Annotated in this window: 49 protein-coding genes (1 of these 49 only partly in view); 27 read left to right on the top strand and 22 right to left on the bottom strand. The window is 63.6% G+C overall.

Features of this window, described 5'->3' with window-relative positions:
• On the top strand, positions 1 to 625 hold the 3' portion of the coding sequence (gene nhaA, locus NKG99_RS15170; protein WP_352868999.1) for a Na+/H+ antiporter NhaA. Its footprint begins 572 nt before the window's first position; 625 of the gene's 1197 nt are visible here — the last part of the coding sequence; the start codon falls outside the window, past its left edge; it ends in the stop codon at positions 623 to 625.
• A gap of 8 nt (positions 626 to 633) precedes the next feature.
• Here the strand turns inward: nhaA and NKG99_RS15165 are convergent, their stop codons facing one another.
• Positions 634 to 1134, bottom strand: a complete 501-nt coding sequence (locus NKG99_RS15165; protein ID WP_352869159.1) for an MmcB family DNA repair protein — start codon at positions 1132 to 1134, stop codon at positions 634 to 636.
• Between the two features lie 1431 nt (positions 1135 to 2565).
• Here NKG99_RS15165 and NKG99_RS15160 point away from each other — a divergent pair.
• The gene (locus NKG99_RS15160; protein WP_352868996.1) at positions 2566 to 2784 is read left to right on the top strand and encodes a hypothetical protein; all 219 of its coding nucleotides are present in this window, start codon (positions 2566 to 2568) and stop codon (positions 2782 to 2784) included.
• Between the two features lie 161 nt (positions 2785 to 2945).
• Here NKG99_RS15160 and cueR read toward each other — a convergent pair whose 3' ends face one another.
• Positions 2946 to 3368 carry a Cu(I)-responsive transcriptional regulator gene (gene cueR / locus NKG99_RS15155; RefSeq protein WP_352868993.1) on the bottom strand — a complete coding sequence of 141 codons (423 nt, stop codon included), beginning with the start codon at positions 3366 to 3368 and terminating at the stop codon, positions 2946 to 2948.
• Positions 3369 to 3595: 227 nt separating this feature from the next.
• On the opposite strand from cueR, the gene NKG99_RS15150 reads away from it, so the two are divergent.
• Positions 3596 to 4213, top strand: coding sequence for a L,D-transpeptidase (locus tag NKG99_RS15150; protein ID WP_352868990.1), 618 nt, complete (start codon positions 3596 to 3598; stop codon positions 4211 to 4213).
• 184 nt (positions 4214 to 4397) lie between these two features.
• Here NKG99_RS15150 and NKG99_RS15145 read toward each other — a convergent pair whose 3' ends face one another.
• The 3 genes from NKG99_RS15145 to trpS all read right to left on the bottom strand — a co-directional run bounded on the left by NKG99_RS15145 (position 4398) and on the right by trpS (position 6814).
• Positions 4398 to 4967 carry a NifU family protein gene (locus NKG99_RS15145; RefSeq protein ID WP_352868987.1) on the bottom strand — a complete coding sequence of 190 codons (570 nt, stop codon included), beginning with the start codon at positions 4965 to 4967 and terminating at the stop codon, positions 4398 to 4400.
• Positions 4968 to 5155: 188 nt separating this feature from the next.
• Positions 5156 to 5647, bottom strand: a complete 492-nt coding sequence (locus NKG99_RS15140; RefSeq protein ID WP_352634367.1) for a universal stress protein — start codon at positions 5645 to 5647, stop codon at positions 5156 to 5158.
• A gap of 99 nt (positions 5648 to 5746) precedes the next feature.
• Positions 5747 to 6814 carry a tryptophan--tRNA ligase gene (trpS, locus tag NKG99_RS15135; RefSeq protein WP_352868984.1) on the bottom strand — a complete coding sequence of 356 codons (1068 nt, stop codon included), beginning with the start codon at positions 6812 to 6814 and terminating at the stop codon, positions 5747 to 5749.
• Between the two features lie 417 nt (positions 6815 to 7231).
• Between trpS and NKG99_RS15130 the strand changes: the two genes are divergently transcribed.
• Positions 7232 to 7450 carry a hypothetical protein gene (locus NKG99_RS15130; protein ID WP_352868982.1) on the top strand — a complete coding sequence of 73 codons (219 nt, stop codon included), beginning with the start codon at positions 7232 to 7234 and terminating at the stop codon, positions 7448 to 7450.
• Here NKG99_RS15130 and murJ read toward each other — a convergent pair.
• Positions 7425 to 9023: a murein biosynthesis integral membrane protein MurJ gene (murJ, locus tag NKG99_RS15125; RefSeq protein WP_352868979.1), complete on the bottom strand. Its 1599-nt coding sequence runs from the start codon at positions 9021 to 9023 to the stop codon at positions 7425 to 7427. The genes NKG99_RS15130 and murJ overlap by 26 nt on opposite strands.
• A gap of 46 nt (positions 9024 to 9069) precedes the next feature.
• Positions 9070 to 11871: a [protein-PII] uridylyltransferase gene (locus tag NKG99_RS15120; RefSeq protein WP_352868976.1), complete on the bottom strand. Its 2802-nt coding sequence runs from the start codon at positions 11869 to 11871 to the stop codon at positions 9070 to 9072.
• A gap of 193 nt (positions 11872 to 12064) precedes the next feature.
• Between NKG99_RS15120 and NKG99_RS15115 the strand changes: the two genes are divergently transcribed.
• From NKG99_RS15115 to NKG99_RS15105, 3 genes are all read left to right on the top strand, one after another.
• Complete coding sequence (locus tag NKG99_RS15115; RefSeq protein WP_352868973.1) at positions 12065 to 14569, top strand: heavy metal translocating P-type ATPase; 2505 nt, start codon at positions 12065 to 12067, stop codon at positions 14567 to 14569.
• 43 nt (positions 14570 to 14612) lie between these two features.
• A complete protein-coding gene (gene copM, locus NKG99_RS15110) occupies positions 14613 to 15005 on the top strand; it encodes a CopM family metallochaperone (RefSeq protein ID WP_352868970.1) in 393 nt (130 codons plus the stop codon).
• An 85-nt stretch (positions 15006 to 15090) separates the two neighbouring features.
• On the top strand, positions 15091 to 15936 hold the full coding sequence (locus NKG99_RS15105) for an aldo/keto reductase (protein WP_352868967.1): 846 nt from the start codon (positions 15091 to 15093) through the stop codon (positions 15934 to 15936).
• Positions 15937 to 15989: 53 nt separating this feature from the next.
• Here NKG99_RS15105 and mutS read toward each other — a convergent pair whose 3' ends face one another.
• Positions 15990 to 18716 carry a DNA mismatch repair protein MutS gene (mutS, locus tag NKG99_RS15100; RefSeq protein ID WP_352868964.1) on the bottom strand — a complete coding sequence of 909 codons (2727 nt, stop codon included), beginning with the start codon at positions 18714 to 18716 and terminating at the stop codon, positions 15990 to 15992.
• A gap of 213 nt (positions 18717 to 18929) precedes the next feature.
• Here mutS and NKG99_RS15095 point away from each other — a divergent pair, with 213 nt between their 5' ends.
• Together NKG99_RS15095 and NKG99_RS15090 are read left to right on the top strand one after the other, a co-directional pair.
• The gene (locus tag NKG99_RS15095; protein ID WP_352868961.1) at positions 18930 to 21209 is read left to right on the top strand and encodes an NADP-dependent malic enzyme; all 2280 of its coding nucleotides are present in this window, start codon (positions 18930 to 18932) and stop codon (positions 21207 to 21209) included.
• A 184-nt stretch (positions 21210 to 21393) separates the two neighbouring features.
• Positions 21394 to 22488: a diguanylate cyclase domain-containing protein gene (locus NKG99_RS15090; protein WP_352868958.1), complete on the top strand. Its 1095-nt coding sequence runs from the start codon at positions 21394 to 21396 to the stop codon at positions 22486 to 22488.
• 25 nt (positions 22489 to 22513) lie between these two features.
• Here the strand turns inward: NKG99_RS15090 and NKG99_RS15085 are convergent, their stop codons facing one another.
• Entirely contained in the window at positions 22514 to 23215 is a 702-nt protein-coding gene (locus NKG99_RS15085; RefSeq protein ID WP_352868955.1) for an antitoxin Xre/MbcA/ParS-like domain-containing protein, read from the bottom strand.
• A 462-nt stretch (positions 23216 to 23677) separates the two neighbouring features.
• The gene (locus NKG99_RS15080; RefSeq protein ID WP_352868952.1) at positions 23678 to 24670 is read right to left on the bottom strand and encodes an adenosine kinase; all 993 of its coding nucleotides are present in this window, start codon (positions 24668 to 24670) and stop codon (positions 23678 to 23680) included.
• 290 nt (positions 24671 to 24960) lie between these two features.
• Between NKG99_RS15080 and NKG99_RS15075 the strand changes: the two genes are divergently transcribed.
• On the top strand, positions 24961 to 25845 hold the full coding sequence (locus tag NKG99_RS15075; RefSeq protein WP_352868950.1) for an EamA family transporter: 885 nt from the start codon (positions 24961 to 24963) through the stop codon (positions 25843 to 25845).
• 88 nt (positions 25846 to 25933) lie between these two features.
• Positions 25934 to 26638 (top strand): sulfate transporter family protein, encoded by a 705-nt coding sequence (locus tag NKG99_RS15070; RefSeq protein WP_352868947.1) that lies wholly within the window; start codon positions 25934 to 25936, stop codon positions 26636 to 26638.
• A gap of 7 nt (positions 26639 to 26645) precedes the next feature.
• On the opposite strand, the gene NKG99_RS15065 is transcribed toward NKG99_RS15070, so the two are convergent.
• From NKG99_RS15065 to NKG99_RS15045, 5 genes are all read right to left on the bottom strand, one after another.
• Complete coding sequence (locus NKG99_RS15065) at positions 26646 to 27644, bottom strand: proline racemase family protein (protein WP_352868943.1); 999 nt, start codon at positions 27642 to 27644, stop codon at positions 26646 to 26648.
• Positions 27645 to 27658: 14 nt separating this feature from the next.
• The gene (locus NKG99_RS15060) at positions 27659 to 28462 is read right to left on the bottom strand and encodes an isocitrate lyase/PEP mutase family protein (RefSeq protein WP_352868940.1); all 804 of its coding nucleotides are present in this window, start codon (positions 28460 to 28462) and stop codon (positions 27659 to 27661) included.
• A gap of 260 nt (positions 28463 to 28722) precedes the next feature.
• Positions 28723 to 29385: an HAD family hydrolase gene (locus NKG99_RS15055; protein ID WP_352868937.1), complete on the bottom strand. Its 663-nt coding sequence runs from the start codon at positions 29383 to 29385 to the stop codon at positions 28723 to 28725.
• On the bottom strand, positions 29385 to 29870 hold the full coding sequence (gene dut / locus NKG99_RS15050; protein ID WP_352868935.1) for a dUTP diphosphatase: 486 nt from the start codon (positions 29868 to 29870) through the stop codon (positions 29385 to 29387). The genes NKG99_RS15055 and dut overlap by 1 nt, the downstream gene beginning before the upstream one ends.
• Positions 29871 to 29948: 78 nt before the next feature.
• Positions 29949 to 30419 (bottom strand): Lrp/AsnC family transcriptional regulator, encoded by a 471-nt coding sequence (locus NKG99_RS15045; protein WP_352868932.1) that lies wholly within the window; start codon positions 30417 to 30419, stop codon positions 29949 to 29951.
• 115 nt (positions 30420 to 30534) lie between these two features.
• On the opposite strand from NKG99_RS15045, the gene NKG99_RS15040 reads away from it, so the two are divergent.
• Positions 30535 to 30783: a DUF6356 family protein gene (locus NKG99_RS15040; protein WP_352868929.1), complete on the top strand. Its 249-nt coding sequence runs from the start codon at positions 30535 to 30537 to the stop codon at positions 30781 to 30783.
• A 15-nt stretch (positions 30784 to 30798) separates the two neighbouring features.
• Positions 30799 to 31599 (top strand): class II glutamine amidotransferase, encoded by an 801-nt coding sequence (locus NKG99_RS15035; RefSeq protein WP_352868927.1) that lies wholly within the window; start codon positions 30799 to 30801, stop codon positions 31597 to 31599.
• Between the two features lie 44 nt (positions 31600 to 31643).
• Here the strand turns inward: NKG99_RS15035 and NKG99_RS15030 are convergent, their stop codons facing one another.
• Positions 31644 to 32594 (bottom strand): hypothetical protein, encoded by a 951-nt coding sequence (locus tag NKG99_RS15030; RefSeq protein WP_352868924.1) that lies wholly within the window; start codon positions 32592 to 32594, stop codon positions 31644 to 31646.
• Between the two features lie 319 nt (positions 32595 to 32913).
• Here NKG99_RS15030 and NKG99_RS15025 point away from each other — a divergent pair, with 319 nt between their 5' ends.
• Both NKG99_RS15025 and NKG99_RS15020 read left to right on the top strand, forming a co-directional pair.
• Entirely contained in the window at positions 32914 to 33156 is a 243-nt protein-coding gene (locus NKG99_RS15025; RefSeq protein WP_352868922.1) for a hypothetical protein, read from the top strand.
• A 66-nt stretch (positions 33157 to 33222) separates the two neighbouring features.
• On the top strand, positions 33223 to 33498 hold the full coding sequence (locus NKG99_RS15020) for a hypothetical protein (protein ID WP_352868919.1): 276 nt from the start codon (positions 33223 to 33225) through the stop codon (positions 33496 to 33498).
• A 70-nt stretch (positions 33499 to 33568) separates the two neighbouring features.
• Here NKG99_RS15020 and NKG99_RS15015 read toward each other — a convergent pair whose 3' ends face one another.
• Positions 33569 to 34648, bottom strand: a complete 1080-nt coding sequence (locus NKG99_RS15015; protein WP_352868917.1) for an NAD(P)/FAD-dependent oxidoreductase — start codon at positions 34646 to 34648, stop codon at positions 33569 to 33571.
• Between the two features lie 225 nt (positions 34649 to 34873).
• On the opposite strand from NKG99_RS15015, the gene NKG99_RS15010 reads away from it, so the two are divergent.
• Positions 34874 to 36466, top strand: coding sequence for a peptide chain release factor 3 (locus NKG99_RS15010; protein ID WP_352868914.1), 1593 nt, complete (start codon positions 34874 to 34876; stop codon positions 36464 to 36466).
• Between the two features lie 174 nt (positions 36467 to 36640).
• Here the strand turns inward: NKG99_RS15010 and NKG99_RS15005 are convergent, their stop codons facing one another.
• The gene (locus tag NKG99_RS15005; RefSeq protein ID WP_352868912.1) at positions 36641 to 37111 is read right to left on the bottom strand and encodes a VOC family protein; all 471 of its coding nucleotides are present in this window, start codon (positions 37109 to 37111) and stop codon (positions 36641 to 36643) included.
• A gap of 268 nt (positions 37112 to 37379) precedes the next feature.
• Between NKG99_RS15005 and ilvD the strand changes: the two genes are divergently transcribed.
• Positions 37380 to 39224: a dihydroxy-acid dehydratase gene (ilvD, locus tag NKG99_RS15000; RefSeq protein ID WP_352868909.1), complete on the top strand. Its 1845-nt coding sequence runs from the start codon at positions 37380 to 37382 to the stop codon at positions 39222 to 39224.
• 135 nt (positions 39225 to 39359) lie between these two features.
• Here the strand turns inward: ilvD and NKG99_RS14995 are convergent, their stop codons facing one another.
• Entirely contained in the window at positions 39360 to 41114 is a 1755-nt protein-coding gene (locus NKG99_RS14995; RefSeq protein ID WP_352868907.1) for an ABC transporter ATP-binding protein, read from the bottom strand.
• A 169-nt stretch (positions 41115 to 41283) separates the two neighbouring features.
• Here NKG99_RS14995 and NKG99_RS14990 point away from each other — a divergent pair, with 169 nt between their 5' ends.
• The gene (locus tag NKG99_RS14990; RefSeq protein ID WP_352868905.1) at positions 41284 to 42564 is read left to right on the top strand and encodes an amidohydrolase family protein; all 1281 of its coding nucleotides are present in this window, start codon (positions 41284 to 41286) and stop codon (positions 42562 to 42564) included.
• 107 nt (positions 42565 to 42671) lie between these two features.
• On the top strand, positions 42672 to 43595 hold the full coding sequence (locus NKG99_RS14985; RefSeq protein WP_352868902.1) for a DMT family transporter: 924 nt from the start codon (positions 42672 to 42674) through the stop codon (positions 43593 to 43595).
• 12 nt (positions 43596 to 43607) lie between these two features.
• Here the strand turns inward: NKG99_RS14985 and NKG99_RS14980 are convergent, their stop codons facing one another.
• Positions 43608 to 44510: a phosphotransferase gene (locus NKG99_RS14980; protein ID WP_352868899.1), complete on the bottom strand. Its 903-nt coding sequence runs from the start codon at positions 44508 to 44510 to the stop codon at positions 43608 to 43610.
• Between the two features lie 102 nt (positions 44511 to 44612).
• On the opposite strand from NKG99_RS14980, the gene NKG99_RS14975 reads away from it, so the two are divergent.
• Entirely contained in the window at positions 44613 to 45245 is a 633-nt protein-coding gene (locus tag NKG99_RS14975; RefSeq protein WP_352868896.1) for a class I SAM-dependent DNA methyltransferase, read from the top strand.
• Here NKG99_RS14975 and NKG99_RS14970 read toward each other — a convergent pair.
• Both NKG99_RS14970 and NKG99_RS14965 read right to left on the bottom strand, forming a co-directional pair.
• Positions 45242 to 47695 (bottom strand): GcvT family protein, encoded by a 2454-nt coding sequence (locus tag NKG99_RS14970; RefSeq protein ID WP_352868894.1) that lies wholly within the window; start codon positions 47693 to 47695, stop codon positions 45242 to 45244. The two genes, NKG99_RS14975 and NKG99_RS14970, sit on opposite strands and share 4 nt — an antisense overlap.
• Positions 47692 to 48579, bottom strand: a complete 888-nt coding sequence (locus tag NKG99_RS14965; RefSeq protein ID WP_352868892.1) for a phosphotransferase — start codon at positions 48577 to 48579, stop codon at positions 47692 to 47694. Before NKG99_RS14965 ends, NKG99_RS14970 begins: the two co-directional genes overlap by 4 nt.
• Positions 48580 to 48982: 403 nt before the next feature.
• On the opposite strand from NKG99_RS14965, the gene NKG99_RS14960 reads away from it, so the two are divergent.
• From NKG99_RS14960 to NKG99_RS14930, 7 genes are all read left to right on the top strand, one after another.
• On the top strand, positions 48983 to 49759 hold the full coding sequence (locus NKG99_RS14960; protein WP_352868889.1) for a DeoR/GlpR family DNA-binding transcription regulator: 777 nt from the start codon (positions 48983 to 48985) through the stop codon (positions 49757 to 49759).
• Positions 49760 to 49828: 69 nt separating this feature from the next.
• Positions 49829 to 50740, top strand: coding sequence for a LysR family transcriptional regulator (locus NKG99_RS14955; protein WP_352868887.1), 912 nt, complete (start codon positions 49829 to 49831; stop codon positions 50738 to 50740).
• A 218-nt stretch (positions 50741 to 50958) separates the two neighbouring features.
• Complete coding sequence (locus NKG99_RS14950; protein ID WP_352868884.1) at positions 50959 to 52113, top strand: ABC transporter substrate-binding protein; 1155 nt, start codon at positions 50959 to 50961, stop codon at positions 52111 to 52113.
• Positions 52114 to 52324: 211 nt separating this feature from the next.
• Positions 52325 to 53335: an ABC transporter ATP-binding protein gene (locus tag NKG99_RS14945; protein WP_352868881.1), complete on the top strand. Its 1011-nt coding sequence runs from the start codon at positions 52325 to 52327 to the stop codon at positions 53333 to 53335.
• 14 nt (positions 53336 to 53349) lie between these two features.
• Positions 53350 to 54300, top strand: a complete 951-nt coding sequence (locus NKG99_RS14940) for an ABC transporter permease (RefSeq protein ID WP_352869156.1) — start codon at positions 53350 to 53352, stop codon at positions 54298 to 54300.
• Positions 54290 to 55105 carry an ABC transporter permease gene (locus NKG99_RS14935; protein ID WP_352868875.1) on the top strand — a complete coding sequence of 272 codons (816 nt, stop codon included), beginning with the start codon at positions 54290 to 54292 and terminating at the stop codon, positions 55103 to 55105. Before NKG99_RS14940 ends, NKG99_RS14935 begins: the two co-directional genes overlap by 11 nt.
• 105 nt (positions 55106 to 55210) lie before the next feature.
• Positions 55211 to 56638, top strand: coding sequence for a gamma-aminobutyraldehyde dehydrogenase (locus NKG99_RS14930; RefSeq protein ID WP_352868873.1), 1428 nt, complete (start codon positions 55211 to 55213; stop codon positions 56636 to 56638).
• Positions 56639 to 56736: the final 98 nt, after the last annotated feature.

Genomic DNA, 56736 nt, shown 5'->3' with positions numbered 1-56736 from the left:
CGCGCTCGTCGTGCTCAACCGCATGCGAGTGATGACGTTGGTGCCCTACCTTGTGCTCGGCGCCATCCTGTGGGTGCTGGTGCTGAAATCGGGCGTCCATGCGACGCTTGCCGGCGTCGCGCTGGCGCTGACCATTCCGCTCGAACGCTCCGCCGGGATCGGCCACGATCTCGACCATTCGCCGCTGCACCGGCTCGAGCACGGCCTGCACAAGATAGTGCCCTTTGTCGTCATCCCGATCTTCGGCTTCGCCAATGCCGGCGTTTCGCTCGCCGGCCTCAGCTTTGGCGCGCTGATCGAGCCGTTGACGCTGGGTGTCGCCGCCGGCCTCGTGGTCGGCAAGCTGGTCGGCGTGTTCGGCTCCTCGGCGCTTGCCATCCGGTTCGGTCTTGCCGATCTGCCCGCCAACGCCGGCTGGGTGCACATGATCGGCATCTCGCTGCTGTGCGGCATCGGCTTCACCATGAGCCTGTTCATCGGCCTGCTCGCCTTCGCCAGTGACGTGGCATTGCAGGACGCGGTCAAGGTCGGCATCCTCGCCGGCTCCTTCATCGCCGCTATTCTGGGTGCCGCCGTGCTTTTGATGGCCCCGGCCGAGCGTGGGCTGGAAGAGGGTGAAGGGTAAGGCGATACCTACTCGCTCTCACCCTCGAGCGCCGGCACCGACACGCCGGCAAGTTCAGCCGCCAGCAGCCGTGAAGCGCCGGCCCGCGCGATCCGCAGCATCAGCGCCTTGCGCGTGGCCGCCGCCATGCGGTGCTCCGGCGCATCGCGCATGATTTCGGCGCCGTAGCCGTCGGAGAGGATAAAGCCGCACTCTTCGGGAAATATCTCCGAGGGCACGCCGGGATGGGTGGCGAAGAAGAAGCGGTCGGAGTGCAGCCGGTAGTCGGGCCATTTGCGGTCGACCCTGAAATCCTCGATCGAGGATTTGATCTCGATGATCCAGATGTCGCCCTGCCGGGTCAGCGCGACGAGGTCGGCACGGCGGCCGGTGGCCAGCGACAGTTCGGGCAGCACATGCGCGCCCATCTCCATGAGCAGCCGCTGCACGCCGCGCCGCACCAGCATGGCGCGTTCGGACTGGCGACCGTCGATGAGAGGGTTGATTTGGATGGGAGAGATGATCGGCATGACGGCAGCATGCCAGATTTTGTTCACGGTTTGAACCCCGCCCGCGGGGCGATTGACAAACTCGGCGGAATAGGAATATAATCCTCGAACAATCAACTGCCGACAGAGGGACGCGACGTCATGCCCCAAACGCCATGGGAAGTGCTGCTGATGAGCCTGCGTTGGGTCGCATTTCTGATTGCTGCCTTCCCATCTGCGAGGAACGGTCCAAAGAATCCCGATGCCCTGGATCGCTCCAAAGAAACCGCACCATCCCCATGCGCGATTCATATCAGCGCACCCGGATTCGCCAACTCGGCGACGAGCCAAGAAGTGGCCGGCGCATGCCGGTGGGACGGCATTGCCGAAGCCGCGTCGGCCACTGCGGCGATTTTTGGGGGTATGCCGCCCCACCAGACTAGCATCGGGAGACAAAAGGCGAGGGCTTTGGTAAAAACCGTACCGTCGAAGTCCGGAAGGCGGCTCTGGCTCACCGCCCCGTTTCATTCCATCCGAGGAATGGCGTCCTTGCTTGCCTGCGCCTCGGCATTCAGCAGCGCTTCATGCAGGTGCCCGGAGCGGTCACAGCAAGGCGATTTTATATTTGACAGACTCCGGCCCACTGCAGCGCCACGTTCGTTCCCCCTGATGACTCCCGCCCAGCGGCAGGCGCATAGCCTCTCTTTAAATTAGCTAGCGCGCATATAACGGAAAGGTGGTATTTTAGGAGGCAGCCGGAGCTCCCCCCTTACACCCCGCTCCGGTCAGGCCCGGTAGCGGTCCACCCAAAGGAAAGGCCACCGGGCCGCCGTCTTCCATCAACAGCTGGAAAATGGGGCCAAAGTCCGAGGTTCATACGCAAAAATCCGACAGTTCCGGAAATGTCCATTGGACGTACCGCCACTTTAGTCAGTCGACAGGTAAGTCGCGTCGACCCGCCCCATCAAAGGTAATGCCGGTCATCAGGATGACAACTCGCCCCCGCGCCTCAAATGTATATTCGTCGCCAAAATGGCCGACGCGGATGCCGGTGAGACAACATTGCCTAATCGCGTCGGCCATCTGCGGCGGATTTGGGATTGCCGCCTTTCAAGTTTAGCGCGGCTCAAAAGGTGGGCAATGCGCCTGGCTGCTTGGTTATGATCGTACAATCGAATGCCCATGTGCCTTTTTGCAACCAACCCATGGCCCGCTGGTTGACCCAATGCCGGGTTGATCCCCTGGCACTCCAGAGACTGCCCGCCGCCCCACAGCGGCGGGCCTTTTTTGCCCTGATCGGAAGTCTAGCCGACAGCGACGGCGCAGGCCCGACGAATGCGACTTCTTGTTTGCCGGCCTCGGTCAGAAGCGGATCCAGAAGGATCTGCGGAAACACCTGCGGCGCCAGTAACCGTGACGCCAATAGCGACGGCAAACCCGTCTCCACCCGCGACGGCGGCGATGCCACCTGCGATGCCGCACGAGCTCGATGCCGTCTTGGACGTCAGGACCATCCTGGTCGAGAATATCGTCGGACGGTTTGTCGAGTTCATCGAGAATGCCGGGTCCCGTATTCGGGATGCCGGCCAACGCAGTGGCGGGGCGCGCAAGTGCGACCACGGTCGCGGCCCCCGCCATTCCAAGCATTCCAGTCAGGAACAATCGCCGATCCATGCCAACCTCCATCGTTGATCATTGCGACAAGGATGAAATAGTGCGGTCGATTGACGCGCCCAGATATCGAAGGAAATTGTGCCGATCGAACTGCCGTGCGGCCGGCGGCGGACCTTTTTAGCGCCTGCTCGACAATCCGTGCGCCAAGGCGCCGCTCGATCATGGTCGATGCGAAGTCCTTATGCAGGGGCCGAAGCACCCTTGTCGCTGAGCAACGTCGCCCCCGCCATGTCATCAAGGATCGGGCAATCCGGCCTTTCGTCGCCATGGCAGGCGTGGATCAGCTTCTGCAAGGTCGAGCGCATCGACTGCAGTTCGCGCACCTTCTCCTCGATCGCCGCGACATGGGCGGCGGCGATCTCGCGCACGTCGTGGCTGGCGCGGCCGCGGTCCTTGTAAAGCGCCATCAGCTGCCGGCAATCATCGATGGAAAAGCCGAGATTGCGCGCGCGGCGCAAAAAGGTCAGCCGGTGGATGTCGTCTCCGGAATAGTCGCGGTAGCCGTTGGCGGCGCGCGCCGGGGCGATCAGGCCGATCTCTTCATAGTAGCGGATGGTCTTGGCCGGCAGGCCGGAGCGGTGGGCGGCGTCACCGACATTCATGATGGTTCTCCTCGATTCCTGGCGAAGCCGTGGGCCCGGTCATTGAATTTCCTCCACAATCCTGTGAGGGCTGTTGCCGAAATGCCATAGTAGTGCGCTTACCAGCACGTCAACTCCGGCATATAGGCATCGCGCGCTTGGCAAGCAAAGCAAATGCCAGCATGAATGATTGAGAGAAAGCGGCCGACTCGTGCCGCCGAAGTTGGGGCGGGGCACCGGATCACCTGATGCGCATGAAGTCGTTTGCTATCGTCGCCGCACTGGCGCTGTCCACTGCTATCGCCGGTTGCAGCACCATCGGCTCGCGGATTTTCTCCAACGACTACGGCGCCGTCACCGACGCCGGTTACCAACTGCCGCGCATCCCGATCGAGAAAGTGCCGATGAAGTACCATCGGCAGGAAGTGAACTACGACAGCCCGGAAAAACCGGGCACCATCATCGTCGATACGCAAAACAAGTTCCTCTACTTCATCGAAGATGACGGAAGGGCAATTCGCTACGGCATCGGCGTCGGCCGTGAAGGATTCGAGTGGCATGGCACCGCCCACATCGCGCTGAAGCGCGAATGGCCGACCTGGACGCCGCCGCGGCAGATGATCCAGCGCCAGCCCGAACTGGAAAAGTTTGCCAGCGGCATGGAGCCGGGCCTGAAGAACCCGCTCGGTGCGCGCGCCATGTACCTGTTCAACAAGGGCGGTGACTCGGGCTATCGCCTGCATGGCAGCCCGGAATGGAATTCGATTGGCAAAGCGATGTCGTCGGGCTGCATCCGCCTGATGAATCAGGACATTATCGACCTCTATGACCGCGCCTCGGTCGGCGCCAAGGTCATTGTTCTTTAGATCATGATTCCGAGAAAGCGGTATCGGTTCTCGGGAAAATCATGATCGGATAGAGGCAGCTTTCATACGCGGACCGTCTAGGCAACAACGGACGTCCCAAACAAAAAACCGGGCAATTTGGCCCGGTTTTTTGTTTTTTGCGATGGATCGAGTTTGTTAGCCGGCAAGACGGCGAGTTGAACGGTCAGGAGACCTGCTCGACCTGCTGCACTTCCGGCACGAAGTGACGCAGAAGGTTCTGGATGCCGTGCTTCAGCGTCGCCGTCGATGACGGGCAGCCGGCGCAGGCGCCTTTCATGTGCAGGAACACCGTGCCGTTCTCGAAGCCGCGGAAGGTGATGTCGCCGCCATCCTGGGCGACCGCCGGGCGCACCCGCGTATCGAGCAGTTCCTTGATGGTGATGACCAGTTCCTCGTCGGCCTTGTCGTAGAACTCGCCGGTCAGGCTGGTCTCGGCGGCAGGACCGGCCTTGGCCATGACAGGCGCGCCGGACATGAAATGCTCCATGATGGCGCCGAGGATCGCCGGCTTCAGATGCTGCCAGTCGGGGCCGTCCTTGGTCACGGTGATGAAGTCATAGCCGAAGAAAACACCGGTAACGCCGGGAATCTCGAACAGCCGGCCCGCCAGCGGCGAGGCAAGTGCGGCGCTGTCGGCATCGCGGAAATCGGCGGTGCCTTCCAGAAGCACTTCCTTGCCGGGCAGGAATTTCAGCGTCGCCGGATTTGGCGTCGATTCGGTCTGGATGAACATGGCCATCTCCGTGCCCGTTTCGGGCAGCTAGTTTGGAATAATTCTAAATAGGCTCAATCGGCTGGACATTCAAGCGAAACGCATCGCCGGAATGGCTGGCTGGCGGAATGTTTTTGCGCGCCTCGGTAGGTGCTCGAAGGTGTGTCGAGATTCAGGTCAGGCCGGCATCACCCCGACATCGATACATCTCAGGCGAGGCTGTCGATCTCCTCGTCCGAAAGATTCTGCGGCACGACCGTCACCGGGATCGGGAAGGCGGCACCCTTGCCGGCCACGGCGCCGACCAGCGGCCCCGGGCCTTCCTTGCCCGCACCGGCGGCCAGCACCAGGATGGCGATGTCCTGGTCTTCCTCGATCAATTTGTGGATCTCTTCCGTCGGCTTGCCTTCGCGCACCACCATCTCCGGCTCGATGCCAAGCTTCTGGCGCACCTTGCTGGCATAGCTGTCGAGTGCTGCGCGCGCCGTGGCGGTCGCCTCCTCGCGCATGATCTTCTCGACGCCCAGCCAGTGCTGGAAATCATCCGGCTCGATGACATAGAGCAGCACCAGCGTGCCGCTGGTGCTCTGCGCCCGCTTCGAGGCGTAGGCGACTGCGCGCTCACACTCCGGCGTGTCGTCGATGATCGCCAGGAACTTGCGGCGATGGCCGGCTTCGCGGCTGAGGCGTTTGGAGACCATGTCTTCTACTCGGTGTTACTGAGGCCGTAATCTGCCACCGCCACGGACCGGCGGCAAGCCGCCGGCCTTGGGGCAGTATGGTGCAGTGCGGCAGCGAGATCAGGCCTGCAGCAACCCGATGATGTCGCGGACCGTCTTCATCGTCGCTTCGGCCAGCACGCCGGCGCGCTCGCCGCCGTCCTTGAGCACCGCGTCGACATAGGTGCGGTCGTCGGAAATGCGGCGCATCTCGCTGGCGATCGGCGCCAGTCTTTCCACCGCAAGGTCTGCCAACGCCGGCTTGAACACCGAAAACTGCTGGCCGGCGAACTCCTTGAGCACATCCGCCTTCGACATCTCGGCGAGGCCAGCATAGATGCCGACCAGGTTTTCCGCCTCGGGCCGGGCGGCCAGACCGTCCAACTCGCTCGGCAACGCTTCCGGGTCGGTCTTGGCCTTGCGGATCTTCTTCGAGATGGCGTCGGCATCGTCGGTCAGGTTGATGCGCGACAGGTCCGACGGATCCGACTTCGACATCTTCTTCGAGCCGTCGCGTAGCGACATGATGCGCGCCGCCGGCCCGCCGATGACCGGCTCGGTCAGCGGGAAATAACCGTTCACGGTCTCTTCGCCGACCTGCATCTCGACGCCGACGCCAAGACCGGCGATGCGGCCGGAGAAGTCGTTGTTGAATTTCTGCGCGATGTCGCGGGTCAGCTCCAGATGCTGCTTCTGGTCCTCACCCACCGGGACATGCGTTGCACGATAGAGCAGAATGTCGGCAGCCATCAGGCTCGGATAGGCAAGCAGGCCGAGCGACGCGTTCTCGCGGTCCTTGCCGGCCTTGTCCTTGAACTGCGTCATGCGATTCATCCAGCCGATGCGCGCCACGCAATTGAAGATCCAGGCAAGCTCCGCATGCTGCATCACACGCGACTGGTTGAAGACGATGTGCTTCGTCGGGTCGATTCCCGAGGCCAGGAACGCAGCGGTGATCGACCGCGTCTGGTCGGCGAGGTCTTCATAAACGAGTTGGGCGGTCAGCGAATGCAGGTCGACGACGCAATAGATGCAGTCGGAAGTGTCCTGCAGGGCGACGAATTTCTTGATGGCGCCGAGATAGTTGCCGAGATGCAGATTGCCGGTCGGCTGGACGCCGGAAAAGACGAGTGGCTTGAAGGCGGTCATGGTTTCCTCATGGCTTGTGGAGGGCCGTTTCGCGCGCGGCGAAAGTCTTGCGACGGCGCGCTTATGAACGAGAGTGTGGAGCGGATCAAGAGGTTCGGTGATCGCGGCGGAGCAATTGCGTCAGGTCGGATTGCTTGTTCCCATGTTGTTGGGAGCGCGCTTATAGCGCTGGTCTCTTGACCTGCCAGCTTGGCGCCGCCCCTCATTGTCCTGCCGGACATTTCCCGTATAGAGACGGAGAGAAAGAGCCCGTCATCACCGGTTTCGCTAATCGCCAGCGCTGCAGAAACGCGCCGCGTTGCGGTCAGCTACTTTCTCCCCGTTTACGGGGAGAAATGCCCGGCAGGGCAATGAGCGCAGACATCGGCATTCATGATAGAGTGGGACCTATTCTGCATACGATCTGATGAAAAATAAATGCCCGTCGACATCAACATCGAAGCAGCTTTGAAGCGCCGCGCCCTCGAGACGCCGCTGGAAACAGCGGCGCGGCTTCGGGCCGAATTCGGAATCGAACTTAGCAAGCAAGTCGCGAGCCACTGCGAACCCGGTCTACGACGAGTTGTCTGGCGAAGACTGATGCTTGTCGACGGGGTCAATACAGTTGGGCTCACGGATCTGGAGACTGTTCCTTGACAGGGGGCGTGCCCTTCCGCCCAACATTGCGCCGGATCATGCCGAAGTCGGCGCCGCCGGTGGCAAATGCGGTGATGAAGTAGAGCAGCGCTCCGCCGGCGACCAGCGACAGCAGCGTCGTCGCCTTGACGACCAGCGGCGAGCCGGGTCCGAGCCTGACGGCGAACCAGTGCTCGGCGAAATAGAGCGCCGCCCCCATCACCACCGCCGACAGCACCAGCCGTGGAATGCGTTTCATCAGCGGCACGTCGCGGCCCCAATGGCCGCGCCGGATCAAGACGCCGAGCAGCATCAGCGCGTTGACCCAGCCGGCGACGGCCGAGGCCACCGCGATGCCGGGCGCGCCCATCCGGGGGAACAGCGTCAGCGCCGTCGTCACGTTCACCGCCACCGAGATGGCGGCAAAAATCATCGGCGCGCGCGTGTCCTCGCGGGCGAAATAGCCCGGGGTGAACGCCTTGATCAGCACGAAGGCCGGCAGGCCGAGGCCGAAGATCGCCAGGATCGCCGCCACCGTCGGTGTCGAACCGTTGGCGGCAAACGCGCCGCGCTCATAGACCAGCCGCACAATCGGTTCCGACATCACCCAGAGCGCGGCTGCAGCCGGCAGGGTCAGAAACAGCGTGAACTCGACCGAGCGGTTCTGCAGGTTGGCCGCTTCGATCAGATTGCCCGACTTCAGCGCCCGCGACAGTTCGGGCAACAGCACGATCGCCACCGCCACGCCGACCACGCCGAGCGGCAACTGGTAGATGCGGTCGGCATAGGCAAGCGAAGAGACAGCGCTGTTTTGCGCCGAGGCGATCGCCGTGCCGATCAGCTGGTTGATCTGAGTGATGCCGCCGGTGATTGCCGCCGGCAGCGCCAGGATCAGCAGCCGCTTGACAGCGGGCGTCATTTTCGGACGGCGGAAGCCGATCGAGATGCCCGCATGGCGCACCGCCACCCAGACGATCGCCAGTTGCACCAGCCCGGCGGCAAGCACGCCCCAGGACAGCCCGTAGCCGACGGTGAGTGCGTCGGAGCCCTTGTACCAGGCATAGGCGAGCACGCTGATCAGGATGACGTTGAGGAACACCGGTGCCACTGCCGCTGCGAAATAGCGGCGCAGCGAATTCAGCATGCCCGCCATCATGGCGCCCAGCGACATGCAGATCAGATAGGGGAACATGATCGTCGCCAGCGTCACCGTGGTGTCGAATTTCCCCGGTGTGCCGGCAAAACCCGGCGCCACCAGGTAGCGCACGATCAGCGGCATCGACAGTTCCATGATGATCGTCAGCGCCAGCAGCGCCGTGAACAGCACACCGAACACTTCCTCGGAAAAGCGCTTGGCGCCGTCGGTGCCGTGGGTCTCGATCTCCTTCGCGAACAGCGGCACGAAGGCGGCGTTGAAGGCGCCCTCGGCGAACAGCCGGCGAAACGTGTTGGGAAACTGGAAGGCGGCGTTGAAGGCGTCGGCGACCGGTCCGGTGCCGAGTGCGGCCGCCATCAGCATCTCACGGCCGAAGCCGAGCGCGCGGCTCATCAGCGTGCCGGAAGCGACCGTTGCAAATTTCTTGACGAGGCTCATGCGTTTGGAGACTGCCTGCGGGATAAGGACAAAGTGATGGCGGCGGTCACTCGGCCGCCGCCCTGGCCTTGCCGCCGCGTTCGGGCACGATGCCTTCGAGCGTTGCCATCAGCCGGTTGCGGATGGTGGCGATGCGGGCCGGGCTGTCGATCTTCTGGCCGGTGAGGTCGGTGACATAGAAGGTGTCGATGACCTTCTCGCCGAAGGTGGTGATGTGGGCCGATGCGATGTCGAGCGACAGGTCGGAAAGCGTTCCGGTGATCTCCGACAGCAGCCCCGGCCGGTCCAGGCCCTCGACCTCGACGACCGAAAAACGGTTCGACAGCGTGTTGCGGATTTCGGCGCGCGGCGGGATCTTGAACACCTTGGCGCCGCGCCGCGGCTTGGTGCGCTTCTCGATCATCTCCGGCAGCCAGCTCTTGCCAGACAGCACGTCCTCGATCAGCCGGCCGACGCGCTCGGCGCGCCGGCGCTCGTCCTCATCGCGGTCGAATTCTCTGCTGATCAGGATGGTGTCCAGGGCACGGCCGTCCGACGTCGTGAATATCTGTGCGTCGACGATGTTGCCGCCGGCTCCGGCGCAAGCCCCGGCGATGACCGAGAGCAGGCGGGGGTGGTCCTGCGCCAGCACGGTGATTTCGGTCACTGCCTCGAACTGGTGGGTCATGACCATGGTGGCGAGCTTCTTGCCCGCCACATCAGCCTCGCGGATGAACTCGGCATGGCGCAGCTGGTCGGCGAGATCGACGGTCAAAAGGTAGTTCTCGTAGTGCTGGCCGACATAGCGCTTGCGAGCCTTGTCCGGCCAACTGGCAAGTGCCTCGGCGAGACGCTCTCGCGCCGCCGCCGTGCGCTGGGCGCGCGACACTTCCGAAAAGCCGCCGGTCAAAAGCAGTTCGGTCTCGTAGTAGAGCGTGCGCAGCAACTGGCCCTTCCAGCCGTTCCAGACACCGGGTCCAACGCCCCTGATGTCGCAGACGGTCAGGATCAAAAGCAGCTTCAGCCGCTCGACCGACTGCACGATCGCGGCGAAATCCTCGATGGTCTTGCGGTCGTTGAGGTCGCGGGTCTGCGCCGTCATCGACATCACCAGGTGGTTCTCGACCAGCCAGGCAACGGTTTCGGTATCGGCCGGCGACAGCCCCATATGCGGGCAGATGCGCCGCGCGATCCTGGCACCGGCCTCGGAATGATCTTCAGGTCTGCCCTTGGCGATGTCGTGCAGCAGCACGGCGACATAGAGCGCCTCGCGGCTCTTCTTCAGCCCCGGCATCAGCGTGTGCGAGAGGGGATGGACCTTTTCGCCGTCGCCGCGCTCGATCTCGGCCAGCACGCCGATGCAGCGGATCAGGTGCTCGTCCACCGTGTAGTGGTGGTACATCGAGAACTGCATCATGGCGACGATCTTGCCGAAATCCGGGATCAGTCTGCCGAGCAGCCCAGCCTCGTTCATGCGGCGCAGATTGAGTTCGGCATTGCGGTCCGAGGTCAGGATGTCGAGGAACAGCCGGTTGGCCTCCTCGTCGCGCCGCAACGACTTGTTGACCAGGCCGAGCGAGCGGGTCAGCAGCTTCAGCGCATCGGGGTGGAACTCCAGGCCGTGCTTGTCGGCAAACCAGAACAATCTCAAAAGATTGACCGGATCGCGTTCGAACACCTGGTCGTCGGCGATGTTGATGCGGTGGTTGTCGACAATGAAGTCCGACGTGCCGGCCAGCTTGCGCTTGCGGCGCGAGAAGGTGAGGAAGATACGGTTGAAGCCCGGCACGTGCTTGGCCTGCTCTTCTTCGAGCGCGGCGCAGAAGATGCGGGTCAGGTCGCCGACATCCTTGGCGACGAGGAAATAGTGCTTCATGAAGCGCTCGACCGCCGACAGGCCGGGGTGAGTGGTGTAGCCGAGCCGTTCGGCGATCTCGCGCTGAATGTCGAAATGCAGCCGTTCCTCGGCCTTGCCGGTGAGGAAATGCATGTGGCAACGCACCGCCCACAGGAAATCCTCGGCCTTCTGGAACTCCCGGTATTCGCCCTCGGTGAAGACGCCCTTGTCGACCAGTTCCTGGCCGGTGCGCACCCGGTAGAAATATTTGCCGATCCAGAACAGCGTCTGCAGATCGCGCAGGCCGCCCTTGCCGTCCTTGACGTTGGGTTCGACGAGATAGCGGCTTTCGCCGGCCTTGGCATGGCGGTCGTCGCGTTCGGCAAGCTTGGCCTGGACATATTCGGGACCGGTCGTGCGCACCACCTCATGGTCGAAGCGCAGCATCAGCTCGTCATAGAGTTTTTCCTCGCCCCACAGGAAACGCGCTTCGAGGATCGAGGTGCGGATGGTGACGTCGGTGCGCGACAGGCGCAGGCATTCGTCGATGTTGCGGGTGGCGTGGCCGACCTTGAGCCCCAGGTCCCACAGCATGTAGAGCATGTATTCGACGGTCTGCTCGCCCCATGGCGTCTGCTTGTAGGGCAGCAGGAACAACAGGTCGATGTCGGACCCAGGCGCCAGCGTGCCGCGGCCATAGCCGCCGACGGCGACGACGGCCATGCGCTCCGCCGAAGACGGGTTCTTGACCCGGTAGACATGGGTGACGGCGAAATCGTAGAGCGCCCGGATGATCTCGTCCATGAGATGCGACAGCCGCGCCGCGCAGGCACTGCCGCCGCCGTCGTCCCGCAGCATGCGTTCGGCAATGGCGCGCCCGTCGGCCAGCCGCCCCTTGAGCAGCTGGAGCACACCGCTGCGCGCCGCCTGTCCGGAGCCGTCGCCTGCCTTGGCCGCGGTCTGCGCGGTCATCTCGCGGCGCAAGGCTTCGCCGTCGATCAGTTCGTCGAGCTTCAGGGAGATTCTTGCCATATGTCCGGGTCGGCCTCGCCTTTTCGGCGGCGTCTATAGCGCGTTTTCGCGGCGCTGGGTATGGGGCGGGAGGACGAGTCTCCGCGCGGACATTCGACACCCGCCGCCACAAAATCAAAACCGGCCCTTGACCTTCCAGTTACTGGAAGCCCTATCTCCGCGTCGCACACCGACCCATCGAGGCATTTTTCGCATGACGCATTCCGATCACGATCATCACGCGCATGGCGGCTGCTGTTCAGTAAAGGGCGCAGCACCTGCCGCACAGGCCGTCGTCCGCGACCCGGTCTGCGGTATGACCGTCGACCCGGCCGCCGGCAAGCCGACGGCCGAGCATGATGGCCATCTCTATCATTTCTGCAGTCAAGGCTGCCGCACGAAATTCGTCGCCGAGCCGGAAAAATTCCTGACGGCCACCGATCCGGTCTGCGGCATGAGCGTCGACCGTGCGACAGCCAGGCACTTTGCCCGCCACGAGGGTCAGGGTTTCTACTTCTGCTCCGCTGGCTGCCAGGCGAAATTCGAAGCGGAGCCGCAAAAATATCTCGGCGACAGGCCGGCGCCCCAGGAGATGCCCAAGGGCACGCAATACACCTGCCCGATGCATCCCGAAATCGTCCGTGACAAGCCCGGCGCCTGCCCCATCTGTGGCATGGCCCTGGAGCCGATGGGCGTGCCGACAGGCGATGAAGGGCCAAATCCCGAACTGGTCGATTTCACCAGGCGGCTCTGGGTGAGCGCGGCCCTGTCGGTCCCCCTTCTGATCATAGCTATGGCGCCCATGCTCGGCCTGACGTTTGAAGGCCTGGTCGAGGATCGGACAAAGGTCTGGATCGAGCTGGTACTGGCAAGTCCGGTGGTGCTTTGGGCTGCCTTCCCCTTCTTTCATCGCGGCTGGGATTCGATCCTCAACCGCAGCCCCAACATGTGGACCCTGATCTCGTTAGGCGTAGGTGCTGCCTATTTCTACAGCGTCGTCGCCACGCTGTTTCCGGACATTTTTCCGCATCAGTTCCGCGGCCATGGCGGTGCGGTGCCGGTCTATTTCGAGGCTGCCGCCGTCATCGTCGCGCTGGTCTTCCTCGGCCAGGTATTGGAGCTGCGTGCCCGTGAAAAAACCGGATCGGCGATCCGCGCCTTGCTTGATCTCGCGCCGAAGACCGCGCGGCTGATCGTCGCCGACGGTTCCGAAAGCGATGTGCCGCTTGACGCGGTCAAGGCCGGCGATCGCCTGCGCATCCGTCCCGGCGACGCGGTGCCGGTCGACGGCACGGTGCTGGAAGGCCGTTCCTCGGTCGACGAATCGATGATCACGGGTGAACCGTTGCCGGTCGAAAAGACTGAAGGCGATGCCTTGACCGGCGGCACGCTCAACAGACAAGGTTCGCTGATCATGCGCGCCGAGCGGATCGGCTCCGAGACGACGCTGGCGCGCATTGTCGAGCTCGTCGCCAAGGCACAACGCTCGCGCGCCCCGATTCAAGGGTTGGCCGATCGCGTTTCTTTCTACTTTGTGCCGACCGTCGTCCTTGTCGCGATCGCCGCTTTCATCGCCTGGGCCGTGATTGGACCCGAACCGAGCCTGATCTTTGCCATCGTCTCGGCTGTGTCGGTGCTGATCATCGCTTGCCCCTGTGCGCTCGGCCTCGCCACGCCGATGTCGATCATGACCGCCACTGGGCGCGGGGCGCACGCCGGCGTACTGATCAAGGAAGCCGCCGCGCTCGAACGCTTCGCCTCCGTCGACACACTGATCGTCGACAAGACGGGTACGCTGACCGAGGGCCGGCCGAAACTGACCGATGTCGTTGCGGCAAACGGCTTTTCCGAAGACGAATTGCTGGCGCTTGCCGCGGGTTTGGAAAAAGGCTCGGAGCATCCGCTGGCCGAAGCCATCGTCGAAGGCGCCGCCACGCGCGGTGTGACCGTTGCCGAGGCCAGCGGCTTCGAGGCGGTCACCGGCAAGGGCGTTTCCGGCACGGTGTCGGGAAAGAAGGTCGCGCTCGGCAATGCCGCGATGATGGCCGATCTAGGGATCGACACCGGGTCAGTCTCGGCTAGGGCCGAGGCACTGCAGACCGAAGGCAAGACGGCGATGTTCGTCGCCGTCGGCAACAGACTGGCCGGCCTTGTCGCTGTCGCCGACCCGGTCAAGGCGACCACCGCCGAGGCAATCAAGGCGCTGCATGACAGCGGCTTGAGGATCATCATGGCGACCGGCGACAATGAACGCACGGCCAACGCCATCGCCAGAAGCCTCGGCATCGATGAGGTTCGCGCAGGCCTGCTTCCGGAACAGAAGGCGGCCCTCGTCGAGGAACTGCGCGCCAAAGGCGCGGGCGTCGCCATGGCCGGCGACGGCGTCAACGACGCACCCGCGCTTGCCGCCGCCGATGTCGGCATCGCCATGGGCACCGGTGCCGATGTCGCGGTCGAAAGCGCCGGCATCACGCTGGTCAAGGGCGACCTCAACGGCATCGTGCGGGCGCGCACGCTGGCCCAGGCGACGATCCGCAACATCCGCCAGAACCTGTTCTTCGCCTTCCTCTACAATGTGCTTGGCGTGCCGGTCGCCGCCGGTGTGCTCTATCCGCTCACCGGCACGCTTTTGTCGCCGATGCTGGCTGCGGCGGCGATGAGCCTGTCCTCGGTGTCGGTGATATCAAACGCCCTGCGGCTGAGAACATTGAAACTCTGATCCAAGCTCCCAAATACGAAACCTACCCAACAGGAGACCATGAATGACCTTGGCTAGAAAACTCGTGCTTTTGCTGATGGCGGCCGGAATGCTGGTTGCCGTCTTCCTCGAAAGCGTTCCGGCGCAGAGCGAAGAGATGAAACACGACATGGGCGCCATGGCGACGGACGCGACCAGTCCTTCGACCGAAGGCTACAAGGCGGCGATGGACAAGATGCATGCCGACATGATGGCGTCCGAGTACACCGGCAATGCCGATGCCGATTTCGTCCGCAGCATGATCCCGCACCATCAAGGCGCCATCGACATGGCCAAAGTCGTGCTTGCCAACGGCAAGGATCCGGAAATCCGCAAGCTGGCCGAAGGCGTCATCGCCGCTCAGGAAGCCGAGATCAAGCAGATGCAGGCATGGCTCGCCGCTCATCCGGTGAAGTAAGGTTCAGGCAACCGCCAAGGCGGCGAGAACGCCTGTGGATTTCTCGCCCAGCCTGTGATGCGATCCGGCCCCACTGGAGCCCGCCATGCCATCGACCATCAGAACCACCAAACTGCCCTCAGGCGAAGCCGTTCAGGTGCTTGGTCAAGGCACGTGGAAGATGGGCGAGGATATCGGTCGCCGTGCCGATGAGGTGAATGCCCTCAAGCTCGGCCTCGACCTTGGCATCACGCTGATCGACACCGCCGAAATGTATGCAAGCGGCGGCGCCGAGGAGGTGGTGGCCGAGGCTATTGCCGGGCGCCGCGACGAGACCTTCCTGGTCTCGAAAGTTCTGCCATCGAACGCTTCGCGCGCGGGCGTGCAGCGCGCCTGTGAAAACAGCCTGAAGCGCCTGCGCACCGACCGCATCGATCTCTATCTGCTGCATTGGCCCGGCAGCGTGCCGCTGGCGGAAACGGTCGCGGCCTTCGAGGCCCTGAAAAAAGCCGGCAAGATCCGCCACTGGGGCGTCAGCAATTTCGACGCCGACGAGATGGAAGAGTTGGTCGGCTTGCCCGACGGCGGCAATGTCCAGACCAACCAGGTGCTCTACAATCTGGTCCGGCGTGGCCTCGAATTCGACCTGGCGCCATGGAGCCGGCAGCGCGGCATCCCCTTGATGGCCTATTCGCCGGTCGAGCAGGGCACGCTGGCGCGCAATGCCAGGCTCGACGCCGTCGCCACCCGCCACAATGCGACCCCGGCGCAAATCGCCTTGGCCTGGGTGATGCACCAGGAGAGCGTCATCGCCATTCCGAAAGCCAGCAGCCAGCAGCACGTCCGCCAGAATGTCGCCGCGCTGGATATCAAGCTTACCGGCGAAGACCTCACCGAACTCGACCGCGCCTTCCCGGCGCCGACACGCAAGCGCGGGCTGGAGATGATCTAGGCGCTGATAGTGCAGGCCGCATTCCGTCACACCCCCCTCTGTCCTGCCGATCTTTACCGGCTCGCCAGCCCCTTCAGCCGGTAGAGCGCCTCCAGCGCCTCGCGCGGCGTCATCTCGTCGGGATTGATCGCGCCGAGCGCGTCGCCGAGCGCATCGTTTTTCGTCGGCTTCGGCGCTTCGCGCTTCACCGCCACCGAAAACAGCGGCAGGTCGTCGACCAGGCGATTGGTCTTGCCTGAGACCTCGCCTTCTTCGAGCTGATGCAGCACTTCCTTGGCCCGGTCGACCACCGCCTCCGGCAGCCCGGCCAACCGTGCCACCTGCACGCCGTAGGAGCGGTCGGCGGCACCCTTGCCGACCTCATGCAGGAAGACGACGTCGTTCTCCCATTCCTTGACCCGCATGGTGACGTTGTGCAGTCGCACCAGCTTGCCGGCGAGCGACGTCATCTCGTGGAAATGGGTGGCGAAGATCGCCCTGCAGCGGTTCTTCTCGTGCAGATATTCGACCGCAGCCCAGGCGATCGACAGGCCGTCGAAGGTGGCGGTGCCGCGGCCGATCTCGTCGAGGATCACCAGCGCGCGCTCGCCGGCCTGGTTGAGGATTGCCGCCGTCTCGACCATCTCGACCATGAAGGTCGAGCGGCCGCGCGCCAAATCGTCCGAGGCGCCGACACGCGAGAACAGCCGGTCGACGACGCCGATATGGGCTGATGCCGCCGGCACGAACGAGCCGGTCTGGGCCAGGATGGCGATCAGCGCGTTCTGCCGCAGGAACGTCGACTTGCCGCCCATGTTGGGGCCGGTCAAAAGCCAGATCGCGCCGTTCCTGGCACTACCCTCCGGCGACAGGTCGCAATCATTGGCGACGAATGGGCCTTCGCCTGAGCGGCGCAGCGCCTGCTCGACCACCGGATGCCGCCCGCCCTTGATCTCGAAGGCAAGGCTCGAATCCACCACCGGCCGGCACCAGGCTTCGCTTTCCGACAAGAGCGCGAGTGCCGCCGACACGTCGAGCACGGCCAGCGCATCGGCGCCGGCGCGGATCTTTTCGGCTTCGCCAACCGCCTCCGCAGTCAGCGCATCGAAGGCGGCCAGCTCAATGCTGAGCGCCCGGTCGGCGGCATTGGCGATCTTGGTCTCGAGTTCGGCAAGCTCGGTCGTGGTGAAACGCATGGCGTTGGCCATGGTCTGGCGGTGGATGAAGCGCGCCTTGGCGCCATCGCTGCCGGTCATCACCGCATGATGGTTGGCGGTCACCTCGATGTAGTAACCGAGCACATTGTTGTGCCGGATCTTCAGCGAGCGGATGCCGGTTTCGTCGATCAGCGAGCGCTCCAGCCCGGCGATGACTTTTCGCGATTCGTCGCGCAGCGCCCGCATCTCGTCGAGATCCGGATGGTAGCCGCCGCGAACGAAGCCGCCATCGCGCTTGAGCAGTGGCAGTTCGTCGCCAAGCGCCTGCGTCAGATGTTGGGCCAATGCCTGGGGCAGCGCCTGAATGGCGGCCAATGCCGCCGTGAGTTCCTGGGGCAGGGCGGTCGCGGCAAAAATTTCAGCGATCGCGCCGGCCGCCTCGAAACCGGCGCGCAGCGCGCCGAGGTCGCGCGGCCCGCCCCGGTTGAGCGCCAGCCTGGACAGCGCGCGCGGCATATCTGCGACGCTCTTCAGGCTCGATCGCACCGCCTGGCAGAGCCGCGTCTCGGAGCGGAAGAACGACACCGAATCCAGCCTGGCACCGATCGCTGCCGGGTCGGTCAGCGGCGCCATCAGCCGGTCGGCGAGCAGCCTTGCACCGCCACCGGTGACCGTGCGGTCGATCGCCTTGAACAGCGAGCCTTCGCGGCTGCCCGACAATGTACGCAGCAGTTCGAGATTGCCGCGCGTCGCCGGATCGATGAACAGCGTCGAGCCCTGCTCCTCGCGCTCGGGACGTGACAGCGGCGGGCGCTCGGCCTTCTGCGTCTTCTCGACATAGGCGATAGCGCCGGAGATCGCCGACAGCTCGGCACGCGAAAACAAGCCAAAGGAGTCCGGCGTCGCCACATCGAAGAAGCGGGCGATGCGCCCGGTGGCCGAGGCCGAATCGAACAGCGACGGCGGCTGCGGGCTGGCGACTCGGCCGAGCACGTCGAACACCGGCTTCAGCTCCGGATCATGGAACACCGGCTCGGCGACGATCAATTCACGCGGATCGACACGGAAGATGTCGGCCAGCAGCCGGTCGGCGGTGGTGTCGGTGACGCGGAAGGCGCCGGTCGAAATGTCGATCCAGGCCAGCGCAACGGCGTGATCGCTGCCGCCACCCTTCACCCGCCCCAGCGCCATCAGGAAACTCGATTCCGATGGCGCCAACAATTTGTCCTCTGTGATGGTGCCCGGCGTCACCAGTCGCACCACGTCGCGGCGCACCACCGATTTTGAGCCGCGTTTCTTCGCCTCGGCCGGATCCTCGATCTGCTCGCAGACGGCAACGCGGAATCCCTGGCCGATTAGCTTCTGCAGATAATCGTCGGCCGCATGCACCGGCACGCCGCACATCGGAATGTCGAGCCCTTGATACTTGCCGCGCTTGGTCAGCACGATGCCCAGCGCCCGGCTCGCCTTCTCGGCATCGTCGAAGAACAGCTCGTAGAAATCGCCCATGCGGTAGAACAGCAGCGAATCCGGGTTCGCCGCCTTGATCTCGATGAACTGCTCTATCATCGGCGTGGCGCCGGCGGTGGGCAACGGCGTCATGGCCTCGGGGGCGTCCGGCTCGTTCGGAGTATGCATGTTCATGCACGGCACGCTAGCAGATGTGATCGCGCGGTTTAATGCCGAGGCTTCGAAAAACAGGGGACGACCGGGCTGCCGGGTGTTCGCAATTTCCTGGACGACCCGCGATTCCCAAGTGCTGGCGGTTTACACGCGGCGGCGCGTGGTCTTAATTCGGATCGAAACAAAGCACCCGCTTCAACGAGGTGCTGCACCGGTGAGGAAATCAAGAACATCATGGCCAGGAAAACCGAGAACAACGGTCCGTCCGTCAGCGCGCAGGAAGCGCTTGAATTCCACGCCATGGGGCGCCCCGGCAAGCTGGAAGTCGTCGCCACCAAGCCGATGGCAACGCAACGTGATCTGAGCCTCGCCTATTCGCCTGGTGTCGCGGTTCCGGTTCTGGCCATCGCCGAGGACCCCAGCCGCGCCTTCGACTACACGACGCGCGGCAACATGGTCGCCGTCATTTCCAACGGCACCGCCATCCTCGGCCTCGGCAATCTCGGCGCGCTGGCCTCCAAGCCGGTGATGGAAGGCAAGGCGGTGCTGTTCAAGCGCTTCGCCGATGTCGATTCCATCGACCTCGAGGTCGACACCGAGGATGCCGACGAGTTCATCAACTGCGTGCGTTTCCTTGGGCCCTCTTTCGGCGGCATCAACCTGGAGGACATCAAGGCGCCGGAGTGCTTCATCATCGAGCAGCGGCTGCGCGAATTGATGGACATCCCGGTCTTCCACGACGACCAGCACGGCACCGCCATCATCTCGGCCGCCGGCCTGATCAACGCGCTGGAGGTCACCGGCCGCGACATGAAGACCACGAAGATGGTCTGCAACGGCGCCGGTGCGGCCGGCATCGCCTGTATCGAGCTGATGAAGGCGATGGGCTTCGCGCCCGAAAACATCACTTTGTGCGACACCAAGGGCGTGGTCTTCCAGGGGCGCACCGAAGGCATGAACCAGTGGAAGTCGGCGCATGCGATCAAGACCGAGGCGCGCAGCCTCGCCGAGGCGCTCGACGGCGCCGACGTCTTCCTCGGCCTCTCCGCCAAGGGCGCGCTGACCACCGCCATGGTGCGGTCGATGGCCAAGAACCCGATCATCTTCGCCATGGCCAATCCCGACCCGGAAATCACGCCGGAGGAAGTGGCCGAGATCCGCACCGACGCCATCATGGCCACCGGGCGTTCTGATTATCCCAATCAGGTCAACAACGTGCTCGGCTTCCCCTACATCTTCCGCGGTGCGCTGGATGTGCGGGCAACCACCATCAATGACGACATGAAGATCGCCGCCGCGCAGGCGCTGGCAGCGTTGGCGCGCCAGGACGTGCCCGACGACGTCGCCGCCGCCTATCAGGGCAACCGGCCGAAATTCGGCCCCAACTACATCATCCCGGTGCCGTTCGACCCGCGCCTGATCTCGGCCATTCCGATCGCGGTGGCCAAGGCGGCGATGGATTCAGGCGTCGCCCGCAAGCCGATCCTCGATCTCGACCGCTACGCACAGGAACTCTCCGCCCGCCGCGATCCGATCGCCTCGACCCTGCAGCGCATCTACGACCGCGTGCGCCGCCAGCCCAAGCGCATGGTCTTCGCCGAGGGCGAGGAGGAGCAGGTTATGCGCGCCGCCGTCTCCTATGTGAACCAGAAGCTCGGCACCGCCATCCTGCTCGGCCGCGACGACGTTATCAAGGACAACGCCAAGCTCGCCGGCATAGACCTCAACAAGCAAGGAATCGAGATCATCAATGCACGGCTGTCGCGCCGCAACGGCATCTACACCGACTATCTCTACGAGCGCATGCAGCGCAAAGGCTTCCTGTTCCGCGACTGCCAGCGGCTGATCAACAACGACCGCAATCACTTCGCCGCCTGCATGGTGGCGCTGGGCGATGCCGACGGTATCGTCACGGGCGTGACCCGCAACTATTCCACCGCGCTCGACGACATCCGCCGCGTCATCGATGCCAAGCCCGGCCACCGCGTCATCGGCGTGTCGATCGTGCTGGCGCGGGGCAAGACCGTGCTGGTCGCCGACACCGCCGTGCACGATATGCCGAACGCCGAGCAGATCGCCGACATCGCCGAGGAGGCGGCAGGCTTTGCCCGCCGCATGGGCTACGAGCCGAGGCTCGCCATGCTTGCCTATTCGACATTCGGCCATCCGCAGGGCGAGCGCTCCGAACGCGTCCAGGAAGCCGTGCGCATCCTCGACAAGCGCCGCGTCGATTTCGAGTATGACGGCGAGATGGCCGCCGACGTCGCGCTCAACGCCCGCGCCATGGCGCAATACCCGTTCATCCGGCTGACCGGCCCGGCCAATGTGCTGATCATGCCGGCCTTCCATTCGGCCTCGATCTCGACCAAGATGCTGCAGGAACTCGGCGGCTCGACGGTGATCGGCCCGCTGCTGGTGGGGCTGAACAAGCCGGTTCAGATTGTATCGCTCAATGCCAAGGACTCAGACATCGTCAACATGGCGGCGATCGCGGCGTATACGGCGGGGACTTGACGAAACGGTCCGCGCCGCGGACGAAAAGCCGAGGATCTGGCTTTCTGACGGGACGGGTGTCCAGAACGCCGCCGGACGTTAGCCCATAAGAGATTGATAAGATTCAGCTGATATAGAAAACCTCTTGCCGACATGCCGTAACGGCATCTACGGCGCGCTCAGACCGCCAAACGGGGGTGCGGCCATGAAGCATGACGGAGTTCCAGCATCCGCGGTCGGCCACGGGGCCTACCACGACGAGCGCCTGGACGCGCTTCTCAGCATCACCGGCCGCATGGACGGCTATCTCTACCGCTGCCGCAACGATGCGTCCTACACCATGCTCTACATCAGCGACGGCATTCTCACTGTTAGCGGTTATCGGCCGAGCGATTTCATTCACAACGCGGTGCGCGACTATGTCTCGGCCATCCATCCGGATGATCTCGCCGCCGTCTACGCCGCCGTCGACGGCGCGCTCGAGACGCGCTGCAACTGGAACGTCGACTATCGCATCGTCCCGCGGGTCGGCGAACCGCTATGGGTGCGCGAGATCGGCGGCGGTGTCTGGGACGACACCGGCGAACTCGAGTTCCTGGAAGGCTTCGTCGTCGACATCAGCGACCGCAAGGTTGTCGAGGACCTCAATTCCCAGCTGCTGCTGGATCTGAAGGCAGCCAACGAGGAGCTGTCCGCGCAGAAGCGGGAGATCGAGCTGGCGAAGCTGCAGAGCGACCATTCGGCCAACCACGATGCATTGACCGACTTGCCCAACCGGCGCGCCTTCCACGACGAACTGAAATCGGTGGTCGCGCGCTGCGGCGCCACCGGCGAGGCGGCCGGACTTCTGTTCATCGATCTCGACCGGTTCAAGGAAGTCAACGACACGCTCGGCCACGAGGCCGGCGATGCGTTGCTGCAGCGCGTGTCGAAGAACCTTCGCTCCATCCTGCGCAGTGACGATTTCGTGGCACGGCTTGGTGGCGATGAGTTCGCCTTCCTGTTTTCGGGAGAGCCGGACCTCGCGCGGCAAAAGGCGGTGCGGGTCGCCGAGCGCATCCTTGAAAGGCTGCAGATCAAAATCCCGGCGCCGGATAGCGCCATCCAGATCGGGTGCACCGTCGGTGTCGCCATGTATCCCCTGGATGCCGCCGATTCGGATGCACTAGTCGCTGTCGCCGACCGGCTGATGTATATCGGCAAGAAAAGTGGCCGCAACCGGTTGGTCACTGCCGGGGAACTGACTGCGGAACAACAGCCGTCGTCCGGATCTCGCCACCCAATTCGCAAGACCGCCTAGGCGCGACTGGGGTGCACCAAAGCCATCAAGCCGGCGCGAACACGCGTGCGGCCTCGACGACCTCCTCGACCTGATCCTGCCGCAGCAGGTCGATCGGGACTTGGCCTTCGAGGTCGGCTGAGGGGCGCGTCAGCCACAGCCACGCCAGCCTCGGATTGCTGATCAGGGACAGCACGGCGCGGATGCCCGCCACCGGTCTGCCGTCGACGAACTGCGCCAGCGGGAAGACATGTTTGCGGCCGCCCTTGCGCAGGGCGATGACCTCGCCCCGCCTTTGCCAGCGGTGCAGCGTCGACCGCGCGATGCGCAGGTTCTCCTCAAGATAGGTCGATCCGGCGACGCGGCCCGCCCAGTCCTCGATCAGCATCGATTCGAGGTCGTCGGACTTTGGCGGCGAAGTTTGCTCGATATCGGCCAATAGCGTCGTCGGCGGATTTGTGGCGCCAGTGATACCGGCTTCGCCGCGGCGCGCAGCCTCCGCCGCCAGCGCGCGCACGAATTTCGAGGCCAGGCCGGGAAGGTCGGCGTGGATGGTGTCGATGGCGCGCTGGTGTTTCGGCGACAGCAAGGTGACCGCGGAAGCTATGCTGCCGGCGATCTTGCCGACCGAGACCATGGTGGGCTTGTTGATGGCCTCGTCATAGTGGGCAAGCGCGCGATCGACATCCTCCGCGACCATCTCTGCGAAGTCGTCCTGCTTGAGGCCCTGGATCTGAAATCTGTTCATGCATGTGTCTTCCGGGCCGCGCGCTCCTCCCAGCGGCCGGCTGTTGAACTTCTAGAGCGGAAAGCGGAAATCGCGGCGGCAACAGATACAGCGGCCCGACAGCTTGCTGTCTTGCATTTTTGACACCCCAACTGGCCGAGGGCGCACCGAAATGTCAGTCGGGGCGCCTGGATTGCGTGTAGGTGCGATGTGTGACAGCCGCGCGACGGTGAGCGCACCGGCGGCCAAGCTGCCGATCTCCCCACTTGTGGGAGAGATGCCCGGCAGGGCAGAGGGGGGCGCGAAGGATCGCTACGGAGCGATGTTTGCGTCCGAGCTCTTCGATCGACGGCGCGCCATGAAAATCATGCCATCCATTTTTGGGCTGGCGGCAATGTAAAGCCGTGCAGATGCTGGTGGGACAACGCCCCCCTCTGGCCTGCCGGCCATCTCCCCCACGAGGGGGGAGATCGGCAGTTGTCCCTAAAGCAACCCTGCCTGCTCAGCCTCGCGGCGCAAATTCTGCCGCGGCCTGGGGCCGATCTGCTGGATCACCAATCCGGCCGCCAGTGAGCCAAGGTCGCCGCAGGTCTGCAGGTCGCGGCCTTGCGTGTAGCCATGCAGGAACCCGGCGGCATAGAGATCGCCGGCGCCCGTCGTGTCGACCAGCTCCCTGATCGCGGTTGCCTTGATGACCACGGTCTCGTCGCCGCGCACGATCACCGAGCCTTTCTCCGAACGGGTCACGGCGGCGATCCGGCAATCCTTGCGGATCTGTGCCAGCGCCTCCTCGAACGACGATGTCTGGTAGAGCGACTTGATCTCGTGGCTGTTGGCAAAGACGATGTCGACCGTGCCCGAACGCATCAGGTCGAGGAACTCGTCGCGATAGCGGTCGACGCAGAACGAATCCGACAACGTCATGGACACTTCGCGGCCTGCCGCGTGCGCCAGCTTCGCCGTCTGCCGGATCGCTTCCTTGGCGCGCGGCGGATCCCACAGATAGCCCTCGAAATAGGTGACCTTGGCGCCAGACGCCTTGTCGGCCTCGACATCCTCAGGGCCGAGCTCGACGCAGGCGCCGAGATAGGTGTTCATTGAACGCTCGCCGTCGGGGGTGACGAAGATCATCGAGCGCGCTGTCGGCGGCTCGCCCTTGAGCGGCCTGGTGTCGAAGGCGACGCCCTGCGCATGGATGTCGTGGGCATAGATTTCGCCCAGCGCATCGTTGGAGACCTTGCCGAAGAAGGCCGCGCGGCCGCCGAAGCTTGCGACACCGGCCGCCGTGTTGCCGGCGCTACCGCCGGAGGCTTCGATCGCCGGGCCCATGCGGCTGTAGAGCAGTTCGGCGCGCCGGGTGTCGATGAGGTTCATCGCGCCCTTGATAATGCCGTTGGTCTCGAGGAATTCCTCGTCGCACTGGGCGATGATGTCGACAATGGCATTGCCGATGCAAAGCACGTCATAGTTCGGCATCAATGTCTCCGCCAAAAACCCGAGCCGGCTTCTTGCCACGCCGGCCCGGCGCGGGTCTAGCGATTTGAAACCGTTTTGCCTAGGGCGTGACACGCAACTTTGGCGGATCAGGCTGGAACAGGCCAAAGGCGCATCCGCCACGAGGCGCTATGACAATTCGACCGTGGCCGAAGCATTTCATCGCCACACGGCCTACAAGCCTGGCTCAGCCGATTCCGTTTCGAAGGCGAGCCAGCCCACCAATGTCCACAAAGAGCATCTCTACAAGGAACGAGCCAGCAAAGAACGACATGACGACCGACCTGGCACTGCTCGCCGTGCTGGCAGTGCTCTGGGCCGCCTCCTACACCTTCATCAAGATCGGCATCGAGACGATCCCGCCGGTCACCTTCATTGCCGCCCGCACCCTGATCGCGGGTGGCATCCTGTTCGCCGTCATCCGCTGGCGCGGGCTGGCCATGCCGGGCGATGCGGCAAGCTGGCGTCGGTTCGCCTTCCAGGCATGCCTCAACAGTGTCATCCCGTTCACCCTGATCGCTGCGGCCGAACGTTCGGTCGATGCTGGCCTCGCCACCATCCTGAACGCGACCTCGCCGATCTTCACCTTCCTTTTGACCGCGCTCATCACCCGCCACGAGCCGGTCACGTTGCGCAAACTGATTGGCGTCGGCGCCGGCATTGCCGGTATCTGCCTCATCATTGGCACCGAGGCGCTGGGTGGTCTCGGTCATGAACTGTGGGCACAATTGGCAATTGTCGCGGCGACGATCTGCTATGCCGGCGCGGCGATTTTCGGCCGTGGTTTCAAGGGCCTCGACCCGATGCTGCCGGCCGCCGGCTCGATGCTCTGCGGTGCAGTCATTCTCGTGCCGCTCAGTCTTGTGTTCGACCAGCCATGGACGCTGGCGCCATCAACGGCGTCGATCCTGGCCTTGCTAGGCCTGTCGGTCTTTTCCACCGCGCTGGCTTTCGTCATCTATTTCCGCCTCATCCACACGCTGGGCTCGGTCGGCACCACCTCGCAAGCCTATCTGCGCGTGCCGATCGGCGTCGGCATCGGCGCCCTCTTCCTTGGCGAAAGCCTGGGTTCGACGGCATGGCTGGGAATGGCGTTTGTCGTAGCCGGGGTGGCAGCGATGACCATCCCGGTTCGCAACCCGGCGTTTGCACGGTAAACGCCCAACGCTTGTGCTCGCGGCTTGCGCTGCCTATCTCGGAGGCGTCCGCCCGTGCGGTGGTATCCGCTAGAGGGGTCCAAGCACAGTGATTTTCGACGCTGCCCGCACCGCGGCCTTCGAGCTGCTCTCGCCTCCCTTTCGCGCCGTGTTCTTCAAGACGCTTGGGCTGACTTTGCTGGCGCTGGTGGCCTTGTGGTTCGGTCTGACCAGCCTTGTCGAGTGGCTGGCCCTGCCATGGCTGCAGACGCTGTTGCCCGGCATGCCGTCCTGGGCCGGGTGGCTGGGCGGCATCATCGCGGCTATCGCGCTTGCCTTCGGCGTGGCGCTGCTCATCGCGCCGGTGACGGCTGTTGTCGCCGGCCTGTTTCTCGACGATATCGCCGACGTGGTCGAGCGCACCGACTATCCCGGCGATCCGCCCGGACGCGCCATGCCGGCGCTGCGCTCGCTGGTGCTGTCGATGCGATTCCTCGGTGTCGTCGTCCTCGGCAACATCGTCGCGCTGCTGCTGCTTCTGGTGCCGGGCGTCAACATCGCCGCCTTCTTCATCGTCAACGGCTATCTGCTTGGGCGCGAGTTCTTCGAATTCGCCGTCATGCGCTTTCGCGGGGAAGACGAGGCCAGGGCCTTGCGCAGGCACTATGCCGGCACCGTGTTTCTCGCCGGGCTGCTCATCGCTGCCTTCCTCGCCGTGCCGCTGCTCAACCTAGTGACCCCGCTGTTCGCCGCCGCCATGATGGTGCATCTGCACAAGGCGATCAGCGCGCGGGAAATTACCCGCCGGGGCTAGGCTCTGCTCAGCGTAGAAGGAAACCGAGTCCGAGTTCGTCGTCCGCCTCGACGATGAACTCAGCCCGTCCGGAATAATAGGCGCGGCCGCCGACGCGGGCGATGATCGCCTCGTGCAGGCCAGCCTTCGCCGTCCGCACCGCGGACCCGGAAAAACGCGAGCCGGCGATGCTTTCGAACATGCGCGTCTGTCCTATCGCGATCTCGCCCTTGGCGTGCATGGCCGCCAACCGCGCGGTCACGCCGGAGCCGGTCGGCGAGCGGTCGACCTCGGCCTCGGCGAAGACACAGACGTTCTTCGTCACCTCATTGGAAAACGCGTCGCGGCCATCGGTCAGGATGGTGCCGTAGAGAAAGGCAAGATCGGCGTGGTCGGGATGCGACAGCGGAAATTCGGCCTTGAGCCTGTTGGTCAGTGCCGTCGCCGCATCGACGAAATCGCGTACCCGGTCGCGGCCGAATTCGAGCCCGAATTGGTGGCAATCGGCCAGCGCGTAGAAGGCGCCGCCATAGCCGATGTCGAAACCGATCGTGCCATGGCCCGCCAGCTCTATCGTCTGCCCGCCGGCGAACAGGAAGGCCGGCACGCTTTCGAACGACACCCCGCCGGCCTTGCCGTCCCTGACCTCGACCGAGGCGACGACCAACCCGCACGGCGCCTCGATGTTGACGATCGTCACCGGCTCGCGTTTCGTCACTAGTCCTTCGTCTACGGCGTAGCGCCCGAGCGCGACGATGGCGTGGCCGCACATGGTCGAATAGCCCTCATTGTGCATGAACAGCACGGCGAGATCGGCGCCGGGCAGGTCCGGCTCGACCAGCAAGGCACCATACATGTCGTAATGGCCCCGCGGCTCGAACATCAGGATTTTCCTGAGATGATCGAGACGGTCGCGCACATAGGCGCGCTTCTCCAGGATCGTGCCTTTCGGGATATCCGGATAGCCGCCGGTGACGATCCTGAGCGGCTCGCCGCCGGTATGCATGTCGACGACGGTCAGCGTCATGCGATTGGGCCCATCTAAGCTGAAGGTTTGCCGAACAGAGCCTGCAATTTGCCGAAAGGCATGGCGGCGCGGGTGAAGCCGAACGTGCCGTCCTGCTGGATCTCGCGCGCCGCCGTTTCCAGCATGCCGTAGGCGAAATTGGTCAGCCACGGCCCGAGCGAAATACGCTTGACGCCGGCCATGGCGAGATCGGCGATGGTGAAGCCGGGTCTTGCCATGACGTTGACCGGCTTGCTGACCGCCGAGCAGATCGCACGCACCATCTCGACGTCGCCGATGCCCGGCGCATAGAGCACATCGGCGCCGGCCTTCTCGAAAGCCTGCAGCCGCTTGATGGTGTCGTCGAGATCGGACTTGCCCCACAGGAAATTCTCGGCGCGTGCGGTGAACACGAAATCGCGCTTCAGCGCGCGCGCCGCCTCCACGGCCGCCGCGACGCGCTCGACGGCGTGCGAGAAATCATAGATCGGCTTGTCCGGGTCGCCGGTGTGGTCCTCGATCGAGCAGCCGGCAAGGCCGGCCGCTTCCGCCGCGAAGACGGTTTCCGCGGCACTGGTCGGGCTGTCGCCCTTGCCTTTCTCGAGGTCGGCCGAGACCGGCAGGCTGGTCGCCGCCGTCAGCTCGCGGCAATGGTGGATCATCTGGTCGAAGGTCACGGCGCCATCCGGCAGGCCGCGCGAAAAGGCAAAGCCGGCGCTGGTCGTCGCCAGCGCCGTGAAGCCGAACGAAGCCAGCAGCTTCGTCGTGCCGATGTCCCAGGGATTGGGCATGACGAAGGTCGAGGCATGCAGGTCGCGAAAGATCTTGCCCTTGTCCATGGTAGTTCCCCCATCATGTGCGGTGTGGCTAAACAGATTTTATCCTGCCCCCTTTGGTCGGGCAAACGAATGCGGTTGGTTCAGAAGCGTTTGGCGTTCTCTCCTGCCAATTTGTCCAGCGTGTCGGAATCCATGGCGTAGCGCGATGTCTCCTGATGGCGGCATATGACTGGCAGGGTGGGTTTCATGCGCGGCCTCAGGTCTGGCGGGCCAAGCTACCACGGACAATCGAGGCGTACAGCAGTAGGCTGGAGATCAGATCAGTGGATCGGCACCAGCCCGGCCAGTTCGCGCATGTCGTCGAACAGTATGCCCCCGGCCTGGACCAGGCCATCTCGGTCGGAATGGGGATCGGCGTAATAGGAAAACACCCGCATGCCGGCGGCGATGCCTGCCTGCGTGCCGGCGACGCTGTCCTCGATGACGATGCAGTCGGCGGGCGAAAAGCCCATGGTCCTGGCCGCATGCAGGAACAGGTCGGGAAACGGCTTGCCGCGCGCGGCCATGGTCGAAGAAAACATTGCGTGCTCGAACAGCGGTAACAGCCCGGTCTGGCCGAGCGTGATGTGCATCTTCGACACCCTGGCCGAGGTGGCGACGCAATAGGCGATGCCGGCTGAACGCACGGCTTCGACAAACTCGCGGACGTAGGGGATCGCCTCGACGCCATGGGCGAACAGATCCGGCAGGCCGGCGTTCCAACGATCGACGAAGTCGGCGCCGAGCCTGACGCTGGTTTCCTCTTCGATCTGTTTTTGCACCGACGCCATGCTGCGGCCGGAGAAATTCTTGCGGCAATATTCGAAGCTTGTCGGATAGCCGGCGGCGCTCAACCATTCGGCGAGGCGCCGATTGGCGAGGTTCTCGGTGTCGACCAGGATGCCATCGCAGTCGAAGATGACAAGTTTAGGCAGTTCAGACATCAGGCGGTGCCGGTCGATCCGAACCCGCCCGAGCCACGCGCCGTGCCGCCGGCCAATGTACGTTCTTCCCCGGCCGCCTGCGTCACCGCCGCGAAGACGATCTGGGCGATGCGCATGCCGCGCGTCACGGCAAAGTCCTCGTCGCCGAGGTTGATCAGCAGCACCTTCACCTCGCCGCGATAGTCGCTGTCGATGGTGCCGGGCGTGTTGAGGACGGTCAGCCCATGTTTGAAAGCAAGTCCGGAACGCGGCCGCACCTGACCTTCCATACCTTCCGGAATTTCCAGGATCAGCCCGGTCGGCACCAAAGCGCGTTTGCCAGGCAGGATCAGCAGCGGCCGGTCGTCGGGCACCGCGGCGCGCAAATCCATGCCGGCCGCACCGGTGCTTTCATAGGCTGGAAGGGGAAGTCCTTCACCATGCGGCAACCTGACGAAGCCGACGGTCGGACCGATGACGGAGGGAGTTTGAAGGGCTGCGCGCATAAAATCGATCCTATCGGCGCGAACGGCGATTCGGTCAACTCGACCGCAATGCTATCAACGTCTTTCTTTCAGGCATCACTATGACCTGGTCATCGGAACGACGGTGGTCTCCTTGATCTCCTCCATCACGAACGAGGCGGAAACGTCCGACAGCGCCACCTTGGCGATCAGCCGCTGGTAGAGCCGGTCATAGGCCTTCACGTCGGCGACACGGGCGCGCAGCACATAATCGAGGTCGCCGGACATGCGGTAAACGCCGGTGATCTCGGGAAAGCCGGTCACTGCCGCGCGGAACTTCTGCAGCCACTCCGGGTCGTGGTTGGACGTGCGGATCAGGATGAAGACGGAAAGGCCAAGTCCGAGCTTTTCGGCATCGACCAGCGCCACCCGGCCGGTGATGACGCCATCCTCTTCCAGCCGCTTCACCCGGCGCCAGCAGGCATTGCGCGACAAGGCCACCCGCTCCGACAGCTGGTCGACCGACAGCGTGCCGTCGCGTTGCAATTCGCTCAGCAATTTCCGGTCGATTTCGTCGATTTCCAATGCCATATGGGATGTTTGTCCCATCAATGGGCCAAATACAAGGATAATTTGAGACCGATGAACCGGCGAAGCGTGTCAGGATACTCATATCAGGAACTTCAAGCGCTGAAGGGGAACCAGCATGTCGGTCGCAAGGATTTTCACCTCTCATCCGGCCAAGGTCGGCGAAACCTATTTCGGCCACATGGCCTTTGCCGCTTGGTTCTCATCGCGGCTCCTGATGGCGGCGGGCGCCGCGCTCGTTCACGCTTTCTTGCCATTTCTGTTTGAAACTACAGCCAGCCGAATCGTTCGCGAACTCTACGAGCGGACGCACAACAGAGGCACACACGCGACCAAGGAGCCCGCGGCTCTTATGGATCGCGCCTAGAGGACGACAGAAGCGATGTGCCGATGGGCGGCCTATCTCGGTGAAGCGGTCTTTCTCGAAGACATCCTCACCGCGCCCTGCCACTCGCTGATCGCCCAGAGCCATTGCGCCCAGGAAGCAAAGTCGCCGACCAATGGCGACGGCTTTGGCCTTGCCTGGTATGGCGACCGCCCGGAGCCCGGTCTTTACCGCGACATCCTGCCGGCCTGGTCCGATCCCAATCTGAAGAGCCTGTGCCGGCAGATCAAATCCGGCCTGTTCCTCGCGCATGTGCGGGCGTCCACCGGCGGCGCCACCAGCCGGATGAACTGCCACCCGTTCATCTCCGGCAACTGGTCATTTATGCACAACGGCCAGATCGGCGGCTTCGAGAAGATCCGCCGCGCGCTGGAGAACTCGCTGTCCGACGCCGTTTTCGACCAGCGCGAAGGCACCACCGATTCCGAGTTGTTTTTCCTGCTGACGATCGATGAAGGGTTGGCCGGTGATCCGCAAGGTGCCGTCTCGCGTGCCACCAGCCGCGTGCTCGACGCCTCTCACCGCGCCGGTCTCGATCCGTCACTGAAACTCACCGCCGCATTCTCGGACGGGCAGGCTCTTCACGCTGTGCGTTATGCGACCGACGCCCACGCGCCGACGCTCTACACCTCCACCTTACGCAAGGGCGGCGGCCGCTGCATCATGTCCGAACCGTTTGACCGCGAGGGCGGCGATTGGCAGGCTATTCCGCCATCAAGCTTTGTCACCATGACCAGGGATGGCATGGCTATTCGCCCCTTTGCTCCGGCTGCGGCGAAGCTGGCCCTGGCCGTCTAGTTGCAAATCACGGCAACGTCGCGCGCATCGGCTGGCAATCACCTTCAGGGGTTTTGCGGCGCGCTGGAATGTCTCAGCCAATGGCGGTCGAAGACATCGAGAATGGCGCGGAACTCGGCTGGCGGGATCTGGTGGACGCCGCCATCGCTGCCTCCCACGAGGAACCGTATGAGTTGTCGGTCGACCTGCTCCGGCTGGTCGATGGATATGCCGAGCGATGCCAAATCCTCTGATATCGACTGGTCGCCTAGCAGGTATCCGCCCCACGAGGTGGTCCCAGGCGCCGGATCGTGCAGGCGTACCATGAGGATCCTGGTCAATGACGGCAGGGTCTCCGGGCCGATAATAGCGGTTCCGCACATATACCCGCCAAGCACACTTCCCGGCTGCGACTGCGGCAACAGGCTGATGAAGAACTGGGCATCGCCGCCCGCTTCCTTCAGATGCACGTAAAGAGCGCGCTTGGCCGGCGTGACCGGGCCGCCAAGCACCAGCTGGCCTGTCGGCAAGGCTTCGCGATATGTGGCGGTCAAGCCATGCAGACCAGGCCCTGCCTCGATCGACAGGATGCCCTTGATGATCTTGCCGCGATAGTAAGGCGACCAGGCGCGCGAATAACATGCATAAGCACCGGTCAGCGCGAACACGAGGCTGCGCTCATCATGGCTGGAGGAGGCATCGAATTGATTGCCGGCGCGGCGTTCGAGCACCGCGCTGTCGATGCCGTGGCGGGCTGCGATGGCTGCGGTGAAGTGCGGCAGGTCGCAGTCGGCGATCCATGAGCCGGGCTGCTCCAAGCGAAGCAGCTTCGCCCAATCGTCATAGACACTGTGCTCGCGCGGCTGGGCGCGACCTTGCAGCCATTTGTCGGCGCGGCCGAGATCGAACGCGGTCTTGGGATTAACGGCTCGGAACGCCGCCGCCAGATCCTTGCGGGTGACGGTCCCCAATAACGCCGACGTCAGCCGCAATTTCTGCGCGATGTGCTGTGCCATACGGCTGCCTCTTGCTGCTCGCTGTCTGCCATATCATGCTGCATCCATCCTTTCACGATATATTTCCATTAGCTAATATTCCAGGAATTCCAGAGAATTCCACGGTATTCCGTACGTGCTGCCTTTTCCGGTAGCGGTCCGGCGCTAAGCTCGCGGAGGGCAAGGGGCTTATCTTCCGCGAGAAAGTGCTGAACGTGGGCCGAGCACGTCCCTTCCTTCGCAGAGCACCGACACGCTCCAATCGAGCAACGAGCAACCAAGCTCAAGGAGCCTGCTGACAACCTTACGTTGTGGCACCTCAACCTGAAGGAACGACCGGATGACCTCGAATGCCTCTTCCAGACTGACGTTCATTGTATTTACCGCTGGTTGTATCGCGTTGGCGCTGCTCTTTCGATACGCGCCGGTCGGTGAATTCCCCTCGAAATATATCAAGGCCGCACCGGTGGCGCTCGCCGCAAATCCGACGCGCATCGACGTCGACAATGAGGCGCACGCCATACGCTTCTACATCGATGGCAAGCAGGTCGCCTTGCTCGATCAGTCCGGTTTCAGGCAGTGAGGCGCCAAGCCGCGCAAGGCGGCGCGGCGGTTTTGAGTGCATGAGACAAGAACTTGGGCACGACGCATGGGTGATCCAGAAAATGCGGAGCGCTTTGGAGCCAGAGAGGAAACCGTCATGAAACTCATTCTGTCCGCGTTGCTTGTGCTGCTTGCCTTGTCGCAGGTGGCGGAGGCGAAGAAGAAAGTCTTGGTGACGCAGGACAATGCCGCCAAGGCGCAGGCGACCCGGCCGCAACTCGACAACGCATGGACAGGCGGGATTAGGCCGGCCGCGGATGCAAAGGCGCGAGCCACCGACGGGATGCAGTACCCGCCGGCGCTGTATTTCAATTTCCTTTAGGCCGGTTGCTGGCCGGCGTCGGATCGATGCCCCGTGCGGCATCGGCCGCGGGCTTTCGCCGTCCGCCGGGCTATTGAGCGAAGCGTCCCAATCCATAGGGCGCCAAAAGCGGGTCGCGCTCGCCCTCCAGTATTTCCCGTGCGGCGAACAGGCCGACGGCCGGCGCCAGCGTGATGCCCGAATGCATGACCGCGACATAGACGCCGTCCATGCCCTCGGCGCGGCCGATGATCGGAAAGCCGTCGATCGGCGTCGGTCGGTAGCCGACCGTGTGGAAATCCAGTTCCAGCCCGTCACTGTCGCGCAGCATGGCCTTCATGGCCGCGAACAGCGCGCGGGCGGTGTCTTGCGGATCCATGCCCGGATCGGCACCTCCGAAATCCGAACCGGCGATGATTCGCCCTTCGGCTGTCTGGCGCATGTGCAGCCGCTCGGCCAGCACCAGGCCGTTAAGCAGCTTTTTGTAAGGCCGAGAGTGAACGATCAGGCCGGGCGGTGTCTCGATCGGCAGGTTGATCCCGGCCGTCGCGGCGATGTCCGGGGAGCCGACGCCGGCCGCGATCACCACCTCGTTGGCGGCAATCAGGCCATGCGATGTGTCGACACCGGTGATCTTGCCACCGGTCTGGACCAGCGCCGTGACCGTGCTGGAGATGATGCGTGCGCCATGTCGCTCCGCGTCTGCCAACAGTGCGCGGGCGGCGGCCACCGGCTCGGCGACACCCTCCTCAGCCACATGCAGGGCAAACTCGGGAAGCTCGGCGAGATTTGGCTCGATGCGCGCCGCGCCGGCGCGATCGACGCGCTCGATGCCGTAAGCCCAGGCGGAATGCTCCGTGGCATAAGTTTCCATTGCGGCGGCCGGCAAATCCCAGCACAGGCCGCCGCACCAGCTGAGCGGGAGGCCGGGCAGGTCCTGCGCCAGCCGCGACCATTCGGCCATCGCGCGGGTGCGTAGCCGGAAATACGGCTCCGGATTGCCCCAACTTGCGTTGATCCAGGCGAACGAGTTCGGCGTCGCCACCCCGCCCGCGGCGCTGTCGGCGATGACCGTCACCCGCGCCCGCGCCCGCGCCTTGGTCAGATGCCAGGCGATGGAGGCACCGATGATGCCGGCGCCAATAACGATCACTTGTTTGGCCGCTGTCATGTTCGCTCCTTTGCCTCGTCATTTCGTGGGGATGTTCATCCAGTGCCATCCCGGCAGCCGCTTGCCAACGCGAAATATGCGGCAATGCTCTCGTCCGAACCACGGCGTGACCGACTCCGTGCTCTGACGGACGGGCGGCAACCAGCGGCGTCCGCCCGCCGGACCGGTCGACAGCTTGGCACTGCGCTGCTAGAAGCCCGGCCTGTCACACGGAAATCCCAGAGAATGCCCGAAGCAATAGAAGAAGAAGTGGCGCGCCGCCGCACCTTCGCGATCATCGCGCACCCGGACGCCGGCAAGACGACGCTCACCGAAAAGCTGCTGCTGTTCGGTGGCGCCATTCAGCTTGCCGGCGAGGTCAAGGCCAAGAAGGACAAGATCCAGACCCGGTCCGACTGGATGAAGATCGAGCGCGAGCGCGGCATTTCGGTCGTCACCTCGGTGATGACCTTCGAGTACGAGGACAATGTCTTCAACCTGCTCGACACGCCCGGCCACGAGGATTTCGCCGACGACACCTATCGCACGCTGTCGGCGGTCGACTCGGCCGTCATGGTCATCGATGCCGCCAAGGGCATCGAGCCGCGCACGCTGAAACTGTTCGAGGTCTGCCGCCTGCGCGACATCCCGATCATCACCTTCGTCAACAAGATGGACCGCGAAAGCCGCGATCCGTTCGAGATTTTGGACGAGATCGAGCAGAAGCTGGCGCTGGACACCGCGCCCATCACCTGGCCGATTGGTCGGGGAAGAACCTTTTCCGGCACTTACCATCTGGCGTTGAACGCGGTGCGCAAGGGCGACGACGAGAAGGAACGCACGCCGGTAAACGGTCCCGATTCCAATCGCGTTGCCGGGCTGTTGCCGGAAAACGAGCGCGAGGCCTTCATCGAGGAGCTGGAATTGGCGCGCGGAGCCTGCCGGCCGCTCGACATCGACACTTTTCGCGAAGGCCACCTGACGCCGGTCTATTTCGGCTCGGCGCTGCGCAACTATGGCGTCCGCGACCTGATCGAGGCGCTTGGCGCCTTTGGGCCGCCGCCGCGCGCGCAGGAAGCCGATACCCGCAAGGTTGAGGCGACCGAAGAGAAGATGACATCCTTCGTTTTCAAGATCCAGGCCAACATGGATCCCAACCACCGCGACCGCATCGCCTTCGTCCGAGTCTGCTCGGGCAAGCTCGAGCGCGGCATGAAGGCCAGGCTGGTGCGCACGGGAAAACCGATGTCGCTGTCGGCGCCGCAATTCTTCTTTGCCCGCACCCGCGTCACCGCCGACGAGGCCTTCGCCGGTGATGTCGTCGGCATTCCCAATCACGGCACGCTGCGCATCGGCGACACGCTGACCGAGGGCGAGGAGATACTGTTCCGCGGCGTGCCGAATTTCGCCCCGGAAATCCTGCGCCGTGTCCGCCTCGGCGACGCTATGAAGGCCAAGAAGCTCAAGGAAGCGCTGCACCAAATGGCCGAGGAGGGCGTCGTGCAGCTATTTTCACCCGAGGATGGTTCACCAGCGATTGTCGGCGTCGTCGGCGCGCTGCAACTCGACGTGCTGAAGGAACGGCTGAACTTCGAATACACGCTGCCCGTCGAATTCGAGATGTCGCGCTTTTCCGTCTGCCGCTGGATCTCGGCCGACGACAAGGCCGAGGTTCCCCGCTTCATCGAGGCGCATCGCGGCGACATCGCCCGCGATCTCGACAACGACCCGGTGTTTCTGGCCCAGCACGCTTTTTCGCTGAACTACGAGGCCGAGCGCTGGAAAGCGATCCGCTTCGCCACGATCAAGGATTATCAGGTCCGCGACAAGGCGGCTTGAAGTTCTCCCTTCTCCCCGTTTTACGGGGAGAAGGTGCCCGAAGGGCGGATGAGGGGCAGCGCCAACCTCAAGAATTAATGGACCCCTATATGCCCCCGGCCCTTCGCAGGCTCAGGGCGTTCGAAGCTCGAAAAGCCAAGCAATTGGCTTTTCGTCCGCTACGCGGACCGCTTCTCACCCCCTGGCCGCTTCCTCGATCTTGGCGATGTCGATTTTGACCATCTTCATCATTGCCTGCATCACCCGGTCGGACCTGGCCTGATCAGGGTCGCGAAGCAGTTTCGGCAATTGCTCCGGCACGATCTGCCAAGACAGGCCGAATTTGTCCTTCAGCCAGCTGCACGCAACCGGCTGCCCGCCTTCGACAAGCTTGTCCCAGAAATAATCCACTTCCTCCTGCGTCTTGCAGTCGACGGAGAGCGAGATCGCCTCGGTGAACTTGTGTTGCGGGCCGCCATTGAGCGCCTGGAATTCCACACCATCGAGCTCGAACGACATGACCAGCACCTGGCCTTCACGATCGCCGCCGCTCTTGCCCCAGCGCGTCGTGCTCAGCACCTTCGAATTTTTGAAGATGGAGACATAAAAATTCACAGCCTCCTCGGCCTGGGTGTCGAACCACAGGAAAGTGGAGATCTTTTGCATGTCGCGCTCCTCGGGTTGTCTTTTGCTGTTGCAGGGAAACGGCAGGTTTCGAGAATTGTGCCATATCTTGCCGTTTGTCCAAGGACGGGCATACGGCATGCAATCCGACAGCAGGCCGCAATTTTTTCGGAAGCTCTGGTTTTTTGCGGGGAATCTGGCGCATTGCAAAATTGTGGCCAGACCATACTTGCGCGTCTATAACGCCTGCGGCCCGAATTCAGCTCCGCCGCGCCATTCCTGGGCTGCGGCCAGCCACCAAGGAAAAAATATGCCTGCCTATCGCTCCCGCACCACCACCCATGGCCGCAACATGGCCGGCGCCCGCGGCCTCTGGCGCGCCACCGGCATGAAGGACAGCGATTTCGGCAAGCCGATCATCGCGGTGGTCAACTCCTTCACCCAATTCGTGCCGGGCCATGTCCATTTGAAGGACCTCGGCCAGCTGGTCGCGCGCGAGATCGAGAAGGCCGGCGGCGTCGCCAAGGAGTTCAACACCATCGCCGTCGATGACGGCATCGCCATGGGCCATGACGGCATGCTCTATTCGCTGCCGTCGCGCGAGCTGATCGCCGATTCCGTCGAGTACATGGTGAACGCGCATTGTGCCGACGCCATGGTCTGCATCTCCAATTGCGACAAGATCACCCCCGGCATGCTGATGGCCAGCTTGCGCCTCAACATCCCGACCGTCTTCGTTTCCGGCGGGCCGATGGAAGCCGGCAAGGTGGTGCTCGCCGGCAAGACGCAGGCGCTCGACCTGGTCGACGCGATGGTCGCGGCCGCCGACGACAAGGTCTCCGACGAGGACGTCAAGGTCATCGAGCGTTCGGCCTGCCCGACCTGCGGCTCCTGCTCGGGCATGTTCACCGCCAATTCGATGAATTGTTTGACCGAAGCGCTTGGCCTGTCGCTGCCGGGCAACGGTTCGACGCTGGCCACGCATGCCGACCGCAAGCGTCTGTTCGTCGAGGCCGGCCACCTGATCGTCGATCTCGCCCAGCGCTACTACGAGCAGGATGACGAAACCGCGCTGCCGCGCAACATCGCCTCGAAGGGCGCCTTCGAGAACGCCATGACGCTCGATATCGCCATGGGCGGCTCGACCAACACCGTGCTGCATATCCTGGCCGCCGCGCATGAGGGCGAAATCGACTTCGATCAGGATGACATCGACGCGCTGTCGCGCAAGGTGCCGGTGCTGTGCAAGGTGGCTCCGGCCAAGTCCGACGTCCACATGGAAGACGTTCATCGCGCCGGTGGCATCATGGCGATCCTCGGCCAGCTCGACAATGCCGGCTTGATCAATCGCGACCTGCCGACCGTGCATACGTCAACGCTCGCCGAAGCCCTCGATCGTTGGGATATTTCCCGCACGACCAGCCAGAGCGTGCGCGATTTCTTCCTCGCCGCCCCTGGCGGCGTGCCGACGCAGGTCGCCTTCAGCCAGGATCGCCGCTGGGACGAACTCGATCTCGACCGCGAAAAGGGGGTCATCCGCTCGGCCGAATACCCCTTTTCCAAGGACGGTGGCCTTGCCGTGCTGAAAGGCAATCTGGCGCTCGACGGCTGCATCGTGAAAACCGCCGGCGTCGATGAATCGATCCTGAAGTTCACCGGCCCGGCGCGCGTCTTCGAAAGCCAGGATTCGAGCGTCAAGGCGATCCTGTCCAACGAGATCAAGGCTGGCGATGTCGTCGTCATCCGCTATGAGGGGCCGCGCGGCGGCCCCGGCATGCAGGAAATGCTCTACCCGACCAGCTATCTGAAGTCGAAAGGGCTGGGCAAGGCCTGCGCGCTGGTCACCGATGGCCGTTTCTCCGGCGGTACGTCGGGCCTGTCGATCGGCCATGCTTCGCCGGAAGCCGCCGAAGGCGGGCTGATTGGCTTGGTGCAGGAAGGCGATACGATCGAGATCGACATCCCGAACCGCAGCATCCGCCTTGCTGTCGACGATGCGGAAATCGCGGCCCGCCGGGTGGCGATGGAGGCCAAGGGCGCCCTGGCCTGGAAGCCCGAGGAAAAGCGCAAGCGCAAGGTGACGACCGCCTTGCGCGCCTATGCCGCCATGGCGACCAGCGCGGCCAAGGGCGCGGTCAGGTTCGTGCCGGAGTAAATTAGGCTGCGGCCCCTACCTCCCCCTTGTGGGGAGGTCGGACCGAAGGTCCGGGTGGGGGGCGGCGCGGGGGGGGGGCGCCGCCCCCACCCCGCTGCTGCGCAGCGACCCTCCCCACAAGGGGGAGGGTAAGGATCACGGCATCAGCTGATACTCATACAGCTTCTGGTAAAGCCCGCCTTGCCTGAGCAAGGTCTTGTGCGGACCGCTTTCCACCACCTTGCCGGCTTCGAGCACCACGATCGTATCGGCCTGGTGCACGGTCGACAGGCGATGCGCGATGACGATCGTCGTGCGCCCTTCCGTCAATTGCTGCAGCGCGTCGCGGAACAGCGCTTCCGATTCGGCGTCGAGCGCGCTGGTCGCTTCGTCCAGGAGCAGGATTTCGGCATTGCGCAACATGGCGCGCGCGATCGAAATCCGCTGGCGCTGGCCGCCGGAAAGCAGTGCGCCGTTTTCGCCTACCTCGGTCTCGTAGCCTTTCGCCTGCGCGCGGATGAACTCATGCGCGTTGGCCGCCCTGGCGGCGGCGATCACCTCTTCGTCGGTCGCGCCCTCGCGCCCAAGCCGGATGTTGTGCATGATCGTGCCGGCAAACAGGAACGTGTCCTGGCTGACATACGCGATCTTTTCCCGCAGCGAGGCAAGCGTCGCATGGGATATATCCTGGCCATCGAGCAGCACCCTGCCGCTCCGCGGGTCGTACATGCGCATGATCAGGTTCAGAATAGTCGACTTGCCGCCGCCGGAAGGCCCGACCAGCGCCGTCACCTTGCCGGGCGCAAGGGTCAGGTCGAACCTGTCCAGCACCGGCGGGCCATTCTGATAGGCGAAGCTGACGGCGTCGAATCTGATCTCGCCCGGTCCGGCCAAAAGCGGCTTGGCATCCGGCTTCTCGGCCAGCGTCAGCGGCTCGTCGGCCAGTTGGAACATCATGCGCACGCCGACGATGCCACTCTCCAATGAGATGCGCACGCGCGCAAGGCGCTTTGCCGGTTCATAGGCGAGCAGCAGTGCCGCGATGAAAGCCATGATGCCGCCCGGTGTCTGGTCGCCCTCCAGCACCATAAAGCCGCTGACCACGACGGCACCCGCGATTGCCAGCCCGGCGAGCGTCTCCATCACCGGACTGGTGATCGCTTCCAGCGTGGCGATGTTGTTGGCCCGGTTCTCGACATCCGACACCGCCTTGAACATGCGCTTGCGCATCACGCCATCGAGGTTGAAGGATTTGACCACGCGCACGCCGATCGCGGTTTCCTGCATCACCTGCACGATCTGGCCGACCGAACGGAACTCAAGCGCGGCGAACTTGCGGACACGTTTCAGGATGCGGTTGACCCCATAGATGGCCAGGGGACCGACGATGAAGCAAATCAGGGACAGCGCCGGCTGTTGCACGATCATGACCAGCACCAGGGCAACCAGGGTCACCAGATCCCGCACATAGGACGTGACGATGAGGTCGAGTACGTTGCGCGCCGCTTGCGCGTTGTTGGTCATGCGGGTGATCAGGTCTGATGACGAGGTCGAGTGATAGAACTCGATGCCTTGCGCCAGGACGCGATCGTAGATCTTGCGCTGCCGTTCGGCGATGATGGCGTTGCCGACCCGGCTCATGAAATAGGCCTGGACGAAATTGGCGATGCCCTTGACGATGAAGATCGCGGCGACCGCCAGAGCAATCATGTTGACGCGATCGATCCTTTTGTCGACCACGAATTCATTGGTGATTTCGCGCAGGATCCATGCGCTGGCAGCCGTCATGCCGGCCACCACCAGCATCGACAGGACGGCGGCGCCGTAGCCAAACATATGCTGACGGAAGGATTCCCGAAGCAGCCTCACAACGAGGCGCTGGTTCTCCGTCGAGCGGAAAAAACGAAACAAATGGCTGGTCCTTGAAACCGCGACAACGAAGGCGGCTTATAGAGGGAGTTGCGGCCGGATGGAACCATAGGCAGATGCGGCGGACAAACCACTGTTGCAAGCGGCATCGACGGGATGCGATTTTCGGCCTCGGCCACATCAGATGATTCTTTTGACGGGATGACGACAGATGGATTTTGACCTTATCGTTCGCGGCGGCACATTGCCTGATGGCAGGGTAGCCGACATCGGCATCACCGGTGAGACGATCGCGGCGATCGAGCCCACACTGCAGGGTGCCGCGCGAACCGAGATCGATGCCCGTGGCAATCTGGTCTCCGCGCCCTTCGTCGACCCGCATTTCCATATGGACGCGACGCTCTCCTACGGCATTCCGCGCATCAACGCGTCGGGCACGCTGCTCGAAGGCATTTCGCTGTGGGGGGAACTAAAGCCGCTTTTGACGCATGAGGCGGTGCGCGACCGCGCGTTGGCCTACTGCGACTGGGCGGTATCGATGGGCCTGCTCGCCATCCGCACCCATGTCGATGTCTGCGATGACCGCCTGCTGGCGGTCGAGGCCCTGCTCGAGGTCAAGAAGACGGTCGCCCCTTACATCGATCTGCAACTGGTCGCCTTTCCGCAGGACGGGTTCTACCGCTCGCCGACGGCACGGGAAAACACCCTCCGCGCGCTGGACATGGGCGTCGATATTGTCGGCGGCATCCCGCATTTCGAGCGCACCATGGCCGACGGCACGCGCTCGGTAACGGAATTGTGCGAGATCGCGGCCAGGCGCGGCCTGATGGTCGACCTGCATTGCGACGAGACCGATGATCCGCTGTCGCGTCACATCGAGCAGCTTGCCCATGAGACGCAACGCCTCGGGCTGCACGGCAAGGTCGCCGGCTCGCACCTCACCTCGATGCATTCGATGGACAATTACTACGTCTCGAAGCTGCTGCCGCTGATCGCCGAAGCCGGTGTCTCGGCCATCCCCAACCCGCTGATCAACATCATGCTGCAGGGCCGCCACGACACCTTCCCGAAGCGCCGGGGTATGACCCGGGTCAAGGAAATGCAGGCGCTCGGCATCCGCGTCGGCTGGGGCCAGGATTGCGTGCTCGATCCCTGGTATTCGCTGGGCACCGCCGACATGCTCGACGTCGCCTTCATGGGGCTGCACGTCGCCCAGATGTCGAGCCCGGCCGACATGGCGCGCTGCTTCGACATGGTCACCAATGTCAACGCGTCGATCATGGGCCTCGATCATCTCGGCCTGGCGGTCGGCAAGCGCGCCAGCCTTGTCGTCCTCGATGCCGGCAATCCGGTCGAGGCCCTGCGCCTGCGCGCCGAACGCCTGTGCGTCATCGCCAGGGGCAAGGTGGTGGCGGAGAGGACGAAGCAGGAGACCAGGCTTTCGATCGATGGAAGGCCGGGAATGGTGAACCGGCGGCACATATCCAGCTAGATACAGCCGATTCCCGGCGCTGGTCTTACCGATTGCCCGAATTCTCCTCGTCAAAGCCGCCGCTTCCGTCTACGACGCGGCTTGCATGGGGAGGAATCGGGATCGGCATGTCGCAGCCCGTGGCGCAGAATTCCACAGTCAGGAACGTGCTTTTGGCCGGCATTCTGCTGATGCTGGCCGGCGACTTCCTGTTTGCGCTGAACGACGCAATGGGCAAGTGGCTGGTCGCCAGCTTCTCCGTCGGTCAGGTGGTGCTGATCCGGTCCATTGGTGCCTTCTTCGTGCTTGGCCCGATGATCGCCCATCAGGGCACGGCCAAACTGTTCCGCATGGAGCGCCTGGAGCTGCAGCTGCTGCGCGTTGTCATGACCACGCTCGACACCGCGCTCTTCTATGCCGCCGTCGTCTATCTGCCGCTTGCCGATGTCATGAGTTTCTACATGGCCGGGCCGATCTACGTTGCGGCACTCTCGCACCTCCTGCTTGGTGAAAAGGTCGGCTGGCGCCGCTGGATGGCGATCCTGCTCGGCTTCTGCGGTGTGCTGATCATGCTGAAACCGTCCTCGGCGGCGTTCTCGCTGTCATCGGGCTTCGCGCTCGTCGGCAGTATCTCCTTCGCCTTCGCCATCATCCTCAATCGCCGGCTGCGCGGCACCAGCGACACCAATCTGGTGACATGGCAGACCATCGGCACGCTGTTGGTCGGCGGTGTGCTGACCAACAGCGCCTGGCAGACGCCGTCAGCGCTCGATTTCGGCGCCATGCTGCTGCTCGGCATTGTCTCCTGCGGCGCGCATCTGATGATCACCAGGGCGCTCAAGCTGGCTCCGGCCTCGACACTGGCGCCGCTGCACTACACGCTGCTCCTGTGGGCGGTCGTCTTCGGGCTGGTGTTCTTCGGCGACGTTCCGGGCCCGCGCATCCTGATCGGCTCGGGCATCGTCGTTCTCGCCGGCCTGTTCATCTTCCACCGCCAGAAAGTGGTAGAGACCACGGTGCCGCCGGAAAACGTGCCGAAGGGCGTGAACTAATTTAGTCCAGGCTCAGCCCTGACGTATGGCCGCCAGATGCCTTGAAAATTCGGGGGTCTCCATCAGTGCCTTGCAGCGCGCGAACCGACCATCGGCATAGGCGCGGAAATCATCGACCGGATTGTTGTTGGCAAGCTGGATCAGCCCCCATAGAGTCCACAACAGATCGCACATCGCCTTGTAGATCACGATGCGACCGCCCTCCGCAGGCCTGGCCTCGCCGCCGAAATAGGCGCGCATCATCTCTTCATCCTGCGCCGTGTCGAATTTGCCTTCCACGCTGAGGTCGCCAAGGTCCCAGAGCGGGTCGTTCATGCCCGAATATTCCCAGTCGACGATCCACATCCGCTCGCCGGTGTCGAGGAAGTTCTCGCACAGCGGGTCACAGTGGCAGGCGACGAGCGGCAGCGGATGGGCGGCGAGCGCCGACCGCACGGTCTCGGCCTCGCGCACCACGTCATGGTAGCCGGCGGGCAGGGCGACATCCTTGGTCGACAGCACCTTGAGATAATCGTCCATCATCGCAAACAATTCGAAGCGGAAGGGAAACACTGCACCGGAACCGTGCAGCTTGCGGAGGGCCTCGCCCGCACGGGCCGGACTGCCCGGCCGAAGCCTGAATTTCTCCGGCGACATGGTTTCGGCGCCGGCGATGAAGCGCGTCACCATCACGCCGGTGCCCGGGTCCACATGCAGCACCTGCGGACTGACCCCTGCCTTTGCCGCCTCGCGCGCCGCTACCGCTTCATTGGCACGGTTGATGTATTCCTCGGTGCCTTTGCCGGGGATGCGCAGGCAGAAGTCGCCGGCCCTGAACACCAGATTGGTGAGACCGCCGAGCCGTTCAATTGGCCCGGTGTAGCCGGCCAGCATGGGAATGGCGGCCAGTGTCGCACGCACTTCGTCTGTCACCATGCCTGCGTCCCCACGCTGTTATTTGTCGCAGCGACGGTTCCACAATTTTCGTGCTTTGGCTATCATCCGTAAAAGGGCCAAGGAATGGCGGACAGGACAAGAGTGGCGGACAGCAAACATCAGGGCGCGCTTGCCGAGGCCTACGCGGCCAAGCGGCCGGAAGAAGTCGCGGCGCTCTACGACCGTTGGTCGCAGACCTATGACGCCGACATGTCGGCCGCCGGCTATCGCCATCCGACCATCTGCCTCGCGCTGCTGGCCCGCCATCTGCCGCGCGGTTCAGCCCCGCTGCTCGACGCCGGGGCCGGCACCGGGCTCATCGGCGAATGGTTGAACATTGCCGGCTATCCCCAGGTCGAGGCACTGGACATCTCGGAAGGGATGCTGGCCCAAGCCGCGCGAAAGGGCGTCTACTCGGCGCTTCATTGCCTGGCTCTCGGCGGTCATCTGCCCTTTGCCGACGGCGCCTATGCCGGGATCATCTCGGCCGGCGTCTTCACCTCCGGCCATGTCGGCATCGAGGGGTTGAACGAACTGATCCGCATCTGCCGGCCGGGTGGCATCATTGTGCTGACGGTCAAGAACACGCTATGGGATCAGGGCTTTGCAGCGCGCATCGCCGAACTCGAGACGCAAGGCCTCGTCAGCCGCGTCGAGGAAACGCGGCCTTATGTTTCGATGCCGGGCGAGGCCGACACCGTGCCCAGCCGCGGTCTCGCTTTGCGCGTAAATTAGGCCTTCACTCTCTCCGCTGCCGGATCATACATCGGCTCGAGATGGATTTTCGCCGGTGTTCGTTCCATCGCGACCACCAGTTCGTAGTCGCCCGAGGCGAGAAAATCGTCGCTGACGCCATCGGCGTTGCGCACATAGCCGTAGCCGATGTTCCTGCCCACCGTGTAGCCATAACCGCCACTGGTGAGATAGCCGACCGGCTCGCCATTTCGCAGGATGGTCTCGCGACCAAGCAGCACGATCTCCGGATCATCGACCGTGAAGCCGGCAAAGCGTTTCTTAAGTGCCATGCCGCTGGCCGTCTCGAGCGCCTGCCGTCCGACGAAATCCGTGTTCTTGCGCAGCTTGACCGCCCAGCCGAGGCCGGCTTCCTGCGGCGTGTCGTTGGGCGTGATATCGGAGCCCCAGGCGCGATAGCCTTTTTCCAGCCGCAGCGATTCCAACGCGCGGTAGCCGACCGGGCGGATATCATGCGCCTTGCCAGCTGCCATCAACGCGTCGAACACTTCGCCGGTGGCCGCGATCGGCACATGCAGTTCCCAGCCGAGTTCGCCGACATAGGTGACGCGCAGTGCCCGAATTGTGTGGCCGGCGATGGCAATCTCGCGCACATGGCCGAACGGGAAGCTTGCGTTCGACACGTCTGCATCGGTCACGCCAGCCAGCACATCTCGTGCGCGTGGTCCCATCAGCGACAGTGTGCCGAAATCCTCGGTGACATCGATAAGCGTGGCATTGAGCCCTTCGCCGATATGATCGCTGATCCATGACAGATCATGCGTGCGGAAGCCTGTGCCGGTGACGATGTAGAACTTCTCCTCGGCCAGCCGCGCCACCGTCAGGTCGGCCTCGATGCCGCCGCGTGTGTTGAGAAGCTGCGTATAGGTCAGCCGGCCGACCGGCTTGCTGACGTCGTTGGCGCAGATCCAGTCCAGCGCCTTCAGCGCGTCGGGCCCGCTCAGCTCATATTTGGCAAAGGACGATTGATCGAAGATGCCGACCTTTTCGCGCACGTGCCGGTGCTCGTCGCCGACCGCCGCGAACCAGTTCTGCCGGCCCATCGAATAGATGTCCTGCGGCTCGACGCCTTGCGGTGCGAACCAGTTCGGCCGCTCCCAGCCGAGCTTCGAGCCGAATACGGCGCGCTGCTGTTTCAGCCTCTCGTAAAGCGGCGAGACGATACGGGGCCGCCCGCTGAGGTACTCCTCATGTGGAAAGCCGATCGTATAGTGTTTCCCGTAGGCCTCCAGCGTGCGGTCGCGGACCCACTGCCGGTCGCGGTGCAGATCGGAAAAGCGCCTGATGTCGACCACCCACAGGTCGAGCGGCGCCTCGCCATCGACCACCCACTGCGCCAGCACCCAGCCGGCGCCGCCGCCCGACGCGATGCCGAAGGCATTGAAGCCGGCGCCCACGAACATGTTGGCGCATTCGGGCGCTGTGCCCAGAATGAAATTGCCGTCCGGGGCAAAGCTCTCCGGCCCGTTGATCATCTGCTTGACGCCGACGGTTTCCAGCGCCGGCACACGCGCGATCGCTTGCACCATGTGCTGCTCGAAATGGTCGTAGTCGTCGTCGAACAGCCGGAACTCCCAATCATTGGGCACATCGCCCCCGGGGAGATCAGTCGTCCAGGCTTGCGGGTTCGGCTCATAGCCGCCCATCACCAGTCCGCCGACCTCCTCCTTGAAATAGGTGCGCCGGTCCGGGTCACGGATGGTCGGCGCGTCGGACGCCAGTCCGTCGATCTTCTCGGTGATGATGTACTGGTGCTTCACCGGCTGCAGCGGCACGTTGATGCCGGCCATCGCGCCGACCTGCCGCGCCCATTGCCCGGCGCAGTTGACCACCTTGTCGCAGGCGATGTCGCCCTTGCTGGTCTTCACCACCGTGATGCGGCCGTCCTTCATCTCGAAGCCGGTGACGCGGACATCCTCGAACAGTTTCGCGCCATGCATGCGCGCGCCCTTGGCCAGCGACTGCGTGATATCGGATGGGCTCGCCTGGCCGTCGGTCGGCAGCCAGGAAGCGCCGACAAGATCGCCGGTTTCCATGAGCGGCCACATGGCCTTGACCTCCGCCGCCGACAGCAGTTGCATGTCCATGCCGAAGCTTTTCGCCGTCGTCGCCAGCCTTTTGTACTCGATCCAGCGGTCGGCATTGGTGGCGAGCCTGAGGCACCCGGTCATCTTCCAGCCGGTGGCAAGGCCGGTCTCGGCCTCAAGTCCCTTGTAGAGGTCGACGGAGTATTTCAGCACGCGGGTGATCGAGGCCGACGAGCGCAGCTGCCCGACAAGGCCGGCGGCGTGCCAGGTCGAGCCCGAGGTCAGCTTGCCCTGCTCCAGCAGCACCACGTCGGCCTTGTGGTCGCGCGCCAGATGATAGGCCGTCGAACAGCCGATGATGCCGCCGCCAATGACGACGATGGCGGCCTGGCTCGGCAATGTCATGATTTCTGTGTCCCGTACTTCGTTCTGTAGTTTTCCAGCGCGGCGTCGAGCCGCGTCAGGTTTTCCTCGGTGTAGGCGACGTAGTCGATCCCGGGCGCGTCGAGATAGAGCTCGGACACCATGCTCCACATCGCCTCGCGCAGCAGCGAGGCGCATTGCATGGCCGCGTGCGAGCGGCGGATTGCCTCGTCCGGTTCCTTCATGAAATACGCGGTCAGGAAGGCGAAGGATTCCTCGTCGCTCATGCCGGCGTTGGAGGCCACGCCGGCGAGGTCGAACATCGCCGTGTTGAAGCCGGCATATTCGAAGTCGATCAGCCACAGCCTGTTGCCATCGTCGAGAATGTTGGCCGGCAACAGATCGTTGTGGCCAAAGACGATCGGCAACAATTTCTGCGCGCGCTCCAGTTCGTCTGCCAAGGTCAGCAGGCGCGGCAAGTCGCTGCGCTTGCGGCTGCCGCCTTCTTCAAGCGTGCGCGCATAGTCGCGGATGACATGGAACACCCAGAACATGAAGCCGGCACCTGAGACGTGATTGGGCATCTCGCGATGGAAGGCGCGCATCAGCGCCGCGATACGACCAAGATTGGTGCGCACATCTTCCGCCTGAAAGGTTTTGGCGTCGACAAACTCCGTCACAAGGATGCCCAGCTCGGCATGGATGACGGCCGGTGCGAAACCGGCGGCATGGGCCGCCCGCGCGGTCATCACCTCGCGCTCGCGAAAGACATGGTGGAACGGATAGTCCCTGCCGAAGCGCACGACATGTTTGCCGGCCGCGTCCGTGACCACATAGTTGGCGTTGCTCAGACCGCCGGGCAGTGGTGCGATTTCGATGCCGCCGGTCCAGCAGGACAGGGCGCGGATGCGTTCTTCGGCGGTCACGGAATGATCCCTGGTTTGCTGGGGTTCGATAAGGTGCCATGGCCAGCTCAACGACGGCGGGGAGAAACGCAAAAAATCTCGTCGGTGCGGGATGCCAGGATCGGTATCCCGCACCGCACCGACGAGCCCCTGGCCAGGTTTTTGAGCCCCGGCATCCGCCCCCGCGGATCTGAAAATTCGTTGCGCCTGGCACGTTGCAAACGGCCTGATGCGTGAGTTGCGGCTCTGCCATCACCCTCCCGTTGCAGCTCCGAACCCTGTCTTGATTTCACGCCAGGGTTGCTCGGTTGTCAAGAAAAAGATGTGACCTTTTTTGGGTATTTTGCCCGAAACCATAAGGTACCTCCTTTAAAAGCGCTTGAATTACCTTAGAATCGGTCAAAGTCTCAGTTCGGGGAACCAAATGGCTCAATCCAAACGCCACGGCGAGATCCTGCGGCTGCTGCAGGAAGAAGGCACCGTCACCATCGCCAGCCTGGCCGACCGGCTGGGCGTGTCGCTCGAGACCGTGCGCCGCGACGTCAAGCCGCTCACCGGCGACGGCTCCGTCCTCAAGATGCATGGCGCGATCGGCCTGCCGTCGATGGTAGGCGAAGCGCCGTTCGAGCGGCGCATGCGTGAGAATGCCGATGCCAAGCGCGTCATTGCCCGCATGGTCGCTGGCACCATCCGCGACGGCGAATCGATCATGCTCGACACCGGCACGACAACCTCGTTTCTGGCCCGCGAGCTGCTCGGCCATCGGCGCCTGACGGTCGTCACCAACTCATCGGATATCGCGCGCACGCTGGCCACCATCAACGGCAATAAGGTTTATATGGCCGGCGGCGAATTGCGCAGCGATTCCGGCGCTGCCTTCGGTGCCTCGGCTATCGACTTCGTCAGCCGCTTCTCGGTCAGCCACGCCATCATCTCCACCGGTGCCGTCGATGCGGTGATGGGGGTCATGGACTATGATCTGGAAGAGGCCGAATTCGCGCGCATGGTACTATCGCGCGGCCAGCGTTCGCTCGTCATCACCGATCACTCGAAGTTCGGCCGCCTTGGTCTGGTCCAGGTTTGCGGCTTCGACAGTTTTTCCGAGATCGCCACCGACCGCTCGCCGCCGCGCGATATAGCCGCGGCCCTGGCGCAGGCCGGCGCGCGGCTCAGCATCGTCGGCGCGGAGAGCGGGTTCTGATCCAGCCAACTTATGCCGACGATTTGGCCGGCACTTCCCACCGCCGCCTCCGCCGTGTTTAGTCCGGCCATGGCTTTCACCATTCGCCAGTTGCAGTTCTTCATCGCCGTGGCCGAGCAAGGCACGGTGTCGGGTGCCGCGCAGAACCTCTCGATCTCGCAATCTTCGGTCACCGAGGCGATCAAGGAACTCGAAAGCGATCTCGGTGTCGAATTGTTCGAACGCCATCCGCGCGGCCTCAACATCACCCATAAGGGCCATCAGTTCCTGCGCCATGCCACCAAGATCCTCGCCGACGTCTCCGACGCACGCCGTTCTTTCTCAGGCGAACAGGCGGTGGTGGGCGGGCGGCTGCAGCTGGGCGTCACCTCGCTGGTCGCCGGTTATGTGCTGTCGGATCTGCTCGCCCGCTACCGCCGCGCCTATCCCGGCGTCGAGGTCTCGGCCATCGAGGATAATGGCGATTATCTCGAGCATCTCTTGATCGGCGGCAAGCTCGACATTGCCGTCATGGTCACCTCCAATTTGCGCGACCGCACCGCGCTGCAGTCGGAAATCCTCGAAGTCTCGGCCTATCGGCTGTGGCTGCCGCTCGGTCATCCGCTCGCCAGCGCCGACATCATCAGCATTGGCGACATTGCCTCCGAAACGCTGATCATGCTGACCGTCGACGAGATCGAGGAAAACACCGGCAAGCTGCTGACGGCAATCGGCGCCAAGCCGCATGTCGCCTTCCGCACCCGTTCCGTGGAAGCCGTGCGCAGTCTGGTCGCGACCGGCGCCGGCGTGGCGCTGTTGCCCGACCTCGTCTACCGGCCCTGGTCGCTGGAGGGCGACCGCATCGAATCGCGTGATATTTCGGGCTCCTTGCCCGTGGTGCAGGTCGGCATGGTCTGGCGGCGCGGCTCCGGCCTGCCGCAGGCGGCGCGCGATTTCATCGGCCTTGCACAGTCGCAAAGGACGGTCCGTCAGCGTCCCTGAGAAATCGGCTGCCGATCTATCGGAAAAACCGATATCGCCCTTCTGATAAATGGATTTGCGAAACCGGAATTTTCCAAGCACTTTCCGTTCAGGGACCAAAGCCGCCATCAGAGCGGCATCAAGCCCAACGGACGAACTGACTTTTTCAGTCCGCGCGTGACCCCTAGCGAAGACCGAAACCGGCTTTCGCAGTCAGGCGCCAAAATGGGAGATCGACGATGAATTCATTCCTCAAGTCATGTACTGCCTTGACGGTCGCGCTGACCTTCTCCGGCCAGGCCGTCGCCCAGGTCAAGGAACTTGGCAAGGGCGAAGGCCAGGTCAACATCGTGGCCTGGCCGGGCTACATCGAGCGCGGCGAAACCGACAAGGGCTATGACTGGGTGACCTCCTTCGAGAAGGAGACCGGCTGCAAGGTAAACGTCAAGACGGCCAACACCTCCGACGAGATGGTCTCGCTGATGAACGAGGGTGGTTTCGACCTCGTCACCGCTTCGGGCGATGCCTCGCTGCGCCTCGTTGCCGGCAAGCGGGTGCAGCCGATCAACACCGATCTTATCCCAAGCTGGAAGACCGTCGACGAGCGCCTCAAGGACGCGCCGTGGTTCACCGTCGGTGGCGTCCACTATGGCGTTCCCTACCAGTGGGGACCAAACGTCCTGATGTATAACACCGACGTGTTCAAGGAGGCTCCCAAGAGCTGGAACGTCGTGTTCGAAGAGATGAAGCTGCCGGACGGCAAATCCAACAAGGGGCGCGTGCAGGCCTATGACGGGCCGATCCACATCGCGGATGCCGCCAACTATCTGATGTTCCACAAACCGGAACTCGGCATCAAGGATCCTTATGAACTGAACGAGGACCAGTACAAGGCAGCGCTCGACCTGCTGCGCGTCCAGCGCACGCTGGTCGGCCGCTACTGGCATGATGCCGCCATCCAGGTCGACGATTTCCAGAACGAAGGCGTCGTCGCTTCCGGTTCGTGGCCGTATCAGGTCAACACGCTGGTCGCCGCCAAGAAGCCGGTCGCTTCGACCATTCCGGAGGAGGGCGCGACCGGTTGGGCCGACACCACGATGATGGAAGCCGACTCGGCCAATCCCAACTGCGCCTATATGTGGATGGAACACTCGCTGTCGCCGAAGGTGCAGGGCGATGTCTCGGCCTGGTTCGGTTCGCTGCCCGTCGTGCCCGCCGCCTGTAAGGGCAATGAGCTTTTGACCGACGAAGGCTGCAAGACCAACGGCTACGAGAATTTCGAGAAGATCAAGTTCTGGAAGACGCCGGTGTCGAAATGCGCCACCCAGAACGACAAGTGCGTGCCCTACTACCGCTGGGTGTCGGATTATATCGGCGTCATCGGCGGGCGGTAAGCGCCCTTACCCTCCCCCTTGTGGGGAGGGTCGACGCGCAGCGGCGGGGTGGGGGGTCGCGCGGACACGATTTTGCCTATGAGGCCACCCTCAACCCTCGGCCTCCCCCATCGAGGGGGAGGTGTAGTGGCGCGCGAAATTCGCCATCCGCTGCCATGATTTGCAGGCGAGGGTGATCGACAGAACTGAACCGGCAACAGACTGACAGCCCATGACCTCCGCCGTCTCCTTCCAGAAAGCCTCGCGCCATTTCGGCAGCGTTCGCGCCGTCGACGCGGTCGATCTCGACATCGCGCCAGGCGAGTTCTTCGCCATGCTTGGGCCGTCCGGTTCCGGCAAGACCACCTGTCTGCGCCTCATCGCCGGCTTCGAGCAGCCGACATCGGGCTCGATCTCGATCTTCGGCGAACGCGCCGAGGGCGTCCCGCCCTATCGCCGCAACGTCAACACCGTGTTCCAGGACTATGCGCTGTTCCCGCATCTGAACGTGCTCGACAACGTCGCCTACGGGCTGATGGTCAAAGGCGCCGGCAAGGCTGAACGGCACAAGGCTGCGGAAGAGGCGCTGGCGCTGGTGCGGCTGCCCGGCTATGGCGCCCGCCGCCCCGGCCAGCTTTCCGGCGGCCAGCGCCAGCGCGTCGCGCTCGCCCGCGCGCTGGTCAACCAGCCCAAGGTGCTGCTGCTCGACGAGCCGCTTGGCGCGCTCGACCTCAAATTGCGCGAGAATATGCAAGAGGAGCTGAAGTTGCTGCAGAAGGCCCTTGGCATCACCTTCGTCTTCGTCACGCACGACCAGGGCGAGGCGCTGTCGATGGCCGACCGCGTCGCCGTCTTCAACGATGGCAAGATCATGCAGATCGGCACGCCGGAGGATATCTATCAGCGGCCGAAGACGCGCTTCGTCGCCGATTTCGTCGGCTCATCGAATGTACTGCCGCCGGATTTCGTCCAGCGCTATTCCGGCCAGCATCGCTGGGGCAGCCTGCGCCCTGAATCCATTCGCGTCGGCCGCGCGGCCAGCGGGGTCACAAGTGGCGAAGGCGTGTCCGCCCGCCTCGTCTCGACCAATTATCTCGGCGCCACGACGAAGCTGGCGCTCGACGCCGACGGGCTGCGGCTGCACGCCATCGTGCCGGCCGGCACGGCCTTGCCGAGGGAAGGCGAGGCGGTCGTGCTCACCTTCAACCGCGAGCACCTGCATCTGATGGACGAGCCGGCATGAGACTCGACGCCGCCATGCCGCGTGCAACGGCCCCCGCCATCCTGCCGGGCAGCGGCGGCTTGCGCGGCGCGCTGTCGGACCTTTTCTGGCGCAAGCCGAAGGTCCTGCTGCTGCTCATGCTGGTGCCGCCGGTGCTGTGGCTCGGCATCGTCTATATCGGCTCGCTATTCGCCCTCCTGGCGCAGAGCTTTTTCTCCATCGATGAGTTTTCCGGCCTCATCAACCGCCAGTTCACCTTGAAGACCTATGGCGACCTGTTCCAGGCCGCCAATCTCGACATCATCCTGCGCACGGTGACGATGGCGGCTCTGGTCACGCTGGCCTCCGCCGTCATCGCTTTCCCGATCGCTTATTACGCGGCGCGCTATGCGCGCGGCCGCTGGAAGGCGCTGTTCTATCTCGGCATCATGCTGCCGCTGTGGTCGAGCTACCTGGTCAAGATCTACGCCTGGAAGCTGATTCTGGCCAAGGAGGGCATCCTCACCTGGCTGCTCGCCAAACTGCAGCTGTCGTGGGTGCTCGACGCCTGGCTGTCGCTGCCGGTCATCGGCGGCAATTCGCTGTCGGTGTCGTTCACCGGCACCTTCATCGTCTTCGTTTATGTCTGGCTGCCTTTCATGATCCTCCCCGTTCAGGCGGCGCTCGAGCGGGTGCCCGGCAATCTGGTCGAGGCCTCGTCCGATTTGGGGGCTTCGCCGGGACAGACCTTCCGCAACGTGCTGTTCCCGCTGGCGTTGCCGGGTATCGTCGCTGGATCGATCTTCACCTTCTCGCTGACATTAGGCGACTACATCATCCCGCAGATCATCGGCACCTCGCGGCTGTTCATCGGCCAGGCGGTCTATTCGCAGCAAGGCACCGCCGGCAACATCCCGCTCGCCGCGGCCTTCACAGTGGTGCCGATCGTCATCATGGGGTTCTATCTCTGGGGCGCCAAGCGCATGGGAGCCTTCGATGCGCTCTGATCGCGGCCAATCCGCTCCGCTCGGCCTGAAGATCGCCGCTGCCTGCGGGTTGCTGTTCCTGCATTTGCCGATCCTGCTGATCTTCGTCTATGCCTTCACCACCGAAGAGAAGAGTTTCGTCTGGCCGCCGCCAGGGCTGACGACGCAATGGTTCGCCGTCACCTGGAACCGGCCCGATGTCTGGCAGGCGCTGTCGCTGTCGGTCAGGGTAGCCGTGATCTCGACGGCGATTGCGCTGATCCTCGGCACGCTCTGTTCGGCGGCGGTGTCGCGGACAAAATTCTTCGGCCGCGAAACCATCTCGCTGCTGGTCATCCTGCCGATCGCGCTGCCCGGCATCATCACCGGCATCGCGCTGCGCTCGGCCTTTTCGCTGGCCGACATCCCGTTTTCGTTCTGGACGATCGTGCTCGGCCACGCCACCTTCTGCGTCGTTGTCGTCTACAACAATGCGGTCGCCCGTTTTCGCCGAACATCGGGCTCGATGATCGAGGCGTCGATGGATCTTGGTGCCGACGGCTTCCAGACCTTCCGCCATGTCGTGCTGCCCAACATCGCCACCGCGCTGCTGGCCGGCGGCATGCTGGCCTTCGCTTTGTCCTTCGATGAGGTCATCGTCACCACCTTCACCGCCGGCCAGCAGCAGACGCTGCCGATCTGGATGCTGGAAGAGCTGATCCGTCCGCGCCAGCGCCCGGTCACCAATGTCGTCGCCATGGTCGTGGTGCTGGTGACGCTGCTGCCGATCCTTGCCGCCTATTACCTCACCCGCGACGGCGACCAGATCGCTGGAAGCGGGAAATGAAAAACAGCGAATAGGGAGTAGCGAATAGCGAATAGGGAATTTCGACGGTCAAACCCTACTCGCTATTCGCTACTCGCTACTCGCTCCTGTTAAGGGAGAAACCTTATGGACACCCAGATGCTGATCGGCTCGAAATTCGAGAAGGGCACCGAAACCGAGGAACCGATCCTCAATCCGAAGACCGGGGCGACCATCCTCAACCTGCCCGAAGCCAGCCAGGCGCAGATCGAGGCGGCGGTGCTGGCGGCCGAAAAGGCGTTCGTCTTGTGGTCGCGCACCACGCCGGCGCAGCGCTCGGGCTATCTCCTGAAGATCGCCGACCGCATCGAGGCCGACGCAAAAGAGTTCGCCACGCTTGAGGCGCTGAACTGCGGCAAGCCGATCAATGCTGTGCTCAACGATGAGATTCCGGCCATCGTCGACTGCTACCGCTTCTTTGCCGGCGCCGTGCGCTCGATGCCGGGCGTCGTTGCCGGCGAATACATTCCAGGCCACACATCGATGGTCCGCCGTGACGCCATCGGCATCGTCGCTTCCATCGCGCCGTGGAACTACCCGCTGATGATGATGGCCTGGAAGCTGGCGCCGGCCATCGCCGGCGGCAACACCGTCGTCTTCAAGCCGTCCGAGCAGACACCGCTGACGGCGCTGAAGCTGGCGAAGATACTTGCCGAAATCCTGCCCGAGGGCGTCGTCAATGTCGTGCTCGGCCGCGGCGACAGCGTCGGCAACACGCTGATCAACCATCCGAAGGTCAACATGATCTCGATCACCGGCGATGTCGCCACCGGCAAGAAGGTACTGCAGGCGGCCGCCAAGTCGGTCAAGCGCACGCATCTCGAGCTCGGCGGCAAGGCTCCGGTCATCGTCTTCGACGACGCCGACCTCCGCTCGGTGGTCAACGGCTTGCGTGCCTTCGGCTACTACAATGCCGGCCAGGACTGCACCGCCGCCTGCCGCATCTATGCCGGCAAGAAGATCTACGACAAGCTCGTCGCCGATCTCTCGTCGGCTGTCTCGACCATCAAGTACAACCGTCCAGACGACACCGAAAACGAGATCGGGCCGCTGATCTCGCGCCGCCAGCGTGACCGTGTCTCGAGCTTCGTCGAGCGCGCCTCGGAACTGAAGCACATCGAGATCACCACCGGTGGCAAACCGGGCGAGGGCTCTGGTTTCTATTACCAGCCGACCGTGGTCGCCGGCGCCCTGCAGGAAGACGAGATCGTGCGGCGCGAGGTGTTCGGGCCAGTCGTCTCGATCACCCGTTTTTCGGAAGTCGACGAGGCGGTGAACTGGGCCAATGACAGCGACTACGGCCTGGCGTCGTCTGTGTGGACCAAGGACGTGTCGCGCGCCATGGCGACGGCCGCACGTCTCCAGTACGGCTGCACCTGGATCAACACCCATTTCATGCTGACCAACGAGATGCCGCATGGCGGACTGAAACAGTCCGGCTACGGCAAGGACATGTCGCTCTACGCGCTGGAGGATTACACCGCCGTCCGCCACGTGATGGTTGCGCATAGCTAGCGCCTTCCCTTCTCCCCGTTTACGCAGGGCTGTCCGGGGAAAGTTTTGAGTGAATCGAAATGCCGCATGTGCATGCCCCGTAAAACGGGGTTTGTCCG

The sequence above is a fragment of the Mesorhizobium sp. M1409 genome, assembly GCF_040317535.1.
Classification (GTDB): Bacteria; Pseudomonadota; Alphaproteobacteria; order Rhizobiales; family Rhizobiaceae; genus Mesorhizobium.
This window is presented reverse-complemented; position numbering and strand designations above follow the sequence as displayed.

What these genes read in the sequence shown, in the direction of transcription:
- NKG99_RS15165 (WP_352869159.1), bottom strand. Translation starts at nt 1,134, where the DNA reads ATGCCGATCATCTCTCCCATCCAAATCAACCCTCTCATCGACGGTCGC.
- NKG99_RS15160 (WP_352868996.1), top strand. Translation starts at nt 2,566, where the DNA reads ATGCCGCACGAGCTCGATGCCGTCTTGGACGTCAGGACCATCCTGGTC.
- cueR (WP_352868993.1), bottom strand. Translation starts at nt 3,368, where the DNA reads ATGAATGTCGGTGACGCCGCCCACCGCTCCGGCCTGCCGGCCAAGACC.
- NKG99_RS15150 (WP_352868990.1), top strand. Translation starts at nt 3,596, where the DNA reads ATGCGCATGAAGTCGTTTGCTATCGTCGCCGCACTGGCGCTGTCCACT.
- NKG99_RS15145 (WP_352868987.1), bottom strand. Translation starts at nt 4,967, where the DNA reads ATGTTCATCCAGACCGAATCGACGCCAAATCCGGCGACGCTGAAATTC.
- NKG99_RS15140 (WP_352634367.1), bottom strand. Translation starts at nt 5,647, where the DNA reads ATGGTCTCCAAACGCCTCAGCCGCGAAGCCGGCCATCGCCGCAAGTTC.
- trpS (WP_352868984.1), bottom strand. Translation starts at nt 6,814, where the DNA reads ATGACCGCCTTCAAGCCACTCGTCTTTTCCGGCGTCCAGCCGACCGGC.
- NKG99_RS15130 (WP_352868982.1), top strand. Translation starts at nt 7,232, where the DNA reads ATGCCCGTCGACATCAACATCGAAGCAGCTTTGAAGCGCCGCGCCCTC.
- murJ (WP_352868979.1), bottom strand. Translation starts at nt 9,023, where the DNA reads ATGAGCCTCGTCAAGAAATTTGCAACGGTCGCTTCCGGCACGCTGATG.
- NKG99_RS15120 (WP_352868976.1), bottom strand. Translation starts at nt 11,871, where the DNA reads ATGGCAAGAATCTCCCTGAAGCTCGACGAACTGATCGACGGCGAAGCC.
- NKG99_RS15115 (WP_352868973.1), top strand. Translation starts at nt 12,065, where the DNA reads ATGACGCATTCCGATCACGATCATCACGCGCATGGCGGCTGCTGTTCA.
- copM (WP_352868970.1), top strand. Translation starts at nt 14,613, where the DNA reads ATGACCTTGGCTAGAAAACTCGTGCTTTTGCTGATGGCGGCCGGAATG.
- NKG99_RS15105 (WP_352868967.1), top strand. Translation starts at nt 15,091, where the DNA reads ATGCCATCGACCATCAGAACCACCAAACTGCCCTCAGGCGAAGCCGTT.
- mutS (WP_352868964.1), bottom strand. Translation starts at nt 18,716, where the DNA reads ATGAACATGCATACTCCGAACGAGCCGGACGCCCCCGAGGCCATGACG.
- NKG99_RS15095 (WP_352868961.1), top strand. Translation starts at nt 18,930, where the DNA reads ATGGCCAGGAAAACCGAGAACAACGGTCCGTCCGTCAGCGCGCAGGAA.
- NKG99_RS15090 (WP_352868958.1), top strand. Translation starts at nt 21,394, where the DNA reads ATGAAGCATGACGGAGTTCCAGCATCCGCGGTCGGCCACGGGGCCTAC.
- NKG99_RS15085 (WP_352868955.1), bottom strand. Translation starts at nt 23,215, where the DNA reads ATGAACAGATTTCAGATCCAGGGCCTCAAGCAGGACGACTTCGCAGAG.
- NKG99_RS15080 (WP_352868952.1), bottom strand. Translation starts at nt 24,670, where the DNA reads ATGCCGAACTATGACGTGCTTTGCATCGGCAATGCCATTGTCGACATC.
- NKG99_RS15075 (WP_352868950.1), top strand. Translation starts at nt 24,961, where the DNA reads ATGACGACCGACCTGGCACTGCTCGCCGTGCTGGCAGTGCTCTGGGCC.
- NKG99_RS15065 (WP_352868943.1), bottom strand. Translation starts at nt 27,644, where the DNA reads ATGACGCTGACCGTCGTCGACATGCATACCGGCGGCGAGCCGCTCAGG.
- NKG99_RS15060 (WP_352868940.1), bottom strand. Translation starts at nt 28,462, where the DNA reads ATGGACAAGGGCAAGATCTTTCGCGACCTGCATGCCTCGACCTTCGTC.
- NKG99_RS15055 (WP_352868937.1), bottom strand. Translation starts at nt 29,385, where the DNA reads ATGTCTGAACTGCCTAAACTTGTCATCTTCGACTGCGATGGCATCCTG.
- dut (WP_352868935.1), bottom strand. Translation starts at nt 29,870, where the DNA reads ATGCGCGCAGCCCTTCAAACTCCCTCCGTCATCGGTCCGACCGTCGGC.
- NKG99_RS15045 (WP_352868932.1), bottom strand. Translation starts at nt 30,419, where the DNA reads ATGGCATTGGAAATCGACGAAATCGACCGGAAATTGCTGAGCGAATTG.
- NKG99_RS15040 (WP_352868929.1), top strand. Translation starts at nt 30,535, where the DNA reads ATGTCGGTCGCAAGGATTTTCACCTCTCATCCGGCCAAGGTCGGCGAA.
- NKG99_RS15035 (WP_352868927.1), top strand. Translation starts at nt 30,799, where the DNA reads ATGTGCCGATGGGCGGCCTATCTCGGTGAAGCGGTCTTTCTCGAAGAC.
- NKG99_RS15030 (WP_352868924.1), bottom strand. Translation starts at nt 32,594, where the DNA reads ATGGCACAGCACATCGCGCAGAAATTGCGGCTGACGTCGGCGTTATTG.
- NKG99_RS15025 (WP_352868922.1), top strand. Translation starts at nt 32,914, where the DNA reads ATGACCTCGAATGCCTCTTCCAGACTGACGTTCATTGTATTTACCGCT.
- NKG99_RS15020 (WP_352868919.1), top strand. Translation starts at nt 33,223, where the DNA reads ATGGGTGATCCAGAAAATGCGGAGCGCTTTGGAGCCAGAGAGGAAACC.
- NKG99_RS15015 (WP_352868917.1), bottom strand. Translation starts at nt 34,648, where the DNA reads ATGACAGCGGCCAAACAAGTGATCGTTATTGGCGCCGGCATCATCGGT.
- NKG99_RS15010 (WP_352868914.1), top strand. Translation starts at nt 34,874, where the DNA reads ATGCCCGAAGCAATAGAAGAAGAAGTGGCGCGCCGCCGCACCTTCGCG.
- NKG99_RS15005 (WP_352868912.1), bottom strand. Translation starts at nt 37,111, where the DNA reads ATGCAAAAGATCTCCACTTTCCTGTGGTTCGACACCCAGGCCGAGGAG.
- ilvD (WP_352868909.1), top strand. Translation starts at nt 37,380, where the DNA reads ATGCCTGCCTATCGCTCCCGCACCACCACCCATGGCCGCAACATGGCC.
- NKG99_RS14990 (WP_352868905.1), top strand. Translation starts at nt 41,284, where the DNA reads ATGGATTTTGACCTTATCGTTCGCGGCGGCACATTGCCTGATGGCAGG.
- NKG99_RS14985 (WP_352868902.1), top strand. Translation starts at nt 42,672, where the DNA reads ATGTCGCAGCCCGTGGCGCAGAATTCCACAGTCAGGAACGTGCTTTTG.
- NKG99_RS14980 (WP_352868899.1), bottom strand. Translation starts at nt 44,510, where the DNA reads ATGGTGACAGACGAAGTGCGTGCGACACTGGCCGCCATTCCCATGCTG.
- NKG99_RS14970 (WP_352868894.1), bottom strand. Translation starts at nt 47,695, where the DNA reads ATGACATTGCCGAGCCAGGCCGCCATCGTCGTCATTGGCGGCGGCATC.
- NKG99_RS14960 (WP_352868889.1), top strand. Translation starts at nt 48,983, where the DNA reads ATGGCTCAATCCAAACGCCACGGCGAGATCCTGCGGCTGCTGCAGGAA.
- NKG99_RS14955 (WP_352868887.1), top strand. Translation starts at nt 49,829, where the DNA reads ATGGCTTTCACCATTCGCCAGTTGCAGTTCTTCATCGCCGTGGCCGAG.
- NKG99_RS14950 (WP_352868884.1), top strand. Translation starts at nt 50,959, where the DNA reads ATGAATTCATTCCTCAAGTCATGTACTGCCTTGACGGTCGCGCTGACC.
- NKG99_RS14945 (WP_352868881.1), top strand. Translation starts at nt 52,325, where the DNA reads ATGACCTCCGCCGTCTCCTTCCAGAAAGCCTCGCGCCATTTCGGCAGC.
- NKG99_RS14940 (WP_352869156.1), top strand. Translation starts at nt 53,350, where the DNA reads ATGCCGCGTGCAACGGCCCCCGCCATCCTGCCGGGCAGCGGCGGCTTG.
- NKG99_RS14935 (WP_352868875.1), top strand. Translation starts at nt 54,290, where the DNA reads ATGCGCTCTGATCGCGGCCAATCCGCTCCGCTCGGCCTGAAGATCGCC.
- NKG99_RS14930 (WP_352868873.1), top strand. Translation starts at nt 55,211, where the DNA reads ATGGACACCCAGATGCTGATCGGCTCGAAATTCGAGAAGGGCACCGAA.